Here is a 56,891-nt window from a genome sequence, read left to right as displayed (position 1 = left end):
GCGACCTGGGGGTGCGCCCAATCCAACAGCAGGCGCTCGGCCGCATCGGGGTAAGCCTGCCGCTCGCGCAGCGCTGCGCCCAGCATGGCCTGAAGGCGGGCCTGGAGATGCTCTGCAGCGAGCGTGCCCACGCCCGCCAGCGGCAAGGCCCCGGCCTGGCGCAAGCGCTGCACCACCTGCTGCACATGCGCGGGCAAGGTGTCGGCACTCAGCTCGGTGGGCACATGCTGCAGCTCGTGGTCGATCAACTGGTACAGGTCCAGGCCAGCCAGACCAAACAACTCTTCGTCGCGCAGTTCGCTGCGCTCATCCTCCAGGTGCACCTGCAGGCGTTCCCGAAAAAACGCGCCCACGGGCTTGCGCAAAAAGCGGGCGAGTTGGGTGAGCGTGAGGACAGGCACGCCCTGCGCAGATTCCATCGGGGGTAGCCAGTCGATCAATGTCTTTGCAGGAGCGGTCTCCGACCGCGATGGTTTTTCGGCCAGGGCTTCGCGGCCTGCGACCGCTCCTACCGCCGCCGAGTCCTGCGCTGCACGCCACTCTTTGGCATAGGTTTGCAAACCACTGCCCTCTTCAAAATAAGTGCGGCTGAAGGCTTGCAGCGGGTGCACCGTGGTCAGTTCTTGGGCCGAGCCTTTGCCCCACAGCAGGTCGATCTCGTCGCGCAGTTGTGACACCAGCACCGAAGGCGGTTGTTCGCTGTTGTCGCGCACACTGCGGCCGCTCCAACTGACATAAAGCACTTGGCGCGCCGACAGCAGGGCTTCGAGCATGAGCTGGCGGTCATCGTCACGGCGCGAGCGGTCGCCGGGGCGGCTCATGCCTTTCAGGCCCATCAGGTCGAAGTCGGCGCGCGGGCTGCGGCGCGGGTAGTCGCCGTCGTGCATGCCCAGCAGGCACACCACCTTGAACGGGATCGCGCGCATCGGCATGAGCGTGCAAAAGGTCACGCCCCCGGCCCGAAAGCGCTGCTCAAGTCGCGGAGTTTTGAGCGCCTCGAGCCAGGCCGAACGGGCCACAGCCAGCGGCACCGCCTGGGTAAAACCCGCCTCAGCGCAAGCCCGCAACCAGTCGGTCAGCGCCTGATCCAAAGCAGACAGTGCGTTGCGGTCGTTGTCGTCTCGCGGCTTGAACATCGCGGTCAGCAAGGCACGGCCGCGCTCGGCCCATTGCGCGGGCGTGGCGTCTTGCGTGGCGGTTTGCCACCAGTCGATCAAGGCCTGCAACAGGTGTGCAAGCGACCCGGCCAGCTCGGCATCGAGCCCGCCCACTTCGGGGTAAGGCGTGGCCCCGGGCGCATCGGCGGTCACCGGATCGGCCCCGCAGGCATAACCCATGAGCATGCGCTGCACCCCAAACAGCGCTGAGTTGTCCTCGCCGCACATGCCCAGCCCCAAGCCCGCGCGGTGCTCGGCAGACAAGCCCCAGCGGATGCCCGAGCACGCCATCCAGCGCGTCAGCGTGGGCAAGCCCACCTCGCTCAGGCCAAAACGGGCGGCCAGGGCAGGCACTTCGAGCAGCTCGACCAGCTCGCTCATGCGGCTGCGCTGCTGCGGCAAGGCCAGCAACCATTCGACCGCATGGATGAGCGGGCTGATGACCTGCGCGCCCAAGTCGGCAATGTCATAGGGGATGAACCGCGCATCGGCGCGCTTGTGCTGGCCAAACACAGCGCGGATCGCGGGGGCCATGGTTTCGATGTTGGGCACCATGACCACCACGTCGCGGGGTGACACAGGCTGATCGCCTGGCGGGTTGTGGAACCACAGCAGCAGTTGGTCGTGCAGCACCTCCAGCTCGCGCACCGGGCTGTGCGCGATTTTGAAAACAATCGATTCATCGCCCTGAGCCCATGGCTCCACAGGGATGCCGCCGCTGGACGGCTCCAGGTCGCGGATGCGCCGCTGCAACTGCGCCAGCAAGCGCGTGACGTTTTCGCCGGGCACGTCCTCAAAAAAGTCCAGGCGTGGCCACTGCGTGAGTTGCTGGGCCGCTTGCAGGTTGTCAAACGCGTCCAACTGGCGGATGAAGTCACGCCCCTGCCGCCCCCAAGCAGCCAGCAGCGTGGGCGCGTGCAGGTGCATCTGCGCCAGAGGCAAACTGGCCAAGGCCTCGCCCCGATAAGCATGGCGACGCCGCTCTGCCTGCAGCCATTCGCGCCCGTCGATGATGTCGCCCCAGTGGTATTGGCACGGGTTGGGCACGGCCAGCATGACCTGGCTGTGCGCGGCCAGCGCCGTCAGCATCTCCAGCAGCTGCCCCGGCATGTGGCTCATGCCAAACACCGACACACGCCGCGCCACGGCGCTAGCCAAAGGCTGACCCGACTGCAAATGCGCAAACGCCCGCGCATGCAGCGCGGGGCGCGTGGCTTGGCGCTGGCTGTCATCCAACGTGGCCAACACGCGCCGCCACAACTCGGCCTGCCAGAGCTGGTCATCGGCCAGTTCGTCCGAACCTGCGGCCTTGCGCAACACATCGCGCCCAGCGGCCCAGTCTTGCAGCCAGTCGGGTCGGTAAATTTGATACTGATCAAACAGATCGGCCAGGCGGCTAGCCAGTTGCAGCAGCCGGTCAGGCTCGTCGCCGCGCAAAAAACCCGCCACAGGCTTGAAGACAGGGTCCCCCAAGCAGCCGGGCAGCAAAGCCATCAACCGCCAGGTCATGGGCAGTTTGTCCAGCGGCGAGTCGGGCGGCACGTTGTGCGCACCCAGCACCTGCCGATAAGTGCGCCACAAAAACCGCGAAGGCAGCTCCACCCGCGTGGCCGCGCACACACCGCTCTGGCGCGCCAACTCGATCTTGATCCACTCGGCCATGCCGTTGCTTTGCACCAGCACCACTTCACTCTCGAGCGGATCCAGCGGGTGCGCGCGCAGCCAGCCCGTCAGGGTGTCGGCCAACACCTCAGAGCGGTGGCTGTGCAGGGCAATGAAACCGGGAGAGATGGAGGAGGCAGGCATGCGGTGAACAAGTGCAGACATGGAAGCGAAGGGACAAGAATAGCCGCAATCGTGCCCGCCACCGGGCTCATGGCAGGAGCCCTGCATTGCCTAAATTTTAAGCACTATCCGCCACGCCAGTCAGGATGCGGCTTGGCGCAGTTGTACAAGGACTTATCCACACCTTTGGGCGGGGAATTTGGAGGCAACTGTAAATCCGCAGAAGCGGACGTCACTCTTTTTGCAGAATCTGACTGCAAAGCGGACACAATCGACTTGCATCACAGACCCTCTCTCAAAGAACGCCTGGCGCTTGAAACACTGGCCTTGGCTTGCCACTGCCCTGCTTTTGCCCCTGCTCATGACACCTGCATTTGCTCAGCGCATTAAATACGGCAGAGGTCACCAGATTGGTCGTCAGAGTTCCGCGCGATATGACTGCGCCTTGGACCAGCAGATTGAATGCGTGGACAGCGAACACAAGCACAAGGCCCTGCCCATATGGCTGTAGTGGTGATGATCACCATCCCCGCACCAAAATGGCGGGGGTGCCCGATGTGCTTCAGTGGGGTCCAAGTCGGCAAGCAGCCCGTGCGGGAAGACCTTGCCGTGCACTTGATGCAATAGATTTTTGCCAGATGGCAAATGCCCAAGCGCTTTGATTTAAATGGTCGGCGTGGCGGGATTCGAACTCGCGACCCCTTGCACCCCATGCAAGTGCGCTACCAGGCTGCGCTACACGCCGACAAGCTTTAAATTATAGCCTGATTATGAGCGCCACTTAAGGTGAGCAGGTCACGTATTTGTAGCAACTCTTCTTGAATAGAAAAATTGGCAGTCAAGGCCTGCACCTTGTTCGGCCCAGGTGCATCAGACGCCTGTGACACAGGACTATCCAATGGCACTGTGCCCAAGGGATCGAAAGAAGCAGGGTCATTCAGGCCGGCCGTTCGACTGAGCTCGCGGTCGATTTGCACGAGTTCCTGCAATTTGTTTCGCGCACCGCTGATGGTGAATCCTTGGTCGTACAGGAGTCCACGAATTTTACGAATCATCATGACTTCATGGCGCTGGTAATAACGGCGATTGCCTCGCCTCTTCACAGGCCGCAACTGTGTGAATTCCTGCTCCCAGTAACGCAACACATGGGGCTTGACACAGCACAGCTCGCCCACCTCACCAATGGTGAAATAACGCTTGGCCGGGATGGGTGGTAGCAAACTGTCCATGACTGACAACACGTTAAACGGAAAACCTCGTAGCTTACTGCAACTGGCTTTAGCCAGTCCAGCTTTCTTGGAAAAGGACCAAGAGCAGGTAAACACCAACGAAAAAGCCCAAACAGTGATCTGCTTGGGCTTTTTGATTTTGGCGGAGTGGACGGGACTCGAACCCGCGACCCCCGGCGTGACAGGCCGGTATTCTAACCAACTGAACTACCACTCCTGGTAGCTGTAACTTTTGCCAGACTGCTGATGCAGCTGACCAAGTGCCACAAAACTTGGCGACCCTACGGGGATTCGAACCCCGGTACTCACCGTGAAAGGGTGATGTCCTAGGCCTCTAGACGATAGGGTCATAACCTGGACTGGTTTTTGCGAACCGATTCAACACTTTGGTGGAGGTAAGCGGGATCGAACCGCTGACCTCTTGCATGCCATGCAAGCGCTCTCCCAGCTGAGCTATACCCCCTTTGACTCAACGCTGAGCATTGCTGCTTTTCGTCGTGCCTCGTTGGTGTTGAGACATGGATTATAGACAGAAATTCAGGCGTTTTTGAGGCGTTTTGTAATTTTTTCTCGTGCACTTAAAGACAACACCGCATCAAGCGATGGGGTCTGGGTGGTGCCCATCACCAGCACGCGCACTGGCATGGCCAACTGCGGCATCTTGAGGCCTGTTTCGGCCAGGGTTTGCTTGATGGCGTTGGCAATGGCGTCTTTGTTCCAGTCACAAGCAGCCAACTTATGGGCCAACACATTCAGCGCAGGCTTGACCGCCTCGGTCACATGCTGCTCTCTTTCTTGCGGGTTGGACACCACGTCCAGATAGAAAGCCGAGATCCATTGGGCCAAGACCACGAGCGTGTCGCAACGGTCTTTGAAAAGACCGCAAATGTTCGCCAATCGCTCATCGGGCACCACACCCAATTTGGCCAGGAAGGGCTGCACGGATAGCGCCAATTCGGGATCATTCATGGCTTTGATGTGCTGGGCATTGACCCATTTGAGTTTGGCTTCGTCAAACTGCGCGGCGCTGCGGCCCAGGTGGTCCAGGTTGAACCATCCCAGAAACTGTGCACGGCTGAAAATCTCATCGTCACCATGGCTCCAGCCCAGACGTGCAAGGTAGTTAACCATGGCGTCGGGCAAATAGCCTTCGTCGCGGTAGGCCGTAACGGCCTTGGCACCGTTGCGCTTGCTCATCTTTTCACCCTGCTCGTTCAGCACAGTGGGCAAGTGGGCGTACACCGGCGGCTCTTTGCCGAGGGCTTTGAAGATGTTGATTTGGCGGGGAGTATTGTTGACGTGATCGTCACCGCGAATCACATGCGTGATGGTCATGTCGATGTCGTCCACCACCACACAGAAGTTGTAGGTAGGCGTACCGTCCGGACGGGCGATGACCAGATCGTCCAGCTCGTCGTTGCTGATTTCAATGCGGCCTTTGACCTTGTCGTCCCAGACGACCATGCCGCCGAGAGGGTTCCTGAAACGCAGCACAGGCTTCACACCCACGGGAATGACAGGCAATTTCTTGCCAGGCTCGGGACGCCAGGTGCCATCGTAGCGAGGCTTTTCCTTGTGGGCCATCTGACGTTCGCGCAAGGCATCGAGTTCAGCCACGCTCATGTAGCAGGGATATACGTGGCCTGCAGCAATCAAATCGGCCAGCACCGCCTTGTAGCGGTCCATGCGTTGCATTTGGTAGAACGGGCCTTCGTCATGGTCCAGGCCCAGCCAGGTCATGCCCTCGATGATCACGTCCACAGACGCCTGAGTAGAGCGGTCGAGGTCGGTGTCTTCGATTCGCAAGATGAAGTCACCGCCCGTCGCGCGGGCAAAGGCCCAGGGGTACAAAGCCGATCGGATATTGCCCAGGTGAATGAAGCCTGTGGGCGATGGAGCAAAGCGGGTGCGTGTACGTGCTGGGGTGGTCATGTCAAAGGGTATTTAGACCGCGGGAAAGATCTTTTTGGACGTCTTGTGGGTATTCCAGGCCAACAGCCACGCGAATGAGGCCCTGCCCGATGCCTGCGTCCTGGCGCTGGGTTTCGGTCAGTCGTCCGTGCGATGTACTGGCCGGGTGAGTCACCAGGGTTTTGGTATCGCCCAGATTGGTGGACAAGGACAGCATTTGCATCTGGTCCAACACATGGAAAGCGCGTTGGCGGGCTTGTTCGGGGCCATCAGCCCTGACATCAAAAGACAACACCGCCCCCCCCAAACCCGACATCTGGCGCATTGCCAAGTCGTGCTGGGGATGGCTGGCCAAGCCCGGGTAATGGACACGGGCAACCGCCGGATGTTTTTCCAGCCATTCGGCCAACGTTTGAGCACGCGCGGTTTGGGCACGCATGCGCAAGTCCAGGGTTTCGAGGCCTTTGAGCACCACCCAAGCATTGAAGGGTGCCAAGGTCATACCGCCGCTTTTGAGCACAGGCAAAAACTTCTCGGTGATCATTTGCTGCGAGGCGCACAAGGCCCCAGCCATCACGCGCCCTTGGCCATCGAGGTACTTGGTACCGGAGTGCATGATGATGTCGGCCCCCATGGCTACCGGACGTTGCAAGGCCGGCGTCGCAAAGCAGTTGTCCACGGCAAACAAGGCACCGGCGTTGTGGGCCATGTCGGCCAAGGCCTTGATGTCGCAAACCTCGGTCAGCGGGTTGGTCGGTGTTTCAGCAAACAACAACTTGGTGTTGGGGCGGATAGCCGCTTGCCAGTCTTGCAAATCGGTCTGCGACACGAAGCTCGATTCCACGCCAAACTTGGCCAGATCGGAACCGATGAGTTTGATAGTGGAGCCAAACATGGAGCGCGAGCACACCACATGGTCGCCCGCACCGAGAAGGCCAATGCACATCATGAGGATGGCCGACATTCCCGAAGCCGTTCCCATGGCCGCCTCGGTGCCCTCGAGTGCAGCCAGGCGCATCTCCATGCTGGAGACCGTCGGGTTGCCGTAACGACCGTAGGTGTAGCCCTCTTCATCACCTGCAAATCGGGCGGCGGCGGCGGCGGCCGTGAGCTGCACATAACCACTGGTCAGGTACAGAGCCTCGGAATTCTCACCGAATTGGCTGCGCTCGACCGCTGCGCGCACCGCCAAGGTTTCAATGTGCATGTCGTCAAACCGTGAATATTCGCTCATGGCGGGTCCTCATTCGCTGGCGTTGGGTAGGGCCAAACGCGAGTTGTCGTCTGCGTCCTCTCTCACTTGGGGACGGGTGTCATGAAGGCGGTTGATGTCGTCGATCGAGATATCACCCGTGACGTACACACCGTCAAAGCAGGAGGCATCGAAGTTCGACAATACTCCCGCTGCGTTGACACGCGCTTGGGCCACAGCAGTTTTCATGGCATCCACGTCCTGGTAAATCAGGGCATCACAGCCGATGATCTGACGAATCTTTTCGATGCTGCGTCCATGGGCCACCAATTCTTCTTTGGTGGGCATGTCGATGCCATACACGTTGGGGTAGCGCACTGGAGGCGCTGCACTGGCCATGTAGACCTTGCGGGCGCCTGCGTCACGTGCCATCTGCACAATTTCGCGGCTGGTGGTACCGCGAACGATGGAGTCGTCGACCAGCAGCACATTGCGGCCCTTGAATTCGCTGACAATGACATTGAGTTTTTGGCGCACCGATTTTTTGCGCACCGCCTGACCCGGCATGATGAAGGTTCGGCCAACGTAGCGATTCTTAACAAAGCCCTCGCGGTAAGGGATGCCCAGCAAATGTGCCAACTGGGTGGCGCTGGGGCGGCTGGACTCGGGGATGGGAATGATCACGTCGATGTCGCTGGGCGGAACAGTGGAGATGACACGCTTGGCAAGGGTCTCGCCCAGGTTCAGGCGTGCCTGGTAAACCGAGATACCGTCGATAGTGGAGTCGGGACGGGCCAAGTACACGTACTCAAAAATGCAAGGACTGAGCTGAGCCTTGTCACTGCAGGGCTCGGTGTTGAGTTGACCTTGCAGGTCAATAAAGATCGCTTCGCCCGGTGCAATGTCCCGTTCAAATTGGTGAGAAGTGCCCTCAAGCGCTACCGACTCACTGGCCAGCATGATGGTGCCGTCGGCGCTGCGTCCCATGCACAAAGGACGAATACCATGCGGGTCGCGAAAAGCCAACAAACCGTGCCCGGCGATAAGAGCGATGACCGCATAAGAGCCCTTGACCCGCCGGTTCACGCCGCGCACCGCTTCAAATACATCCACCGGTTTCAGGGGGAAACCACGCGTGGTTTTCTCAAGTTCATGGGCCAGCACGTTGAGCAAGACTTCGGAGTCACTCTCGGTGTTGATATGACGATGGTCGTTAGAAAACAATTCGGCCTTCAAGGCGTGGGCATTGGTCAGGTTGCCGTTGTGTACAAGCACCAGACCAAAAGGCGCGTTCACATAAAAGGGTTGGGCCTCTTCTTCGCTGAAGGCGTTACCCGCCGTGGGATAACGCACTTGCCCCAAGCCACAGTTGCCAGGCAAACTGCGCATGTTGCGGGTGCGGAACACATCGCGCACCATTCCTTTTGCCTTGTGCATGAAAAATTTGCGGTCGAGCTGCGTGACTATGCCAGCCGCGTCTTGCCCCCGATGCTGGAGCAGCAACAAAGCGTCATAAATCAACTGATTGACTGGGGCGCTGCTGACCACGCCGACGATTCCGCACATAAATGGTTATCCGTTCAAACAATGAACCCGCTCTGAAACCTCAGGGCAAGAAGCCCACAAACTTCTCTGGCAACAAGGGTTTAAAGCCGTTGAGGACAGTCTCCAACCAGGCCGCTCCCACCGCGTTTTGCCACCATGGCTGCTCTGTCATCCCAAGCAATTTCAACAGCACGGTGAGCGCCAACAAGACCACCACCCCACGCACCAGACCAAAGGCTGCCCCCAAAGAGCGGTCGACAGGCCTCAAACCTACCGTTTCCACCAATTTTTTGACCAATCCCGACAGCATGCCGGAGGCAAACAAGGTAACCACGAAAACCAATACAAAAGCCACAGCGTATTGAACAGAGTCAGGAGCACCCCCCACCAAAGGCAAGAGGCTGACGACATCATGGGCCAGCCATTGGGCCACGATGAAAGCCGAAATCCATCCCGCCAAGGACAAGACTTCGTAAACCAAGCCACGCCAGAACCCCAACACCAGTGAGGCCATCAAAACCCCAAGCAACAAACAATCGGTAAGGGTCAGTGACATGTCAAAGCTTCTGCACTACAGCTGGCAAATCGAGCTTGCGGATGCGTGCAGCCGCTTTGTCAGCGTCTTCCTTGGTGTCGAAGGGCCCCACACGAATGCGGGTGGTGCTTTTGCCATCTTTTTCAACCACCTGGGTGTAGGTCTTGAGCCCGGCTTGGTCCAATTTGTTGCGCACATCCCGCACCTTGGCAACATCGCTGAATGCCCCCACTTGTATCACTAGACGTCCTTTGCTTGTCTTTGCGGGCTTTCCGTCCAACAGGGCTTGGGCCTTCAGGCCATCGTCTTTGGGTTTGGGCGCAGGCCTGGGGTCGGTCTTGACCTCAGATTTGGCCGCCACCTGCTTTTCAGCAGGTTTTTCAGACCCCTTGTCCGCCATCTTGCCTGCGGGCAGGTCGGCCACTTTTTCGGACGGGGTGGCCACTGGCTTGGGCAAGACCGCTTCACTGACATCCAGACTGGACTGTGTGGGAACAATGGCTTGAGCCGAAGGCAACAAAGGCTTGGCGGGCGCCTGGTCCACAGGTATGGGTATATGACTGGTCAACGCCGGGGTTTTTTGCTTGTCTGGCACCACGATGGGGGTGTCCACTGCGACAGGCCGAGGTTGGGTGTCAAACAACAAAGGAAAACCCACCACAGACATCGAGACCAGAACCACTGCACCTGTCAAGCGATGTCGAGCTCTGCGGCGAACGATTTCGATGCTTTCGCTGGGGCCCGGTGCGGGTCCATCGTTGGAGGAGTTTTGACCAGGAAAACGGAACTTAAAAAACGCCATGGCAGTTGCTCAGGGGCTGAGGTGTTTGGCTTGAAGACGCGGGATGCCGTCTTTCAGAACACCGCCCACAGTATGGAAGGAGCCAAAGACTACGATTCTATCAGCCGGGTCAGCAGCCTCGATGGCCGCTGAAAGCGCGTGCATGGGATCGGCATGCACACTGCTGGCTGTGTCTGTTCGGGTGTTTTGGCCTTGCCATACCTGCTGCAAGTCGGTCGCCTTGGCGGCCCTGGGCAATGGCAAGTCAGTGAAGTACCAACGATCCACCAAAGGATTGATACGCTGGAACATGGGCAACAGGTCTTTGTCAGCCATGGCCCCAAATACAGCGTGGGTGGTGGGGTAAAAGCCCATGGCATCCAGATTGACCGCCAGGGCGGCCACGGAGTGCGGGTTGTGTGCCACATCCAGCACCAGGACAGGTTGTCCCGGTACGATCTGAAAACGCCCGGCCAACTCGACCATGGCCAAGCCATTGCGAACCGCCTGAGCCGTCACCGGTATGCGCTGACGAAGCGACTCCAACGCGGCCAAAACTCCCGACGCGTTGATCAACTGATTGGCTCCCCGCAAGGCAGGGTAAGCCAGGCCGCTGTAGCGGCGATCACGCCCAGCCCAGGCCCATTGCTGTTTGTCACCTGCGTAATTGAAGTCGCGACCGAACAACCACAACTGAGCACCGATAGCGGTGGCATGGTCCATCACACTTTGAGGCGCCACAGGATCGCTCACGATGACAGGTCTGCCTGGTCGCATGACACCGGCTTTTTCCCGGCCAATGGTCTCACGGTCGTTGCCCAAAATGGCCGCGTGGTCAATATCGATGCTGGTGATGATGGTGCAGTCGGCATCCATGATGTTGACCGCATCCAGCCTGCCCCCCATGCCCACTTCCAGAATGGCGACATCCAATTGGGCTTGGGCCATCAAATGGAAGATGGCCAAGGTGCTGAATTCAAAATAAGTGAGACTGACATCACCGCGCACGGCCTCCACAGCGGCAAAAGCATCGGCAAACATCTCTGCCGATGCCGACTCTCCGTGCAATCGGCATCGCTCCTCAAAGTGAACCAGATGGGGAGATGTGTACACCCCAGTTCGATAGCCAGCTTGCAGCAACACCGCCTCGAGCATGGCGCAGGTCGACCCCTTGCCATTGGTGCCAGCCACCGTGATCACTGGGCAGTCAAAACGCAAATTCATGCGCTCAGCGACGGCTTTCACGCGCTCGAGCCCCATGTCGATGGCTACGGGGTGGAGATGCTCGCACCAGTCGAGCCATTGCTGTAGAGTCTTCATAGGCGGCGATTGTCGCCCAGACTGGTCCATCTTCATTCGTCAAAACCATGCACCCCATTGTTTTCGGCATTCCCAACTGCGACACCGTCAAAAAAGCCCGCGTCTGGCTGACTGAGCACGGTTTCCAAGTTTCTTTTCACGACTTCAAGAAAAAAGGCGTTCCTGCGGCCGCACTCCAGACCTGGCTGACTCAATTGGGCTGGGAGAAACTGCTCAATCGCCAAGGCACGACCTGGCGGAAGCTCGATGCGGACCTCAAGGCTAGCGTCATTGACGCTGCCAGCGCTGCAAAAATCATGTCGGCGCACCCCAGCACCATCAAAAGACCCGTGATCGTTTGGCCCTCTGGCCAAATCACCCTGGGTTTTGTCCCAGATCAATGGCCTGGCTGAGCTGTGTTGGATGACAACTGTTACATATCTTTACAGCTTGGCACTGCCTCTCAAGCCCTGGCTTGTTTACACTCGATACCAAACGGACTTCAGTATTGGAAAAGCCATGAAAACACTTTGGGCGTCAGGTGTCTTGTTGGGGTGGTTTGCCTCGATGCCTGCAGTTTTGAATGCTCAGGAGCTGGGGCAGGTCATCTCCAGAAGCCCGGTCTACCAACAAGTGATGGTGCCTCGCCAAACTTGCATCCAGGTGCCCGTCACACAGCCAGCACCGTCTTCGGGCGCTGGCGCCTTGATGGGGGCCATCGCTGGTGGCGCCATGGGCAATGCCGTCGGTGATGGTTCGGGCAGGGCCTTGGCCACCGTGATCGGTATTGTCGGCGGCGCCATGGTGGGCAATCGGATCGAAGACCCCAATGCCGCTTTTGTGCAAAACCAGACCCACTGCAGCACCCAAAACGTTTATGAAAACCGTTTGGTGGGCTACAGCGTAGTCTATGAATACGCCGGCAAGCAATACACCGTTCAATTGCCGCAAGACCCCGGCACGACCATTCCCTTGCAGGTCACCCCGCTGGGTCAGGGTCTGCGCTCAGAAGGCTCCTCCTCTGCCGCTCCAACTGGCTACAGCACACTGGCCACCGTCGCCCCGCAAGTGGTTTATGTCCCTGCCCCGGTTTATGTGAGCCGCCCTCCTGTTTACAGCCACATTGACCTGAGCTGGCATTCCCCCCGGCCTGTGATCCGCTTCAGCGGCCAACGCAACCTTCATGAACACGCCCGGTCGCATCGTCACGCCACCACCTATGCACATGGCCATTGGCGCTGAGAGACCCATGCACAGACCATGACTCAGGCCACACGCAGCCGGGTGCCCTAAAATAACCAGCTTGTGATCGACGCGGCCTTATGGCCGCGTTTTTATGCAGCGAGCCCGAACTGCTAACCCGGACCTGTTTTTCCCATGACCACCCAAACCATCGACGGCGTTTCCGTCAACACCCAAGCCAATGTTTACTTTGACGGCAAATGTGTCAGCCACGGCTTGACCCTGGCCGACGGCACCCAACTGTCGGTGGGCGTAATCCTGCCCGTCCACACTCACCTTCAACACCGGTGCACCTGAAATCATGGAGTGTGTGGGCGGCTCTTGCGAGTACAAGCTCGACGGCAGCAGCCGAGTGGGTCAAGTCCAGCGCTGGCGAAGAGTTCAACGTGCCCGGCAACTCCAAGTTCGAGATCCGCGTGACCGAGCCTTACCACTACATTTGCCACTTCGGTTGATTCCCTCATGAGCACCATCCTGCAAAACCTGCCCAAAGGGCAAAAAGTCGGCATCGCCTTTTCTGGCGGCCTCGACACATCGGCCGCCCTGCTGTGGATGAAACAAAAGGGCGCCCTGCCCTATGCGTACACCGCCAACCTGGGTCAACCCGACGAGGCCGACTACAACGAAATTCCCCGCAAGGCGATGGAATACGGCGCAGAAAAAGCCCGCCTGGTCGATTGCCGCACCCAGCTGGCACACGAAGGCATTGCCGCCATCCAGAGCGGCGCGTTCCACATCTCCACGGGCGGCATCACCTACTTCAACACCACACCTTTGGGCCGCGCTGTGACCGGCACCATGCTGGTCGCCGCCATGAAGCAGGACGATGTCAACATCTGGGGCGACGGCAGCACCTTCAAGGGCAACGACATCGAGCGCTTTTACCGCTATGGCCTGCTGACCAACCCCAACTTGAAGATCTACAAGCCCTGGCTCGACCAGTTGTTCATCGACGAGCTGGGCGGCCGCGCTGAAATGAGCGCCTTCATGACCGCCAACGGCTTTGGCTACAAGATGAGTGCCGAAAAGGCCTACTCCACCGACAGCAACATGCTGGGCGCGACCCACGAAGCCAAAGACTTGGAAAGCCTGCAAAGCGGCATGAAGATCGTCAACCCCATCATGGGCGTGGCCTTCTGGAAGCCCGAAGTGCAAGTCAAAGCCGAAGAAGTGAGCGTGCGCTTTGAAGAAGGCATGCCCGTGGCCCTGAACGGCGTGGAATACGCCGACCCGGTCGAGTTGTTCCTGATAGCCAACGAAATCGGCGGCCGCCACGGTTTGGGCATGAGCGACCAGATCGAAAACCGCATCATCGAAGCCAAGAGCCGCGGCATCTACGAAGCCCCCGGCATGGCGCTGTTGCACATCGCCTACGAGCGCCTGGTCACCGGCATCCACAACGAAGACACCATCGAGCAGTACCGCATGAACGGCTTGAAGCTGGGTCGTTTGTTGTACCAGGGCCGCTGGTTTGACCCGCAGTGCATCATGTTGCGCGAAACCGCCCAGCGCTGGGTGGCCCGCGCCGTGACCGGCACCGTGACACTGGAACTGCGCCGTGGCAACGACTACAGCATCCTGAACACCGAGTCGCCCAACCTGACCTACGCCCCAGAGCGTTTGTCGATGGAAAAAGTGGAAGACGCGCCGTTCAGCCCACTGGACCGTATTGGCCAGCTGACCATGCGCAACCTGGACATCGTGGACACCCGCGCCAAACTGGGCATCTACGCGCACACCGGTTTGTTGTCGGTGGGCGAAGGCCCGCACATCTACAAGCTGGATGGCAACGGCAAGAAGTGATTCTTTGAATCGGCATAGGGGGCCTCCATTGTAGGAGGCACCCCTGCCACACCACCCGGCATGCGGGTCCGCACCGGGCGGTTCGAGAGCTTGAGGTCAGGACAGCCTTGGCACCCCCAGCCGGTCAAAGTACGCAATGGTCAGTACGCGCTTAATGGCTCCGTCACTGTTGCGCCACCACCGATGGCAGTTACCCGCCACTTGGTTGGCCACATCTTTCAATGCCCCCAGCGCCTTGAGTTCCCGGTAGATCGCCTTCGGCCTCTTCCAATGCTTGAGCTGGATGGCCCGCAGTCGGTGGCGCAGCCACTCGTCCAGCTCTCGCCAGACCCTGGGCGTTTGCGCCATCCCGAAGTACGCCTTCCAGCCCAGCAGGTAGGGCCGCAGTTTGTCCACCACCTGCGCCATGCTGCACCCGCCCGAGCGGCACGTGAGTTGCCGGATGCGAGCCTTGAAGTTGTCCAGTGCCTTGTAGGCCACCGCACATTTGACTTCTTTGCCCTTGGCCATCCACAACGCATACCCCAGGAACTTGCGCCCAAGGGCGCTGGCCACTGCACTCTTGGCTTCGTTGATCTGAAGCTTCAAGCCCGTGTACAGCTTCCTGAGGTAGCCCATCACCCTCTCGCCCGCCTGCTTGCTGCCCACGTAAACGTTGCAATCGTCGGCGTAGCGCGCGAAGCAGTAGCTGCGCGCCTCCAACGCCTTGCCCACTTCGTCTAGCAGCACGTTGGCCAACAGCGGACTGAGTGGCCCGCCTTGCGGCGTGCCCAGATGGCGATCGACCACCACCCCGCCATCCATGATCCCAGCGTTCAAGTAAGCCCGAATCAGCCGGATGACTCCAGCGTCGTCGATGCGCCTTTTGAGCCTGTCGATCAGGATGTCGTGGTTGACCCGGTCAAAGAACTTGGCCAGGTCCACGTCCACCACCATGCGTTTGCCCGATTGGACGTACGCCCGTGCGGCCTTGACCGCATCGTGTGCACGCCTGCCCGGTCGAAACCCGTGGCTGTGGTCGCTGAAGGTGGGGTCGATCAGCGGTTGCAGCACCTGTAAAAGGGCCTGCAGGTTCTGTCTCGTCAGCGCCGCCTCCAGCAGGCCACCAGTGCCTGCCAGCTGCTTTGCCGACCCTGTGCGCGGGTGCTCAAGAGGCGGGCCGCAGGCTTCGCCGCTGGCAAGATCACTGGCGGCTTCACCCCTTGCTACGCTTGCCCGCCCAGGTTGCCCCGGCATCTGACGCATGGCCTTTGACATCTTCTTGTCCTCGCTCACTCACTCTCGTTCGGTCCTTCGTGCTGGCCGCACCTCCCATTCAGGTTTCGGGCTTGCACTACTACGACCTGTGCTGACTTCTCACTCCGGCAAAGCCGTCGCCCTTTCAGACGCAAGGCGAGATCTCCCCAGGTAAGAACGCACTCCTTCGCTGCACAACCGCTGCATCTACGCCACTTCGCCTTGATCACGAGAGCTTCGCGGTAAACGGCCCGCTCGCCCTGCTTGGCAGCGCCTTCTATGCAGTTCTTGTTCATCGGCTCGCAGTTTCGCTCCACGCTTCCTTCCCACACTCGGTCACCCTCATGCAGTTGCGCTTCGCTTCGTTCGCTGTGATCAACTTACGGGAGGACTTGCACCTCCAGGAGTGCGCCCGTGCCGGGCGCACCGCTCAAAAAAACGGCCTTTGGGCCGTTTTTGTTCTCTGCTTGGTTTTTTGTGGGTGTTTTCCGCCTTGTCAGGGCGGGCAGCCGACCAGTCTCATAACTCGCTTCGCTCGCCAAATCGGCCGATCCGACTGCCCGCCCTGATAAGGCTAGGTTGTAGGTCAATCCCAACAAATGATAGATCTCGGCAGCAAATCACCCCAAACAATCCGCCCATGCCCAGCATCAGCATGTTCTACGGAATCCTGGTCTCCATGTTCTTTGAGGACACGGACAGGCATCACCTTGCTCACATCCATGTGCGTTATGCAGGCGATAAAGCGGCTTTCGCGATTGATGACTGACGCGTGTTGGCGGGTGGTTTTCCGCCCAAACAGCTGGAAATGGTTCAAGCTTGGATCGAAATCCACAAAGATGAACTGCTGGCCGACTGGGAATTGGCCAAGGCTGGCGAGCAACCCTATCCGATTGACCCTCTGCGTTAAGGAGCCAGAGCATGCAAGATTTGTTGGATGTTGTCTTGGTCAAGCCCATGAAAGATCATTGGCTGGCTTTGTCGTTTGAGAATGGCGAAAACCGTTTGTTGGATGTCAAACCTCTGCTGACCAAAAAACCATTTGAGCCATTGCAGCAATGGCATGTCTTTGAACAGGCTTTTGTGTTTGCGGGAACAGTGAACTGGCCCGGCAACATCGACATTGCCCCAGAGACTTTGTAAGAGCGCTCCGTGCGTGCTTGAGCTTTCCCTTTGAACTGGCGGATTCAAGTACGAACTGCAACAAAGATGAATCCGGTAATGGGTGGCTGAGGATGCGTTGGCATCATGGCCGTTTTAACCGCCAAGTCGAAGTTGCCCAATGTACCAGCACCTCAGCCGCGAAGAACGATACCCAATTCACAGCCTCTTGAAAGCCAAACAAACCATCAGCGAGATCGCCCGACAACTCCACCATGCGGCGGGCCAGGTCGATGATTTTGACGGGCTGGCCCATGTCCAGCACAAACACATCGCCGCCCTGCCCCATGGCACCGGCCTGAATCACCAGCTGCGCAGCCTAGGGGATGGTCATGAAGTAGCGGTTGATTTCGGCATGCGTCGGGGTGATGGGGCCACCGTTTTTGATCTGCTCGCGGAATAAGGGCACCACCGAGCCGCAGGAGTCCAGCACATTTCCAAAGCGCACCATGGTGAAGGCGGTTTTGGCGCTAGGCGCTCTGCCCCCTTGGGCAACCACGGCCAGATTCACCTCGGCCAAGGCTTGCAGCACCATCTCTGCCAAGCGCTTGGTCGCGCCCATTATGTTTGTGGGGCGCACGGCTTTGTCGGTCCTCCCCAGCACAAAGTTATGAATTTAGGTATGCAGTTCAATCTGGTGGTGTTGCAGTTGCACCAAAGTTGGGCGCCCCAGGATCTCCAGCAAAACGGCCACACGCTTGCAGGACACGCTTTGCACCAGCCCCTCGATATCGCCCAGGGCGGTGTGCTTGAGCCGCACGGTTTGGCCGGACTTGAGCGGGCTGAGTGCTTGCAGGGGGGCTTGGTGACGTTCTTGCTCAAGCTGGCGGATGCGCTGCACCAAGTCGTGCTGCAGCGTAGCGGGCTCGAAACCGAAACGCACGATGTTGGAGATGCCTTTGGTGCTGCGCACCACCGAAATGCTTTGGCCGGCGCGGCTGGGCCTGAACAGGATGTAGCGCGGGAACATGGGCTCAAAAATGGCCACAGCGCCTGTCTCGCTGGTTTTGAATTTTTTGAACAGCGGCAAATAGACCTCGAAGGCTTGCTGCTCCAGATTGAACTGGGCCGTGGCCTCGTGACGGGGCTTGGTGTAGGCCAGGTACCAGGGTTCGCTGCCGTCCAAGTCATGCGGCTGGCTGTTTGGCGCGGGGAATGTGGAGGTCATGCAATGGCTCTAATGGGCTCATGGGCGGTGCTGGCCCCCAATATGAGTTGACTCTTGCACCGACCTGAATGGTTTGACAAAGGGCGATCCTTGGCGGCGATTTTTTGAAGTGCAAATAAACAATGGCTTCCACTGGCATTGACCGCTCAAGGCCACTGTATTTTTTTAAGCACAAAGAATAGCCGCTGATTGTATGTTAAAAAAATTTAATTAATACTAAATAAGGTATATACCCTGCCGCTGTAAGCTGGGCTGACGGTAGCCAAGGTGGCAGCGGGCGAGTGATTTTGGCCACCACGTAGTCCAGAAATGTCTTCCATCGATCCGTAAAAGGCAACTGCTCCGCAACATCCCTTACATCTTACAGCCGCACGAATGTTGGCGATGAGCGCGCGCAACTTGTCCTTGGCAGCGTGCTGTGGAAAAAACCTGCGCTGACAGAAGCAAAAGAGAAAGCGCTACGCCAGTGGGCGTGATCGCCGAGGGCACATCCCCAACCGCAGGCCCCTTCTTCCAAGGGACAAACTCCATGACCTGCGCGAACAAGGTTTTGCCTGCGTTCATGGGCATCTCCTGGTGATTGAACCCTTGGAGCACACCTAGTGCACAAAATAAAATTCAAATCGTGGACACCCATGAATCCTCTGAAACCCTTGCCTTTACTCGCTTACAGCGAGTTGGCTATCAAATAAACCGGGCACTACTGAAAGATGATCGAGAATAGGTTGAATAACCGACCCCGAAAACGTTTGGGATTCAAGACGCCTGCAGAGGTGTTTCATCAATCGTTAGCCCGTGTTGCACTTCGTGCCTGAATCCGCCTGTTGTGTCCTGCCCTTGTAAAGCGCCATAACCAATCCACCTATCTGGATTGGTCCAAACCGAGTCACAGACCGACTGCTCGGGAGTGGTTCTGATTTGAGTCAGACGAAACTTCAGCCCTTCTTGGCCACCAGCGTCAAGATGTCGTAACTGGCCACCACTTCGCCGAGCTGGTTCGTGACTTCCACATCCCAAGCGACTACGCCTTGGCCCACGCCGTTGGCGTCTTTCTTGTGGCGGTCGATCTTGCGCTTGGCCGTCAGGCGCGCCTGGATGGTGTCGCCAATGCCCACGGGCTTCACAAAGCGCAGCGTGTCCAAACCGTAATTGGCCAGCACCGGGCCGGGTGCGGGCGAGACAAACAAACCCGCAGCGGCCGACAGCACAAAGTAACCGTGCGCGATGCGCTTGCCGAAAGGTGACTCCTTGGCCGCGATCTCGTCGAAGTGCATGTAGAAATAGTCGCCCGAAAGGCCGCCAAAGGCCACGATGTCGGCCTCGCCCACGGTGCGGCGGTGGGTGAGCAAGCTCTCACCAATTTGCAATTCTTCAAAGTAGCGGCGGAAGGGGTGAACTTCGTTCTCGATCAACTTGGCACCGCGCATGTACTCGCCTGTGACGGCAGCGATCATGGTGGGTGAGCCTTGCAGCGCGGTGCGTTGCATCAGGTGCTTGACAGCGCGGATGCCACCCAACTCTTCGCCGCCCCCGGCACGGCCCGGGCCGCCGTGCTTGAGCTGGGGCAAGGGTGAACCGTGGCCGGTCGACTCAACAGCCGATTCGCGGTCCAGGATGTGCAGGCGACCATGCAAGGCGGCCGCCACCGGGATGACGCGTGCCGCGATTTTCGGGTCTTTGGTGACCAGCGTGCCGACCAAGCTGCCCAGTCCGCGTGCGGCCAATTGCAAGGCTTCATCGATGCCGTCGTAAGGCATGAGCGAGCTGACCGGGCCAAAGGCCTCCACATCGTGCACGCTGTCGGTCAGTAAAGGCTTTTGGCAGAGCAGCAGCGTGGGCGGGAAGAAGGCACCGCCTTCGACGCCCTGCCCCACGGGCACGAAATCGGCACCGCCGCCAAACACCAGCTCAGCGCTTTGGCGCAGCAAGGCCACGCGCTCGGCCACGTCGGCCTGCTGCGCATGCGAGGCCAAAGCGCCCATCTTCACGCCTTCGACCGACGGGTCGCCCACCAACACTTTGGCCAAACGGGCCTTGAGCTTTTCGACCACAGCATCGAGGTGCTGGCGTGGCACGATGGCGCGGCGAATCGCGGTGCATTTTTGGCCCGCTTTGACGGTCATCTCGCGGGCGACTTCTTTCACGAAAAGGTCGAACTCTTCGTCATCGGGTGAGACATCGGGCGCGAGGATGGCGCAGTTGAGCGAGTCGGCTTCGGCATTAAAAGGAATGCTGTGTTTGACCACATTGGGGTGCACACGCAGCATGGCGGCGGTGTCAGCCGAGCCGGTGAAGGTCACCACGTCCTGGTCGTTCAGGCGGTCCAGCAGGTCGCCGGTGGAGCCGATCACCAACTGCAGCGAACCGGCGGGCAAGATGCCCGATTGCTCCACCAGGCGCACCATGGCTTCGGTCAGGTAGCTGGTCGACGATGCGGGTTTGCCGATGCAGGGCATGCCCGCCAAAAAGCTGGGCGCGAACTTCTCCAAGAGGCCCCAGATGGGAAAGTTGAAGGCGTTGATGTGCACCGCGATGCCGCCGCGCGGCACCAGGATATGCGTGCCCGCAAAGCCACCTTTTTTGCCCAGGGCAAAAGCCGGGCCTTCGTGGATCAGGTTGCCGCTGGGCAACTCGTTGCTGCCCATGCCGGAGTAGGCAAACAAAGTGCCCGCGCCGCCTTCGATGTCCACCCAGCTGTCAGCACGCGTCGCGCCGGTGTGGGCCGAGATGGCGTAGAGTTGCTCTTTGTGCTCACCTAGGTACTTGGCCAGGGCCTTCAGGCGCTGGGCGCGTTCCTGAAAGTCCAGCTTGAGCAAATGGGGCAGGCCCACGGTGCGGGCGTAGTGCACCGCGTCGCCAAAGTCGATGGCCTCGGCATGGGTTTGGTACACGGTCTGGCCGTTGAGGGCGCTGCGCAGGGCTTGTGCGCCTTGCTGGCCGATCCATTGGCCGGCGATGAAACTTTGCAAAACGGTGGGCACTGTGGGTTTCCTTATCTGAGTCAATACCCGAAGCCAATGCCTGACACGTTTCAAAAACACATTAACCAACCGGGCGGTCGGCTAATTTTAATCGGAATGCCTGGGCTTGGTTCAGCCCTCGGAACGCTCGGGTACGGCGTCTTTGGGCGTGGGTGCCACAGACTTCAATTTCAGATGCAAAGCGGCTTGAGCCATCAGGTTGGCAGAAACCGGGGCGGTGAGGAACACAAAGAGCGTGATCAACAACTCGGCAATTCCAGCGCGACCCTGGAAGGCCGAGACCACCATGGACGCCACCAGCACTCCGCCTACACCCAGAGTGGATGCTTTGGTGGGGGCATGCAGGCGCATGAAAAAGTCAGGTAGGCGCACCAAACCAATGGCCCCCACCAACAAAAAGAAGGCCGCAATGACAAGGATGGCCGACACGGCCCATTCGATCAGGGGATGCATGTTGAGAACTCCATTTATTCGACCACATCGCCACGACTGAGATAACGCGCCAGTGCCACTGTCGACACAAAACCCAGCATGGCGACCAACAAAGCCGCTTCAAACAGCAAGCCGGTGTTCCAACGGATGCCCAGCAAGACGATCAGCGCCACGGCATTCAGCGACAGGGTGTCCAGCGCAAGGATGCGATCCGTCGTATCGGGACCTCGAAACAAGCGCCAGGCACACAGCACCAGGGCCAGGGTGACCGCCGCCATGGCGATCGACAGTGCGAGCTCAAGGATGTTCATGGCTTTTCTTTCTGAGCTGAGGAGATATCACTGACAGACTCAGGCCCTGAAGGGCTCAGTCCGAAGACCTTCATCAAAGGCATCTCATACCGGCTTTTCATGTCGTCGATCATGGCCTGCGCATCGTCACAATTGAGCGCGTGCACCAGAATTTCACGACGGGTCTCGCTCACCACGCAGGACACCGTGCCGGGTGTGGTGGTGATGATGCTGGCGAACAGGGCGTTGACCATGGGATGGTCTGTGGCCAGAGGCACAGGCACCCAGGCGGGCGACATGGCCTTCATGGGGCCCAGCACCAAGCGGGCGACGGTGATGTTGGACATCACAATGTCCTTGAGCACCACCAAAATCAGGGACAGCGCTACACCCCAATGGAGTTTGGCGGCCCTTCCCAGAAAAGGGTGCAGCAACCGCGGAATGATCAGCGCCATCAACAAAGCCGACAACAGGTGCACGGGGGCCAGGCTGTGTGACAAGGCCAACCAACTGACGCCCAACAAAAGAGATAAAACCGGATGGCTCAGCCAAGCAACGTGGGCGTTCCGTCCAGGTGGGGTCGATTTCATGGAGCTTCCTTTACGGGGGTTTGACGCACGCCATCGTAGGGCCGCAGCGAACGGGACTTCTCACCAGGCTCCAGGCCCAACACCGCTTTGGCGTAAGCAGAGGTATCGGCCAACTGCTGGGCGGTGGCGTCGGTGTAGCGTTTGATGGGTGAAGCCAAAACCGCCATGGCCAAAGTCAGCGCCATGAAGACCCACACCGCTGACAACAATTGCAGGCTGCTGCCCGAACCGCTCTGGGCTGCATCCGGTTCGGGTTGTGTATGCCAGAACAGGATCACCCCTGCACGGGCCAGCCCCACGATGGAGAAAAACCCCACAACCAAAACCACGGTCCACACCCAGGCCTGTGCGGGCAAGCCCGAGCTGCTCTCCAAAATCATCAACTTACCCAAAAAGCCAGGCAATGGCGGCAAACCAGCGGCTGAGGCAGCTCCAAACAACAGCATCGCGCCCAGTAAAACCGGCTCGCGCACAGCCACTGCAGGGCGCAACTTGTCAAGCGCCTGCCCTCGCTGGGCCGCCATGAGCTCCACCAACAAAAACAAACCGGCCATGACCAAGGTGCTGTGCAAGGTGTAATAGAGCGCAGCCGACAAGCTGTCACTGGTGAACAAGCCCACACAGGCCAGCAAAGTTCCCACCGATGAGACCGTGAGGTAGGCCACCAGCCGACTCATGCTGTGCGAAGCCAGCGCGCCCATGACGCCCAGCACGCTGGTGGTCAACGCCAGTGGCAGCAGCCAGTGGCCAACGGCCAGCGCCGACTCCCCTGCCCCAACCCCAAAAATGACCCAGTGCGTCCGGATGATGCTGTAGACCCCCACCTTGGTCATGATGGCAAACAAGGCCGCCACGGGGGCACTGGCAGCCGCATAGGTGCCCGGCAACCAGAAATAAAGCGGAACCAACGCCGCCTTGAGACCAAACACAACCAGCAACACCAAAGCCGCAGCTTTGGCCAACATCGCGTTTTCACCCGTCAGCTGCGCCACTTGCAAGCCCACATCGGCCATGTTGAGAGTGCCCGTGACGCTGTAGACCATGGCCAAGCCAATCAGGAACAAGCCCGAGGCCGACAGGTTGAGCACCACATAATGAATACCCATGCGAAAGCGCTCACGGCCCTGCCCATGCACCAGTAGGACATACGAGGCAATCAACAGGACCTCAAAAAACACGAACAGGTTGAACAAGTCGCCGGTCATGAACGCGCCGCACAAGCCCATGAGCTGGAACTGGAACAGCGCATGGAAATAACGCCCGCGCCCGTCCCAGCCGCCTGTCGCGTACCACAGCACTGGCACCGCCAACAAATAGGTCAACAACACCATCAAGGCCGACAGGCGATCGAGCACCATGACAATGCCAAACGGTGCAGGCCATTCGCCCAATTGGTAGACCAGCAACTCACCACTGCTGGCATGTACCACCAAGCCCACCGCCATCAGCAAACCCAACAGGACCGAAGCCAGCCCCAAGCGCCGCGCCCAGCGCTGACGGCTGTCGCCATGACCGCCACCGGCCACCTGTTGATCGCCATCTCCCAGCAACAGCAAGGCCACCGCTGTGAACACCGGCAACAAAACCGACAGCACAGGGGCGTGCTGAAGCCAAAATGAAAGCAAAGCATCGAACATCAAGCCTGCCCTCCAGGTGCGTGTACAGCATGGCCGTCAGAGCCCGTCTGGCCTGGCACTTGACCCGGCTCATGACCGTCCACATGGTCACTCCCGCTTTCATGGCGGCTGCGCAAGGCCAATTCGATCACAAAGCCGGTGGTGGCGAAACCGATCACGATGGCGGTCAGCACCAGCGCCTGTGGCAAGGGATCGACGACTGGGCCGTCTGCCACCAGGATGGGCTGGGCGTTGCTCCACAGGCGGCCCATGGCGAAGATAAAAACGTTCACGGCGTAGCCCAGCATGGAAAGGCCCAATACCACGGTGAAAGTGCGCCCGCGCAGCATCAGATAAACAGCGCAAGCGGTGACGATACCGATACCGCTGGCCAACAAAAATTCCATGCTCATAAGAAGTCCTTGGTGCGACTGAAAACGCTGAACGCAAAGGTTTTGAAGGGGGTCATGACGAAACTTTCGGGCGCGCACCGGAGGTGCCTGGCACTTCACGCGTGACAGTGCCCAGAACCGAGATGGTCAGCAAGGTCGCCCCCACCACCACCGAGTAAACACCCAGGTCAAACAGTGCAGCCGAGGCCAAAGGCAACTCACCCAAAACAGGCACCACCGGGTTGCCGTGCGCGCTGGTCAGGAAGGGTCGCCCCCACACAAAAGCCCCCACTCCGGTCAAGCCGGCAATGCCCAAACCCAAGCCAATCCACTTGACAAAGCGCCGACCCCCATGGCCATGCAACAAAAGTTCGGCCCGGGCCTGACCGATCGACATGAACTGCAAAACCAGCGCCACTGCGGTGATCAGACCGGCAATGAAACCGCCACCAGGCAGGTTGTGGCCCCGCATGAAGATGTAAATGGTGAACACCAGCGCCACCGGCAGCACCACCGAAGCCGCCACGCGCAACATCAGAGGTTGCGCCGCAAAAGTCCAGGTACGGCCATCGGTGTCTTGCAAAGGACGGCGTGTACGCATGCCCTCCATCAAGGCCAATACACCAATGGCGGCGATACCCAGCACCGTGATCTCGCCAAAGGTGTCATAACCGCGGAAGTCAACCAGGATCACGTTGACCACGTTCGAGCCGCCGCCCAATGGAATGGACTTGTCAAGGAAATACCACGAAATCGAACTGTGTTCACGGGTCAGGAAAACCCAGGTGAACCAGGCCATGCCCGCTCCCGCAGCCAGGGCTAGCGCGGCATCACGGGCACGGCGGGCCGCCGTCGATTCACGCGGAGAGTGTTGGGGCAGCAGAGCCAGGCCCATCAGCAACAGCACCGTGGACACCACCTCAACCGACAACTGAGTCAGCGCCAGATCGGGGGCTGAGAGACTGACAAAGGTCAATGAGGTCACCAGCCCCACCACGCCCACCAGAATCACCGCCTGAAAGCGTTTGTGGTGTTGTAGCGCCAGTGCCAAGCTGGCGGCAGCCAACAGCAACCAGATCGCCATGGCCAAGGGCGATGCAGGCATGAGATCGCGCGGACCGGTGCCGATGCCGCTGCCCAAGAGTGGCCAGCCCACCACCAAGACCACACCGCCCAGCATCCAGGCCACATAGCTTTGCAGCGAGCCGTTTTCCAAGCGCGTGGTGATCCGCGCCGCCAGCACAAACAGGCCATCGATCAGGCCTTCAAACATCTGACGCCCGGTGGCTCGGCCAAACCAGGCCTCGGACTCGATGCGGTGCAGGCGCTTGTTTTTGGCCAGCATCAGGTACAGCGCAATGCCCACCACCAGCGCAATCGCGCTCATGAGCAGCGGCAGATTGAAGCCGTGCCAGATGGACAAGTGGTACTCGGGCAGCGGTTTGCCCGCCAAGGCCGTGGCCGCCACATCGACCAACGGACCCAACGTGAGCGCGGGCAACACCCCCACCACGATGCACAGCGTGACCAACAAAATGGCGGGCAGTTTCATGCCCAGTGGCGGTTCGTGCGGGTGGGTGTTGGGCACATCGCCCAGCGGACCGTTGAAATACGTGTCGTGCACAAAGCGCAGCGAATAAGCCACGCTGCAGACCCCGGCCAGCGTCACCAACGCGGGCACCAACCAAGCGAACGCGCCCGACGTGCCCACCACCGCTTCGGTGAAGAACATTTCTTTGGACAAGAAGCCGTTGGTCAAAGGCACGCCCGCCATGGAGGCGGCTGCGACCATGGACAGCGTGGCCGTCCACGGCATGAGCGACCAAAGGCCGCCCAGCTTGCGCATGTCGCGCGAATGGGTTTCGTGGTCCACGATGCCCGCGATCATGAACAGCGAGGCCTTGAAAGTGGCGTGGTTGAGCACATGGAACACCGCCGCCACCGCAGCCAGTGGCGAGCCCAAGCCCACCAAAAACGTGATCAGGCCCAAGTGGCTGACGGTGGAATAAGCCAGCAAGCCTTTGAGGTCGTGCTTGAAGATGGCAATGAAGGCCGCGAACAACACGGTGATCAGGCCCACCGTGGTGACAATCGCCTCGAAATACCCCGATCCGGCCAGCACCGGGTACAGGCGCATGAGCAAGAAAACACCCGCCTTGACCATGGTGGCCGAGTGCAGATAGGCCGACACAGGCGTGGGCGCAGCCATCGCATCGGGCAACCAGAAATGGAAGGGGAACTGCGCACTTTTGCTGAATGCGCCCACCAAAATCAGCAGCAATGCAGGCAAAAACATCGGGGCGGCCTGAATCATGGCCACTTTGTCCAGCATTTCACTCAGCTCGTAGGTGCCCGCAATCTGACCCAAAAGCACAAAGCCGCCCAGCATGGCCAGGCCGCCGCCCCCGGTCACGGCCAAGGCCTGACGAGCACCGGCGCGGGCATCGGGCCGGTGGCTCCAGTAGCCCACCAGCAAGAATGACGAGACGCTGGTCAGCTCCCAAAACACCACCAACAAGAGCAAATTGTCCGAGAGCACCACGCCCAGCATGGCAGCCATGAACAGCATCATTTCGCTGTAAAACTTTCCGGCCGAATCCTTGGCGCTCAGGTAATAGTGCGCATACACAATGATCATCAGGCCGATGAACAAGATCAGGCCCGCGAACATCATCGACAGGCCGTCGAGACGGAACGTCAGGTTCAGCCCAATCTCGGGCACCCAGGGCCAGGCGTTCATCACCGTTTCGCCCGCCAGCACGGCCGGGGCCATGGACAGCAACAGGCCCAAACTGGCGGCCGTGACCGCGCCCGCCGCGCAGGCGGTCAGCAGCCGTGAGCGGGAACCCAGCCAAAACGTGGCCAAAGTGCCGAGCAAAAGTGGAAGCAGTACGATGGTGAGGAGCACGTCAGGTCTTTCAGATAAGCGGTCAATTTTATCCAGCTCATCACAACAGCCTCCTTTCAGTTCTCCGGTCGCCTTTGCGCGCAAGCTTTGCGGCCAGGGATGGGTCGATTACCTTTTTTATAAGTGTGCTTATCAAGTTCGGCGTTGGAAGCGTCGCCCCTGGAAACCATGAACTCCTCACAAAACACCCTCTCCATCCTCGTCGCAGGCGGCGGCATTGGCGGCTTGGCTGCTGCCCTCGCTTTGGTGCGCCAGGGCTTTGCCGTCACCGTGCTGGAGCAAGCCCCCGAGATCGGCGAGATCGGCGCGGGCATCCAAATTGGTCCGAACGGGTTTCATGCGTTTGACGCTTTGGGCGTCGGCGACAAGGCCCGGGGCCGTGCGGTTTACACCGACTTCATGGTCATGCACGACGCGATCGACGAGTACCAAGTGGGCAAGATCCCCACCGACGAAAAATTCCGCGAGCGTTTTGGCAACCCCTACGCCGTGATCCACCGCGCCGATGTGCATTTGTCTTTGCTCGAAGCTGCACGTGATACCGGACAAGTTCAATTTCACACCAGCACCCGGGTGGTGCGCATCGAACAAGACAACAGCAGCGTGACCGTGTGGGACCAAAACGGCAAGGCATTCAAAGGCTGTGCCTTGATCGGAGCCGATGGTGTCAAGTCGGTGGTGCGTGATCAATTTGTGGGCGACCCAGCCCGCGTCACTGGCCATGTGGTGTACCGCGCTGTGGTTGACAAAAAGGATTTTCCCGAAGACCTGCAATGGAACGCGGCCGCCATCTGGGTGGGCCCCAACTGCCACCTGGTGCACTACCCCCTGCGCGGGGGTGAGCAATACAACGTGGTCGTCACTTTCCACAGCCGCGAACAAGAAGAATGGGGCGTCAAGGACGGCAGCAAAGAAGAAGTGCAAAGCTACTTCCAGGGCATCTGCCCCAAAGACCGCCAACTGATTGACCTGCCCAAGACCTGGAAGCGCTGGGCCACCGCCGACCGCGAACCGATTGGCCAATGGACCTATGGCCGGGTGACCTTGCTGGGTGACGCCGCCCACCCCACCACCCAATACATGGCGCAAGGCGCCTGCATGGCGATGGAAGACGCTGTCACTTTGGGCGAAGCCCTGCGCACACACCAAAACGACTGGACCCAAGCGCTGGACATGTACCAGCGCGCACGCGTGGCCCGCACCGCGCGCATCGTGCTTTCGAGCCGCGAGATGGGCCGCATTTACCACGCCAAAGGGGTCGAGCGTCTGGTGCGCAATGACCTGTGGCGCGGCCGCAGCTCGGAGCGCTTTTATGATGCGATGGCATGGTTGTACGGCTGGAACGTGGGCAACTGCCTCGACGCCGCACAGCACCACTGAATGGAACGGAGACACCCCATGAACGACCTCGGACGCATCGAAGACCTGCCCCCAGACTATGTGCAAGACCTGCGCAATGTGAATCTGGTGCCGCTGTGGCCCAGCCTGCGCGGCGTGCTGCCGCCCAAAGTGCCCACGCGCCAGACCCAGCCCACCTGCTGGGCTTACAAAGACATCAAGCCCCTGCTGCTCAAAGCGGGCGAGCTGACCCCGATTGAAAAAGCTGAGCGCCGCGTGTTGGTGCTGGCCAACCCCGGCCATGGTCTGGACAAAATGCAAGCCTCTGCCGCCATGTATTTGGGCATGCAACTGCTCATGCCCGGCGAATGGGCCCCCAGCCACCGCCACACCCCCAACGCGGTGCGCATGGTGGTGGAAGGCGAAGGCGCATGGACCACGGTGGATGGCGAGAAATGCCCCATGAGCCGAGGCGACTTGATTTTGACGCCCACTGGCCTTTGGCACGAACACGGCCACGACGGCAACGACCCGGTCATTTGGCTGGATGTACTGGACCTGCCCCTGGTCTATTACATGGAGGCCAGCTACCACATCAACGGCGACCGCCAAACGGTGCAGCCTGGCCGCAGCGACCAGCAATATGCCCGAGGCGGCGTGGTGCCCAGCCACGTGTTTGACCGCAGCAAAAAGGCCTACCCCATGCTGCGCTACGCTTGGAAGGATGCCAAGGTCGCGCTCGAATCGCTGGCGTCTGACGATGCCGGTTTGGAGCCGGTGCAAGTCACTTACACCAACCCCGAAACCGGCGGTGACGCTGAAAACATCCTGGGCTTTTACGCCCTGATGCTGCGCCCTGGTCAGAGCCTGCGCTTGCCGGCGCGCTCGCCCGCCCAGGTGTTCCATGTGATCGAAGGCGCGGTGCAAGCCCAGATCGTGGCCAGCACCTTCAACCTGGCCGAAGCCGACACCTGCTGCGCGCCGGGCTACGAGGCCGTGACGCTGGAAAACCTGCGCGCCGACCAGCCCGCCTTCGTGTTCATCGCCGACGAATCGCCCCTGCACCGCAAGCTGGGTGTGTACGAAAACCGCGGTTGATTTTTCTTTCAATGGAACCCATGACTTCTTACCTCTTCACTCCACCCGCCGTCCCCTCCCTGCCCATCCGTGGCAAAAACGAGCGCTTCCCCGTTAACCGTATCTTTTGCGTCGGCCGCAACTACCACGCGCACGCCGTCGAGATGGGCCGCCCCGTCGACAAGAGCGTCGAGCAGGCGTTTTACTTCACCAAGTCGCCGCAGACCTTGGTCGAAAGCGGTGCCACAGTGACCTACCCCCCACGCACCAACAACTACCACTTCGAGATGGAACTGGTGCTGGCCATTGGCAAAGCAGGTTTTCGCGTAAGCGAAGACAACGCGCATGAACTGGTCTATGGCTAAGCCGCAGGCCTGGACATGACGCGCCGCGACCTGCAACTGGTGGCGCGCGACAAGGGTCGCCCCTGGGACACGGGCAAGGACATCGAGCAAGGCTCGGTCTGCTCCGAGATCTTGCCCAAGCCCGGCGTGGTCATCGAAAGCGGTGCGATTGCGTTGGAAGTGAATGGCCAGACCAAACAGTCGTCCAACGTGGACAAGCTGATCTGGAACATCCGCGAAATCATCGCCGACCTATCCACCTATTACCACCTGCAACCCGGCGATTTGATTTACACCGGCACGCCCGAAGGCGTGGGCGCGGTGTTGCCGGGTGACAAAATCACTGGCCGCGTGGAAGGCGTGGCCGAAGTGGCGCTCACCATCGGCGCTGCGGAATAATGCAATCCCCCGCACACGCTTTTTTTCTGGCGTTTGCCCGCCCCTGAACAGGACCTCACCATGAAGCTCTACAACTTTTTCCGCAGCGGCACCAGCCACCGCCTGCGCATTGCCCTGAACCTCAAAGGCATCGCCACAGACTACGTGGCAGTGGACCTGCGGGTCGATGAACAACAAAACGACGCCTTCAAAGCGGTCAACCCCCAACAAATGGTGCCCGCCCTGGACACCGGCGACAAGGTGTTGATCCAGTCACCTGCCATCATCGAATGGCTGGAAGAAAAGTACCCCAACCCCGCCTTGCTCCCCGCAGGAACCGATGAGCGTGCCCATGTGCGCGCACTCGCGGCCATCGTGGGCTGCGACATCCACCCCATCAACAACCGCCGAATTTTGCAAACCCTGCGCAAGCAGTTCGGGGCCAACGAAGACGCCATCAACGCTTGGTGCGGTCACTGGATCAGTGAAGGCTTTGACGCCTACGAAGCCTTGATTGGTGCCGACAAAACACGCGGGCGTTTCAGCTTTGGAGACACGCCTACGCTGGCCGATGTGTATTTGATTCCGCAGGTCGAAAGCGCGCGCCGCTTCAAAGTGGACTTGTCACGCTGGCCGCTGATCAGTGCCATCGACAAGGCTTGCGGCGAACTGGAGGCGTTCAAAAAGGCCGTCCCCATGGCTCAACCGGACGCCTGAAATCGACCATCAGGGTGTGTGTCACACTCATCCCCCCAAGCCCATCGCCCACGGGGTGGGCTCCTACAACACAAGCTTCACGCGGCAAACACCTCAGTATCAACTTCGCTGTTGGCCTGCGCGCTGTAGCGGTTACCGGCCACCGTGTTCTGGTTGATCAACGCATCCAGGCGCGCCAACAAGCCCGCATCCAGTTTCACATCCACCGCCGTCAGGTCATCGCGCAGGTGGTCCACCGAGGTGGTGCCGGGGATCGGGATGATGTCTTCGCCCTGGTGCAGCAGCCAGGCCAGTGCCAGCTGCGAGGGGCTGCAGCCGGCCTCTTGCGCGAGCGCGTGGTAGGCGGGCAAGAGCTTCAGGTTGGCGGCGTAATTCTCGGGGGTGAAGCGCGGCATGCTGCGGCGGATGTCCTTGGCGTCGAAAGCGGTCACGTCCAAAGGCGCACCGCACAAAAAGCCCCGCGCCACCGGGCTGAAAGCCACAAAGGCCACACCCAGTTCGCGGCAGGCCTGCAGCACCGCGATCTCGGGGTTGCGCGTCCACAGCGAATACTCGGTTTGCACGGCAGCAATCGGGTGCACCGCGTGCGCTTTGCGCAGCGTGCTGGCCGACACCTCCGACAAGCCAATCGTCTGGATCTTGCCTTGGCGCACCAGGTCACTCAAAGCGCCCACGCTGTCCTCGATGGGCACTTTTTTGTCCCAACGGTGCAGGTAATACAGGTCGATCACCTCGGTCTGCAAACGGCGCAAAGAATCCTCACAGGTCTTTTTGATCGTCTCGGGGCGGCAATCGATCACCCGCACCTTGCTGCCATCGCTTTGTTCCACACCTTGCATGCCGCATTTGCTGGCTAGGGTGAACCGGTTGCGGTGCGGCTTCATGACCTGGCCCACCAAAGTCTCATTGGCCCCAAAGCCATACAGGGCAGCGGTGTCGAAAAAAGTCACGCCTTGGTCCAGGGCTGTGAGCAGCACGCGTTCGCCCTGCTGGGCTGAAACGGGCGGACCATAAGCATGGCTGAGGTTCATGCAGCCCAGGCCGATGGCGCTGACGGAGAAGGAGGCGATTTGGCGGTTTTTCATGGCGCTATCTTATAGTTTCAGCCGCCAGTATTTGGCAAGGACTGTGCGACGGGTTCTCGTCCCCCGTCGGGCCTGTACGGCCCGATAGCCATTTTTTTGTGCAGCGTGATCTTCATGAGGCGGTGGCGCATTGAAGATGTCGGACCTGAAGGCGCCGACCTACAAAGACCGACAGCCCATCGCGTTGGCGCGACACGCCCCCGTAGGTCGGGCCTTTATGGTCCGACGGCCATCACTTCGCGGAGCGACATTTTCAAACAGCGGTGGTGAACAACGTCGGACCTGCAGGCGCCGACCTACAAAGACCGACAGGCCATTGCGTTGGCGCGACACGCCCCCGTAGGTCGGGCCTTTACGGTCCGACGGCCATCCCTTCGCGGAGCGACATTTTCATGAGGCGGTGGTGAACAACGTCGGACCTAAAGGCACCGACCTACAAAGACCGATGCATTGCGGAGGCGCGATACGCCCCGTAGGTCGGGCCTTTACGGTCCGACATTTCATCTTTTCGCGAAGCGACATTTTCAAAAAAACCGGTGTGCGCACCTCGCCCACGGGGTGGGCTCCTACGAAAAACAGAGCCTTGAGAAAACTTTGGATAAGCCCCATCACATGCGCCACACGCCAAACCAGCGCAGCAGCGCTTTTTCGAGTTCGATCACCAGGAACAAGGCGCAGGCCAGTGCGCCAATCACGGCCCAACTGTTCAAGCTCAGGGCGCGGGTCTGGAACACCGCCTGCATGAAAGGGGCGTAGGTGAACAGCAACTGCACCGCCACCATCAGCAAGCTCACCACGATGGCCACCGGGTTGCCCTTGAAGGTTTCCAGACGAAAGGCCGAGCGGGTGAAGTGGCGCGCATGAAACAGGTAGAACAGCTCGCTGACCACCAGCATGTTCACCGCAGCGGTGCGCGCCATCTCCAGGCTGCTGCCGCGCGAGAGCTCCCACTCGAACACCGAAAACGTGACCGCCACCATGAGCAAACTGACAAACACCATGCGCAGCACCAAAGGCCGGGTCAGCAAGGGCTCGGTCGGTGGGCGCGGGCCGTGGCGCATCACGCCCTCCTCGCCGGGCTCGAAGGCAAAAGCCAGCGACAAGGTGACCGCCGTGATCAGGTTGACCCACAAAATCTGCCCCGCCGTGACCGGCAAGGCCACACCCAAAAAAATAGCCAGCAAGATCACACCCGCCTCGCCGCCGTTGGTGGGCAGGGTGAACAACAGGGTTTTCTTGATGTTGTCAAACACCACCCGGCCCTCGCGCACAGCACGGGCAATGGTGGCGAAGTTGTCGTCCGTCAGCACCAAGTCCGAAGCCTCACGCGCCGCGTCCGTGCCCTTGTGGCCCATGGCCACGCCCATGTTGGCCGCTTTCAGGGCCGGGGCGTCGTTCACCCCGTCGCCGGTCATGGCCACCAGATGCCCCTGCGCCTGCAGGGCGTGCACCAGGCGCAGCTTGTGCACGGGGCTGGCGCGGGCAAACACATCGGTGTCGCGCACCCGGTTTTTCAGGGCTTCGTCGTCCATGGCCTCGATGTCTTCGCCCGTCAGCGTGTGGCTGGTGGCCAGGCCCAGTTGTGCGCCAATGGCCGCTGCCGTGAGGGCGTGGTCGCCGGTGATCATCTTCACGCGGATGCCCGCCCACTGGCATTCGGCCACCGCCGCCATGGCCTCGGGCCGGGGCGGGTCGATGATGCCCACCAGGCCCAGCAACTCAAAGCGCGGGGTGATGTCGGCCATGCTCAGTTGGCGGGTGCCACCCGGCATGCGGCATTGGGCCAGGGCCAGCACGCGCTGGCCTTGCGCAGCGGCGTCGGCCACGGCCGCTTGCCAGTGCGCCCCATCCAGCGGCTGGCCGCCGCTGTGGGTGCACAAGCGCAGCACCACTTCGGGCGCACCCTTGAGCAGCACCTCGGGGTCAGCCGCATCAGCCCAAGCCTGCACCAGCACCGCCATGAAGCGGTGCTCCGACTCAAACGGAATCACATCCAGACGGCGCACAGCGCTCAGCAGCTCGGCGCTCAGGCCCGCCTTGTGCGCCAGTGTCATCAAAGCGCCCTCGGTCGGGTCGCCCACCATGCGCCAGACCCCGGCTGCACGGCTTTCTTCAGCCTCAGTTTCTGCGCCCACAGCACCGGGCGTTCGCGCAAGTTGGGCTTGCGCATTGGCCGGGGCCTGCAGCTCAATGCGCGCCTCGTTGCACAAGCCCGCACAGCGGGCCAGGGCCAGCAGCTGCGGCGTGTGTGCGGGCTGCACAGCGGTGTCGCCTCCCCAAAAGCCGCCCAGCGGCGCATAGCCCGCACCCGTCACGCGCAAGCGCTGACCGGGCAAAACCAAATGCACAGCGGTCATCTCGTTTTGGGTCAGGGTGCCGGTTTTGTCCGAGCAAATCACGCTCACCGAACCCAGCGCCTCCACCGCAGGCAAGCGCCGCACGATGGCGTGTTGACGGGCCATTCGGCGCGTGCCAATGGCCAGCAAGACCGTGACGATGGCGGGCAGCCCCTCGGGGATCGCAGCCACCGCCAGGCCCACCACCGCCATGAACAATTCCTGCGCCGGCAAATGCGCGGCCCAATAGCCATAAGCAAAAGACACCGCCCCCACCCCCACGATGAAGGCCGTGATCTGGCGGGCAAACTGGTCGAGCCTGCGCGTCAGCGGCGTGACCAGCGCCTGAACGCCACCCACCAGGGTGCCAATTTGCCCGATCTCGGTGCGCGCCCCTGTGGCCACCACCACGCCCATGCCCTGCCCCGTGGCCACCAGCGTGCCCGAATACGCCATGCACAGGCGGTCGCCCATGGGCGCAGGGGCCAGCACGGCTTCGGTGTGTTTGCTCACCGGCACCGACTCGCCCGTGAGCGCCGCTTCGGTGATGCGCAGGTTCTTGCAACGCAGCAGGCGCACATCGGCCGGCACCTTGTCGCCCGATTCGAGCAGCACCAGATCGCCCGGCACCAGTTCCCCTGCATCCACCGGCTGGCGCGCACCCGCGCGCCACACGTTGGCGCGGCTGGCCAGCAGGCCACGCACCGCGTCCATGGCTTTTTCGGCTTGGCCCTCTTGCACAAAGCCGATCAAGGCATTGATCAGCACCACCGCCAAAATCACCAGCGCATCCACATGGAACTGCAGCGCCAAGGTCACGCCCCCGGCGATCAACAAGACATAAATCAGCGGGTTGTGAAACTGCAGCAAAAAACGCCGCCAGGCAGGCACGCCCTGCATGGCGGGCAACCGGTTGTGGCCGTACGTGCGCAGCCGCTGCGCCACGGCCTCGGATGACAGGCCTTGCACCGGGTCCACCGCCAGCGCCTGCAGCACCTGCTCGGCACTTTGCGCGTGCCATTCTGCACTGGGCTCAGGCCCAGTCACAGGCGTGTTCACTGACGAACGATGGTCGTTTGATGGCCCACCCGACACGCCTCAGGCTTTCAAAATCATCACCGGCACAGGCGACTGCGCCAGCACCTTTTGCGCCACACTGCCCAGCAGCAGGGCCGACACACCGCCTCGCCCACGCGAGCCCAGCGCAATCAGGTCGCAGCCCAATGACTGCTGCGCCTCCAAAATGCCTTTGAGCACCGAGGCGCTCTCCAGCGTCGCGCTTTGAAAAGGTACCTTCAGGGCCTCGCATTGGCTGCGCAACACCCCCAGATGCTGCTCGGCCCAAGCCGCCGCCTCTTGGCTGTGGGCCTGCTGGCCCAGGGTCGAGGCCTGGCCCACGCCTGCGTACAGATAAGGGTCGATCACCATCAGGCCACAAACCTGCGCGCCCTGACATTGCGCCAACTCAATGACCAATCGAGCCGCGGCCAAAGCGGCATCGGAACCATCGATGGGCAACAAAATTTTCTTGAACATGGTGACAACGCCTTTCGGTAAATCAAAAAATCCATCCTATGGACTTGCCGCAACCAGCGTCTTGACGCAAGTCATTCAAATCGCAAGTTGCCCGCCCATCAAGACGGCCAAGCTCCGGGGGCCGTCCCTGCATCGGCACTTTGAAATGACCAGTGTCCGCTCTGCGGCCCTGCGCTCGTGGTGTCTTCGCTCACATCGATCAGCACCATGCGGTTTTCCACGCCCCACTCGTCGGCTGTGGCATCGATTCGCACACACATGGCTCTGCGGTGTGCCGTGGCCGTCAACTCCACAAGACAGTAACGGCGACATTGCCCTTTCAGTACCTCTTGGTGAAATTGTGCAAAGGAAGCCTGCGATGAGACCTCCAGAAAATCCGAAAACAGATGGTTCTGGCACTGTGAGCGCTGAATGTCCAGAAGGATTGCACCTGCCAAATTGGTCTGCAACACACGGCCCTGCGCATCAAGCGTGACAAAACCGACCGGCGCAAAGTCATAGGCATCCACGTACTTTTGCAAGTCAGATGCCGCAGAGTCGTCATCCTCACTCGGCATACCATAGGGCGTAAAAACCACACCCGTATCAACAGATTCCCGCGATGCCACAGCGGGGACATGACCGTCATTTTGTCGGCCCAAATGAGCCAACTGCTGCAAATACCGCTGCGACTCCAATTGGCTGCGCGCATGGCACTCACAAGCCATGGTGCTCAATCCAACGGTGTCTTTCAGGGTGATTCTCCCCCGATGGTTGTCGATCCAACCCGCGGCCTGAAAGCGACCCGCCGCCTGCGTGACCGATTCACGACGTACCCCCAACATGTGCGAAATGGTTTCGTGCGTCACACGCAGCTCCCGCGTATTGGCTCCTTGTGCGTTGTTCAGTAACCAGTGTCCCAAACGCTCGGACACGGCATGGTGACGACTGCATACGATGCTTTGCGCCATCTGGGCCATCTGCCGCTGCACATAAAGCAAAGCCATTTGATGCAAGCGCCCTTGCGTGCGCAGTTGACGCAAAAAATCATCGGCACCGATTCGCAGCGCCTGCCCACCACACTGCACCTGCACCGTGTGTTGCATGGTCATACCGCCCAGAACCAATGGCACACCGATCAGACCATCGCGGCCGACCAGAGCCAACTCGGCCGATTCCCCTTCAGCAGTGTGCGACACCCAGGTGAGGCTGCAATTGATCGGGAAATAGACGTGCTGCAAGGCCTTACCTGGCTGAACAATGACCTGACCCGACGCCAGCGTCACGCGCTCGAGATAGGGTGCCAGCGCAGCCTGCTCGGGCGGCGATAAGGTCGCCAAAATCAAATTCTCGCCTATACACCATGACTTCGTGGGCGGAGTTTTAGCAGTTGACCAGCCAAAACCCTGTTGCTTCTTGTGGCCAGTCTCCAACGGCTGATGCATCAGCGACTGAAAATCCGACCCGTTGATCAAGCTGGCGGGATCATGAGCGCTTGGGGTGATGGGGTTGGTGTTCCACATGTCTGACTCCATTGTTCGAGGCCGCTGCAACCATTGCAGCAAGTGCCATGGCCCAATGCTCCTGCTTTGGCGCAGCGGCGTCGATTGATCGAAAGATCTGTTTGCCTAGACCTTGGGGCCTACACCCTGAAGGTTCATGGACGGCACAGCCAGCGGGTGCCGCCCTAGAAATTGAGCCGCCAGAACCTTGCATCGGCGCTGTCCCCGGTGGCGCTGCCAGGCTCGGGCATGCCTGAGCCTCTTCAATTTCATAGAAGAACCCAACGCTCAAATCGCATCTGCTGAACGCACCCTGAATGCGCCAATGACGAACGCATGTGTCCGTTATTTGCATCACCGACTGCACCACAGAGGCTGTTCAACACCAATGTGCGCCCGCGCTATGGGCTGGTGTGCGCTGGACCGCTGAGCGAAAAGCAAGGTTCGGCGACGATGAACTTTCTTTGACACCAAAAAAACCTCATGCCTGCTCGCCCCCGGATTGATCGATTTGCCTGCTCCTTGACCCTGGACAAACAGACCAGGGAGCTCGGACCGGTGGTGGTGCATAACACCGTGGTCATGCCCCAAGTGCCGACCAGCGTGCGCGATCAACAGGCCACAAACGCCATGCCAGCCCATGCTGCCCAAGAGCTGCGACAACAGCTCAAGTTGGCTACCGGCGTTTTCCATGTGTCAGCACACAAGCTCCCCGCACCAGGACACGCATTTTTATCCAGATGCCCCCCGGAGGCCGCCACGCCCACCGCTGAACTCTGATTTACAGGAGCACTGCACATGAGCACTTATCTGGTCTGCACCGGAACGCGCCGCGAAATCATCAAAATGGCCCCGGTTCATCGTCTGCTCAAAGAACGAGGTGAGACCGTACAGGTGCTGCACACTGGCCAACATGATGAAATGGCGCAAAGCCTTTACCGCTTCTTCGACATGGGACCTGACCACCAGATTCAGTTGTCAAGGACATTTTCGGGTTTGTCCCAGTTCACAGCCGAATTGATGCAATGCATTGACCAGGTTGTTGCCCAGTCCAGACCGGATGTGGTGCTTGTCCAGGGCGACACTTCCAGCGCTTTGGTCGGAGCCATGACCGCCTATTTCAGGGACATCCCCGTGGCGCACATTCAGGCCGGTTTACGCACTTGGCAAAACGACCCTTTTCCAGAAGAAAAACACCGGGAAATCATTGGCCGTTTGGCCCACTGGCACTTTCCGTCCACCCCCGACGCCTGCGACAAGCTGTTGCGCGAAGGGGTGCAGCGAAGGCACATCCATGAGGTGGGCAACACCGTGATCGATGCCGCGCTGTGGGTTCAGCAGCTCAGGTCCGCAGGACGCCAGCGCAGCGACTACCCTGCCGCTGTGCAGCAGATGATGGCCACCTATCCTGGTGCGCCGTTGCTCCTGGTGACGGCACATCGGCGTGAAAACTGGGGGCGTCCTATCCAACACATCGCTGCTGCTGTGGGGGCATTGCTCAAGGTCAACCCGGCCCTGGTCGTGGTCTGGCCTCAACACCCCAACGCCGACGTGCGTCAAGACATCGCTTTGGGCCTGGCCGGACTGGCACCCGATTGCCTGCAACGAATTTGCCTGACCGAGCCCTTGGCCTACCCGGCCTTGATTGGCCTGCTCGCCGACAGCCATTTTTGCTTGACAGACTCGGGCGGCATTCAGAAAGAGGCCTCTGCCCTGAAAAAGCCTGTGCTCATCACAAAGCCAAGCACCGCAAGGCACGCGTTGGTGGATGCGGGTGGGGCGCTCTTGGTGGGCTCCGACCCGCATGCAATTGTTGACCAAGCCAGCACTTTGTTGCGTGACCCCGACCTCTACCGGGTCATGCAAGGCAGCCCATGCCCTTTTGGAGATGGTCACTCGGCCGAGCGGATAGTCGATGTGCTGACAGGGAAACTGAATGACGACACAAGTTGGCATACGGCCCATCCATGGCCTGCACGATCCCGGGGAATGGGCACCCACTGAAAGCGGACACATGGCGCCACTGCTTACAACCCCCTCATTGCGTGCCTGGCGAGCCAGATTTTGGATTGCCTGTTGGTGCAGCTCGACCTGTGCCATGGTACGCGCTCTGAGCACACGACCATCACTGCAACATGCGGTGATTTACACCACACAAAACAGCCTGAGCGATTTGATTCTGATCACCAGCCTGGGGCTGGGCCAATACCGATCACCGCTGGACTCCACGCACGACAAGATCAGACCGGGTTTTCAAGCCACCACAGAACACCTTCGGCGCATCACTGACTGGGGCCCGACTGGGGCCCGACTGGGGCCTGCGGGACCGCATTGGGAACCACAAGACCCCCTTTGACAAGCGCGCTGGTCTTTACAACGGCGTTTTCAAGCACTGGCCATGACACGCAGCAGCCCGAGACCCAGCACCGCTTGCATGCCCGGCCAACCTGCCATACACGCTGGCGCGCTGCCACTCGATACCCTGTAGCCAATCCTCAAGGAGAACGACCATGACCCAGCCGATTGCCATGATCCTTCAGCGTGCCCCACTCCAATCCACCCACTTCATGCCGCTGGATCCGGCGCACACCCATTTCAGCCACGGCCCTCACAGCCACACTGCATCACCACCCCGCGTGGCTGTGCTGCACCATGGCCATGTGGACAACCACCACGCCTTGCGTGCACAACTGCAAGAGCGAGGCTACCCCTTCCAAACCCACAGTGACGGTGAACTCATCGCACACCTGATCGACGCCATTCACCCGGGCAACCCCCTGCAAGCCGTGCACCGCGCACTGGCCCTGCTGCAAGGCCAAAGCACTTTCGCTGTGCAATTTCAGGACCAACCCCAACGCCTGATCACGGCACAGTCAGGCACTGCTCAAACACCCAGCCAAGTCATCGACCTGAGGGCCTGAGGTGTACAGATCGCCTTATCCAGATTCAGCGGAACAGGCTAGGTGGTGACACCACGCCGTAATTGGGTCCCACACCGCCCGAGGCTATGGGCGGACAGGTGTTGCTCATCTGTACTTCGATGAATTTTTTGTTGCCGCCATCGGCGCTCAAAATCTTCAAGCAAGCGAACCCGGTGATGGTGGCGTTGGTGCCAGACACCACTTGGTCCAGCACAGGCATCACCACCGTGCTGCAAGGGTAAATTTTGTCAACCATGCATTTTTCGACGGCTTTATAAAGGCTGGTTTTGGAACCCGAATCCATGAATACCTGGTCACCGATGGACAACATTGGCGGTGGTGGCTCGAACAGTTCCTTGTCATGCGCCAAGATTTGGTCGATGGTGTTGGCGCCTTTGCCTGAAAAGTTCAATGCCGTCCATTGGCCCGAGTCGCAATTGTCATAGTGGTACAGCGATCCGATCTTGAACACATAGGGTTTGCCCGTCTTGGGATCGTTTATGGGCGCTGGGGGTTGGGCCGCCATATTCCAGAACTTTTGGTACATGCATTGCGACATGGCCAACGGAAAAGTCCAAACTGGCTCGGCCCGGACTGGTGACCCCGGCCACGGCTGTGGCCTGCAAAGGCACGGTGAATGTGCCCAAAATGCCCGCCAAAAAAGTGCGCACCGGGCCATCGTTTTGCCCTTGGGCTTTGTGCACAGTCACTTGCACGGCGGGTGCGTCGTTGGCCGTCGGTGTCATGGGCAAGGCTTGCACGCCGGTGGCGGGCGTGACCAGATTCCAGTAGCCAGTTTGCACCTGCCCCTGGGTGAGTTGAATTCCCTTTGCAAGGTTCAGGGCAATTGCCGCTTGCGCTTGAGCATGTGCAAGGCTCCAGTCCGTGCTGCCGGTGGGGCTGTTGTACAGGGCACGTGCCCCAGCCAGTGCGGCAGCATCGGCGTCGTTTTGCAGTTCGTTGCGCACCACATGCAAATGAGCCATGTCCACAGCCAATGCAGCGGCCCCCACCAGGACCGGCAGGGTCAGGGCCACAAGCAAGGTGACAGCGCCCTTTTGCATGGGCGTGTGTTGACGATTTCCCAACGGGCTGCGCCACCTGGCCACTGCTGTGAATTGGCGACAGGGTTCCTTGTGCATAACTTGGCCTTTCATTCGTAAACCATCACGGTGCGGGCATTCATGACCCAGGGCTGGCCCAGGGTGCCCAGCAGGCGGCCCAAACCCAAGCCTTGAAAGGTGTAGCTGACCGAGACGATCAGGGTCGCATTGGTGCCCAGCAAGCCTTGGTTGATGGTTACCACGGGCAGCACTCTGGTTTGACCAAAATCGACTACCGCATTTTGTGTGTAAGCCTGCACGACTTGACGAATTTCGGCCTCGCTCAGCGGTGGGTTACGCGCCACGATGCCCGCTCGTGCACCCTCACGACTGGCATTTGTGATGACGGCTTTGTCATACATCGCCAGGCTGCCTTCGATGGTGCCCAAGAGCAAGATCAAAAGCATCGGCAAGATCAACGCGAACTCAACGGCAGCAGCACCGCCTTGCTGTTTGCAAGCTGCCGCCCGCCCCAATACCAACCTGCGGAGCTTGGGCATTGAGCCAGTGGCGCAAGCCCTCCGAGGCCTGTTTAACGATGCGGATGATGGTGGTATTTCGTCCAATCTGAAGGGCATCGGAAAGCTCCTGAATCGGTCATGAATGACCCGTTGCAAAAGCCTCACCTTACGCACAGCAGCTTGCGAACTCGGTGCGGCTTCACACACCCAAAAAAAATTTTGGAATTTTCATCACTAAGTGCTTTAACACACCGACCCGGTCGTGCATTTTTCTTAAATTGCAGATTCGGTGCTGAGATACCAGGGCCGATGCAAAGCCTGACCCACAACGGATGGATGTTTGAAAAGACGTTCGACCATGAGGGAGTGGGCTTGAAGTCTACGTCAATCATGTTCATTCAGGAGTTTTCATCATGACCAATTTTTTCAAAGCTTTACAAACGTTCTGGGCCGACGAAGAGGGTGCCACCGCCATCGAATACGGCCTGCTGGCTTCACTGATTTCAGTTGCGATCATCGTCCCCGTCGGTTTGGTAAGAGATGATTTGGTGGGCATTTTCAATGCGATTGCTGCCGCGTTGTAAAGCCTAAAAATCAGCACTGTTGATGCCATTTTGAAAGCCGCCATGCCCTTGACGCTGTTTGATATCGTCAGCCTGACAGCCCTGGCAGTCATGTTGGGGACTGCCATCTGGCACGACGCGTTGGCCCGGCGCATTCCCAATACCTTGGTGTTGTGGGGCGCAGCGACAGCTTTGGGGCTGTCACTGTCTTCTCACGGCAACGGCTTGGGCTCGGCTTTGGCCGGGGGCATGGTGGGCTTTCTCGGGTTTTGGTTGCTTTATTTGTTGCGCATGGTGGGCGCTGGCGATGTCAAGTTGGCCGCTGCCACGGGCTTGTTTGTGGGCTACCCCGACATGCTGTGGGTCAACCTGTTGATTTTGGCCACTGGCGGTGTGTTGTCCATCGTGTGGGCGCTGAGCACGGGGCAGTTGGGCTCGGTAATGCGCAACCTGCAGTCCGGCATGCTGATGTGGTGGCTCACCCGCCAACACGGCGCTGTGGACCAGCCGTCAACCTTCCCGGTCAGTCGCACCCGCATGCCTTATGCCGTGGCCATTGGCATGGGGACGGCACTGCATGTGTTCAACACCTGGCCTGCCACTTGATTTCTCGACACTTCAAGGATCACTTTTCATGAGAAACATTCGTCCCCTGGGTGTGCTGACGCTGGCCCTATTGCTGGGTTTGGCGGCTGCGGCCTTTGCGGCCAGTTGGCTGCAAAAGCAAGGATCCGAAGCCACCATCCAAGTGCTGGTAGCCACGCGCGATTTACAAATGGGCACCCGCCTGCAGCCCGACATGCTGGAAACCGTGAGCTGGCCCAAAGCGGCACTGATTCAGGACCCGCTGACCTCCTTGGACCAGGCGCAAGACCGGGTCATCCAGACGGCGGTTTGGCGAGGCGAGCCTTTGCTGATGAATAAACTGGCCCCGATCGGCGAAAAAGGAGGTTTGTCTTCCGTACTCGCGCAAGGGCAACGCGCCATCACCGTCAAAGTCAATGAAATCGTGGGTGTTGCCGGCTTTGCCTTGCCCGGCAACTATGTGGACGTGATGGTCAACACACAGGACACTCAAAGCCAACCCGTCTCGAAAATCGTGATCGAAAGAATCCAGGTTCTGGCTGTGGCCCAGGATGTCTCAAGCAATGAGTACAAACCCAGGGTGGTCAATGCCGTGACCTTGCAAGTGACGCCCCAACAAGCCGAGCAAATCGATCTGGCCCGCAGCGTGGGCACCCTGTCATTGGTGCTGCGCAGCCAAAGTGACCAGCACAGTGTGGTGACCATGGGAGCGAGAAAACTCGACTTTTTGCCCAGTCTGGCGCTGCCAACGCCCCCTCCACCTGCCCCCAAGACCGCAACACGCAGAAAAGCGCTTGCGCCGGACCCCTTCCTAACGGCCCCACCAGCACCTGAGCCTGCTCGTTTTGAAATCATCCGCGGCCTGTCGTTGTCACAGGACTGATCCCACGTCGAACAGATCTGCGCATTGGCTGAATGCCCACGCTGCAAAACCCCGATTTATCAACCCTCCCCAGAGAGTGCCATGCCTGCTCAACAACCGACTCCCCATAGCCCCCGCTGGATGCCCTCGGCTTCGCCTCAGTGGTCTCTTCAGTCTGCACTTTGCACTGCGCTGCTCAGCACTCTCAGTTTGTGGCCAGCGGTGACAGGGGCAGCCCCATCCGCCACCCCCTCTGTAGCCAGCAAGCCCAACCCCCGCAGTGGTGCACAGATTTCAGGACAGCCCGAGATCCAGACCCAAGGTCCGGTTCAGATCGCGCCGCCCTTGCGCTTGACGGCGGGCAAGTCCATGCTGCTTCAATTGCCCGAGAACGCTGCTCGCATGTCGGTGGGCAACCCCGATGTGGCCGATGTGGTGCTGATCAACCCGCGCGAGATCTACCTGCTGGGCAAAAAAACCGGCTTGACCAATTTGCTGGTTTGGACAGCCCAGGGCAGAACCACTTTGAGAGATATTGCCGTAGGAGCCGACACCGAAGCCCTGCACGCCAAGCTGCAAGAGTACGTGCCCAGCGCCGAAAACCTGAGGGTGGACAGCATGGCCGACAGCTTGGTGCTGAGCGGCCGGGTCGCTGATGGCATGAAGGTGCAACGCCTGATGGCCTTGACCCAGGCCTTCCACGGGAGCGCCAAGATCATCAACCTGTTGCGTGTGCACGGCACACAACAGGTGATGCTCGAAGTCAAAGTGGCCGAGGTCTCCAAAACCCTGCTCGATGAACTGGGGGTGGACGTCAACCTGACCCGCACCTTCGGCAACACCTCGGTCAACCTTTTGTCGCAATTGCTGAGTGCCGGATCGACCGCACTGACCGCCGGGCGCGCCAACGGGCTGACCACCGTCACGTTGACCGCAGAGATGAAAAAAGGTTTGGTCAAGGTACTGGCCGAGCCCACCATCACGGCCGTGAGCGGGCAAGAAGGTTCATTCTTGGCGGGCGGCAAAATTTACATCCCCGTCCCGCAAACCAATGCTGCGGGAGGCACCGCCATCACGTTGCAAGAAAAAGAGTTTGGCGTAGGCCTGAAGTTTTTACCCACGGTGCTGGAAGACGGTCTCATCAATTTACAGGTGACCCCCGAGGTGTCCGAGTTGTCCCAGGTGGGTACCGTGGTCAAAGGCTTGGGTAACCAAAGCAGCTTGTTGCCCACCATCACCACCCGACGGGCCTCCACCACGGTGCAACTGCGCGATGGCGAGAGTTTTGCCATTGGCGGTCTGGTCAAGAACAACGTGACCCAGACCATCAAGGCTTTTCCCGTGCTGGGTGAATTGCCCATCCTGGGTGCACTGTTTCGCAGCACCGCTTTTCAGACCGACAAATCGGAGCTGATCTTTGTGGTCACGCCTCGGCTGGCCAAAGTCCTGCCCCCTGACTACGTTTTGCCCACCGACACCTATGTACCGCCCACCCGCAGAGAGTATTTCTTTCAGGGCCGAGTAGAAGGCAAGCCACCGACGCCCGTTCCCGCTGCCTCGGTTGATGAGACCGCACCGATCACCGATTAACCCTGGAGCCGACCATGCCCACTGACTTCACTCTCTCGCGCATCTGGCTCCTGGGCCTGTGCTGTTCTGCACTGGCCGCCTGCCAATCGCCCCCCACCCAAGTTGATCAGTACTTTGGCTTGTCGGTGCAACAAGCCCAGGTTCAGCAAACCCAAAATTTGCCAATGGCCACCTGCGCAATCTGGCGTCCGCACAGCGAGTGCATGGGCGCAGCGCAGGGTGGACACCATCGCTCCAGGCCGGATGCCCAGCAGACCCCCAGGGACAGCGATGGAGAAATCGCCCAGTCGGCCATTCTGCGCTACCAGGAGAGCTTTACCTCTCCCACGAACGCAGGCACCGGACCGTCGGTGGGCTCAGGCTCATTGATCAAGCGCTGAAAGGCTGTCGATGCTCATCCACCTCCTTACCTCCAACGCCACGCTGCTCGCTCAGTGGCGCAGCATCATCACCCCATTGGGCTTGACCTTGGGCAGTGGCCCACTGCGATCACCTGGGCAGAGTCTGTCCTCATTGCTTGCAGGGCTGGCGCACGCACAACCCCAAGACCTTTTGCTGCTGGAACACCCTGCACAAACCTCTGAGCAAGACCTGCGGGACCTGGACCACTGGCTGCGCACCCGGCCCCTGCTGAATGTTTTGCTGCAAAGCGAAGACAACAGCCCGGCATTGCTTTTGCAGGCCATGAAGGCCGGAGTGCGCGAAGTCTTGCCCTCGACCACGACACCGCAGGATCTGGCCTTGAGCCTGCAACGCTGGGCCGAGCGGCTGGCTGCGCAGCCTCACGAAGCGCCCCAAGCCCGGGCGACCAAGTCCTCGGAAACCGCCGCAGAAGCCTCCCCCCTCCGTCCACCGGGTCGGCTGGTGGCCTTCATGGGCTGCAAAGGAGGCAACGGCACCAGCTTTCTGTCTGCCAACATGGCCCACATCATGGCCACGGAATTCGATCACAAATGCGCCTTTGTTGACCTGGACCTCCAGTCGGGTGACGCCTCTTTTTATCTGAGCAGTGGTGCCAACAAAAACACGATCAGTGACCTCACGCGCCAAATCGACCGTCTGGATGCGCAGCTCCTGTCGAGTTGCCTGTATGCCTGTCACGCCACGCCTGAACCTGCTGGCTGCACCCCATACCTTGGACAAGGGCATGACCATCAGCGCACAAGACATCGAAAAGGTGCTCAATTTGGTACGCAGCCAGCATGACCATGTGGTGGTCGACCTGCCGCGAACACTGAATGCGCTGTCGCTCAAGGTCCTGGATTTGGCGGATGTGGTCTACATCGTGATGCAAAACCAAACACCGGATGTTCGCGATGCCCAAAGACTGGTCAAGAACTTGCTGTCACTGGGACTGAATGAGCACAAGCTGCGGCTGCTGGTCAACCGCTACGAACCCGACGGCTGGGTCAGCCTGCCCGAGCTGGAAAAAGCCGTCGGTCTGCCGGTCCACCAGACCATCCCCAACAAACGCCAATGGGTGGATGAATCACTGCATACCGGTCAACCGCTGTCGGCGGTGCACGATCACAACACCGTCATGAACGCCCTGCGACAGACCAGCGCTGCATTGCTGGACATCACCCCCACCCGGCAACGCCACTGGCTGCAGCGCTGGATGGGCCAAACCGCCTGAAGCCATGCCCATGCCATGGGCAAGTCCTACCGGAGTCCCCTGTGAACACAAATTTACGGTCCCAATTTGAGACGAGTGCGCCCCTCAATGGCCTTTGGGATGCGGGTCACCCCTCTTCCATCATCGGAAAAACCTCTTGGACCCCCGATCTGAGCAGGTTTGGCAGTCAGGGTCCGAACGGTAAAGGGATCGATGACATCAAAACGAAAATTCACCAGGAAATTTTGTCCTTGATGGACTGGCAGCACATGGAAAGCTTGGCCCCTGAACGACTGCGGCAGGAACTCAAGGCGCTGACCGAAGAGCTGATCCAAACCCACAAACTGGCATTGAACGAGACAGATCGACGACTCATCATCCAGGGCATTCAGGACGAGATGTTGGGCCTGGGGCCGATTGAGCCTTTGTTGTCCGACCCTACGGTGTCCGACATTTTGGTCAATGGTCCCTTACCAGGTCTATGCCGAGCGACACGGAAAAATCGTGCACACCGACGTGCAGTTTGACAATGAAGCCCATCTGCTGCGGGTGATCGATCGCATCGTCTCTCGCATTGGCAGGCGGGTGGATGAAATGAGCCCCATGGTCGATGCGCGGCTGCCCGACGGCTCGCGCGTGAACGCGGTGATTCCGCCATTGGCGATTGACGGGCCGTTGCTGTCCATTCGGCGCTTTGCGGTGGTGCCTTTCACAGTGCAGGATCTGATCAGTTTTGGTGCCATGACCGCCGGAATGGCGGAACTGATTCAGGGCTTGGTCAGGGCGCGGTTGAACCTGCTGGTCTCGGGAGGGACTGGCAGCGGCAAAACCACTTTGCTCAATGTAATGTCAGCGAGCATCCCCGCAGACGAGCGCATCATCACCATCGAGGACGCGGCTGAACTGCAACTGCAGCAACCTCACGTGGTGCGCATGGAGTCTCGCCCGCCCAATATCGAGGGTAAAGGTGAAATTTCGCAGCGCGATCTGCTGCGCAACAGCCTGCGCATGCGGCCCGACCGCATCATCATGGGCGAGGTACGCGGCGGCGAAGTGCTGGACATGCTGCAAGCCATGAACACCGGACACGATGGCTCCATGACCACCATCCACGCCAACTCGCCGCGAGATGCGCTGACCCGACTCGAACACATGTTGGGGATGGCGGGCCTCAAAGCCGAGTCGCGCGCCATGCGTCAACAGATCGGCTCGGCCTTGTCGGTCGTGATCCAGGTCTCACGCCTGTCCGATGGCCAACGCAAAGTCACCAGCCTGCAGGAGATCACGGGCATCGAAGGGGATGTGGTCAGCATGCAGGAGATTTTCAAATTCGATCAAACCGGCATCTCGCCAGAAGGCCGCGTGCTGGGCGCTTTTGTGGCAACCGGGATCCGGCCCAAGTTTTCACAGCGCCTGAGCACCCGTGGCATTGTGCTAAGCGACAAGCTGTTTGAGCCCACGCAGGGTTGGAGCTGAACCATGAGCAAGCCCTACTGGATTTTTTGGACTTTGGCGTCTCTTTGCTTGGTCTTCATGGCTTGGGGCATTTTTGGCCTGTGGCAGCAAAATCTGGACCCACGGCGAAAAGCCTTGGCGCAGAGACTTTACAACGGGGCAGGTTTGGATTTGGCGGACCCTCTGGAACCCCGCTTGAAGCTGCGGTCCAGGCGTGTCTTGAGCAGATGGACATGGCTTGAGCAGTGGCTGAAAAGCTGGCCCTTGGCCCATGCGCTGGACGATTTTTTGCAGCAAACTGGCTTGGCTTTGACGGTCGCCCAAACCTTGCTGTTGGCGGTCACGGTGCTGGTGCTGAGCCTGTCGCTGGGGGTTGGCTTGGGCTGGCCCTTTGTGCTTTCTTGGGCTGCCGGAGCCCTGGCACTCCTGGTGTTCGCTGCATTTTTGCAGCACCGGCGCAGCCAGCGCATGGTCCAAATGGGTCAAGCACTGCCCGATGCCCTTGACCTGATTGCACGCTCGATGCAGGCCGGTCACGCGTTTACCAGTGCCTTGCAGGTGGCTGCCAAAGACTGCGCCCCCCCTTTGTCGCAAGAGCTGCGGGCCGTTTTTGAAGAAATCAACTTTGGTGTCAGCACCACCCAAGCCCTGCAGGGCCTGTCCCACAGGGTGGCGAGTGAGGACGTGCGCTATTTTGTGGTGGCTGTGGTCATCCAAAGCGAAACCGGCGGCAACCTGGTGGAGGTGCTCAAAAGCACGGCACAGCTGATCCGGGAACGACAAAAAATAGCGGGGGTGGTGCGCGTGCTCTCTGCAGAAGGCCGTATTTCTGCCGTCATTTTGTCGCTTTTGCCCTTTGCATTGGCCGCGCTCATGAGCCTGCTCAACCCCAGCTTCATCTCGAAACTCTGGACCGACCCGATGGGCTTGCAGTTGGTGTACGCGTCGCTGGTGTTGATGGGCATCGGCATCTTGTGGATGTGGAAGATGATCCAGATCCGCGTTTGACATTCACAAAGCACCTCTCATGACAACAGCCACCTTGATTTTTTCTGCACTGGTGTTTGCCCTGGTGGTCACCATCAGCCTGGCCTTGCTGGTGCGCTGGTTACCAGACCCTGGACGTGAACGATTGACTCAGCTCACCCGTCCCACCCAAGCTGTTCTTGACGCTACCCCGCCGGGGCTTTGGCACCAAACCCAAAGTCGCTTGTTGTCAGGCCTGCTGTGGCTCAGCCCTTGGACAGCAGGACTCTCAGGGGGCGACAGCGACCAGCCCTCTGCTCTGCGCATCAGATTGGTACAAGCGGGATGGCGCGCGCCCTCTGCATTGCCGATCTTTCTCAGCAGCAAAACACTGCTCACGGTGACTCTGCCCGCATTGGCATGGGTGCTGCTTGAAGTCAAGCAATGGGTACCGGGGGGCATGGAACGCCTTGGTTTGATCACAGTGGCCGCAGGCTTGGGCTATTACTTGCCGGACGCATGGCTGAAACACCGAATTCAGCGCCGCCAAATGGCGCTGTCCCATGCTTTTCCAGATGCTTTGGACCTTTTGCGCCTGTGCGTTCAGGCCGGACTTGGTCTGGATGCCGCCATAGAGCGCGTGGGCCGAGAAATGCGCCACGCTCGCCCAGAACTTTCTGAGGAATTTGCCTTGACGGGTCTGGCCTTAAGAGCCGGAGCTTCGCGAGCTGATGCGCTGCGCAGCCTGTCGCAACGGGTCGGACTCAAAGAGATCGATGCCCTCGTGGTCATGCTGATCCAGGCCGATCGATTTGGTTCAAGTGTGTCCGAGTCGCTGGCCGTGCACGCCGAAGCCTTGCGCATCCAGCGGCGCCTGAAAGCTGAAGAGGCCGCAGCCAAACTCCCGGTCAAGCTGCTGATCCCTTTGATTTTTTGTGTCTTCCCCAGCCTGCTGACGGTGCTGCTGGGGCCGGTGGCAGTGACTTTGGCGCGGGAGTTTGTCAAGGTGGTGTGAGTGTTAGCCGGGTAGCCTGCGATAAGCCCCAGTTAACATGGCTTGGTTAAGCTGACCGCTTTGTGCATCGCTGCCTCCTCTTATGAACGACCAACCCACTGTCTCCCCCAAACGCCAAGGCCTATCGCGCGTCTGGCACGCTTTTTTTTACTCGATTGAGGGTTTGCGGGCGGGCTGGGGCGAACCCGCCTTCAGGCAAGAAGCCATCTTGGCCGTGCTGGTCTTACCTGGCGCTTGGTACTTGGGTCAAAGCTGGGCCGAGACAGTGTTGTTGATCGGCGTGGTTGTGGCGGTGCTGGTGGTGGAGTTGCTCAACACCGGCATCGAGGCGGCCATTGACCGGGTGGGGCCCGAGTGGCATGCCCAGTCCAAACGCGCCAAAGACACCGCCAGCGCCGCCGTTTTGCTCAGCCTGCTGCTGTGTGGCGGTGTCTGGCTGAGTGCTTTGTGGCGTTGGTTTTTTGCTTGAGTTCTATCGACCCGGGCGATCTAAACGCTCAGGCCGCTGGCCTCTTGCAGGCCGCCAAAAAGTCCAACTCGGTTTTTTGCCAACGGGTTTTGACTTGGGCCAGCGACAACACCGAATGGAAGTAGTGGTCGTGTGACAAGGCTTGGATGGACTGTTTTTGCAGGCAAGCGCCATCCCAGCCTCTTTGTGTCTGCAAAGACTTGGACATCCACAGCGCCATGGGCACATGGGTTTGTTCTTGCGGGGCCATCATGTAAGGCATGCCATGCAAGTACAAACCTTTCTCGCCCAAAGACTCGCCGTGGTCTGACACATAAAGCATGGCCGTTGGGCGTGGCTGGGTTTTGAGCCAACGCACGGTTTGCCCTAAAAAATGGTCGGTGTAGTGCACCGCGTTGTCGTAGGCATTGACGATGTCTTGCGCGGGGCAATCTTGCAGCACGTTGGTGCGGCATTCGGGTTGGTACAGCTTCATGTCGGCCGGCGTGCGTTTGTAGTAAGCCGGGCCATGGTTGCCCATCTGGTGCAGCACCACCACCGTGCCCACTTGGGCCTTGCCCGCAGGGCGTGTTTTCTCCAGTTCGGCCAAACGCTCGGGCAGGACACGCAACATGATCTCGTCAAAGCATTCACCATCTGGGCACAGCTTGGGGTCTTTCAAGGTCAAGGTGCTGAAATTTGGCACGCGATCGCACACGCCTTTGCAACCCGATTGGTTGTCCAGCCACAGCACCTGCATGCCCGCACGCTGCAACACATCCAGCAGGTTTTCATACGGGATGTCGTTTTTGGCCTGGGCCTCTCGCCCCAAATGCGAAAACATGCAGGGCACCGACACCTGGGTGTTGGTGCCGCAAGACCGCACATTTGAAAAGTAAGTCAACTCGCCGCTGGTTTGCAGCTGCCGCAGCTGGGGGGTGGTGTCACGCGCATAGCCCGCCAAGCCAAAATTGGCCGCCCGCACGGTCTCGCCCACCACCAGCACGATCAAAGGGGGCGCGCCAGCCGCACCCGAAGAGACCACGGCCGCATCCTCGCCAATAGGCTGCAAAGACATGCGTGCCTGGGTGGTTTGCCCCACCAGCAAACGACCGCTGGCATAAACCGTGTTGAAAGGGTTCACCATGTAGCGCAAGGATTTGTGGTTGCGCATGGTGGAAGCCAAATCCTGGAACGAGGCCCAGATGACCACCATCATCAAAACCAAAGCCAGCAAGGCCAAGCCCAGTTGGCGGCCGAGCAGCCGCATGGCAGGCCACTGCTGGACAGGCTGACGCCACCACCAAACGCCTGGCAGCACCACACCCAGCAGCAGCACCAGCCCCATCGACCCCGACAACAAATCACGCACTTCACGCACATCGGTCTGCACCGTATTGGCCATCATGCTGGGGTCGATGACCACCCCATAGGCAGCCATGAAGTAACTGTTGGCAGCAGCCACCATGAGCAACACCACCCCCACAGGCTTGCGCCAAAGGGGCCACACCAGCAAAGACAGGAGCACGGTGGTGGCGGTGAAAACAATCACCCCCATACCCAACAGGCCGAGGCCTGTACGCAAGCCGTGGCTGTCCGTCAAAGCCCACAGCGAGCGCCAAAGGGGCAAGTTGCCCAAGGTGGTCAGCCAAAGTGCCAACACCAGCAACAAAACCAAGGGGTGCCAAGGACGGCGAATGGCTTTAGAAAAAGGACGAAAAAAGCCAGAGAAAGCGGAGAAAAAAGAGGGCATGGGCAACACAAAGCGAACACAAGTCGCCATGTTGAGCGCCCAGTCTTATCTCAACATTAAGTCCCGTCTGTTCGATTCGTCACAGCAGGCCAAACCAAAGCAAATCTTTTGCCAAAGGGTGCGGTGCCCGCATCTCGCAAAAGCTGCGCGCCCTGGCTTTGTGCAATGCGCTCAACCAAGGTCAGGCCAATCCCCAAGCCAGCTTGCGATGCATGGCCTGTCGTTCGGGCGCTGGCTTGCGGCCCGACCATGGCCCCATCGCTGGTCACCTCGCTGGCCACATCGCTGCCGTCGTCGCTGACCGACAGGCGCACCTGCCCTTGCCCATCTTGTGCAATGCGCACTTCGACATAGGTGCCCGAAGGGTTGTGGCGCAAAGCGTTGTCCACCAAATTGCGCAAGGCCAATGCCAGCAAAGTGGATTGACCGCTGACCGTCACAGCATGCGCCGGCGCCTCCAGCGCGATGTCTTGCCCCAAGGCATGGGCCAAGGCCACGTGTTCGGCCACCACAGCTTGCGCCAAGGAGCACAGATCGACCGGCTCTGACTGCTCCTCACTCAAACTGTGCGCGCGCGCCAAATCCAAGAGCTGGGACAAAATGCGCCCAGCCTGCAGTGCGCCCTGCTCTACCGCTTGAAGTGCCTGAGCCTGTTCGGAGGGCAAAGCTGCATCGCGGGCCAAGCGAGCCTGCAACACCAAAGCCGTCAAAGGCGTGCGCAACTCGTGCGCCACATCGGCCGCGAAACGCCGCTCCCGCGAAATTTCCTCTTGCAAGCGCTGCACCAAGTGGTTGATGGCCTGCACGGTCACGCCCAACTCTTGGAAGGGCTGCTGTGGCATCAGGGTTTGGCCAGCGTCGACATCCAAGGCTGAAATCTTGCTGGACAAACGCTTCAGGGGCAGCAAGCCGCGGCGCATGGCCGAGGCCAAGATCAAGGCCACCATGGGCAAAAACAACAAGGCTGGCAGCAAGATGTGTTCGGCGATATCTTCCGCCAGTGCTTCGCGCCGCGCCGGGTCTAAAAACACCGCCACACGCCGTACGGCTGGCCTGTCGGCTTGGGCGTTTGCACTTGGGGGGGGCACGCTGCCTGCCCTCGATTCAGCCACATACACGCGCCATTCGTGGATCTGCCCTTGCGCAGTCAGGTACAAGGTTTGGTGCCCCAAAACCAGTGGCGAGGGCCATTGCGCCTGCATGCCGTGCGAGTCCCACACCAAGCGATCGTCCTGCCACATCAAGACGTGAAGGTCTGGGACGTAAGTTTTGTCGGTGTGTCCATGCAGGGCCGCTGGCAGCGCTGTGGTCTGTGGTTCAGGGACACGAAGCGACGGCGACCTACCAGGCACCAGCGCCGAATCAGGCCAAGGCTGCGCCAACAACATCTGGGCGGTGGAGACCAGCAGACCGTCGCTGATTTCTTCCGCTTCGAGGTGACCGGTTGAATAAGACAAACCCGCCAGCAACAACCACAGAGCCACCACCGCCCCCAAAGCCCAAGCCCACAAATAACGCCACAGGGATCGGGCTTGCACGGTCCCGGCGTGGCCTGGCTGAGCTGTCGGATACGCCATCAAGCCCCCCCTTGGGTGTCCGGATTGGGCACAAAGTAGCCCACACCGCGCACTGTTTTGACCAAACCATCGCCCAACTTGCGGCGCAGGTGGTGCATGTGCACCTCCAAGGCGTTGCTGTCCAACACCTCGTCAAAACCATAGAGCGCTTGCTCCAGCCTTTGGCGAGAGAGCACCTGCCCACTGCCCCGCAGCAACGCCAACAGCAGGGCATATTCTTTGGCGCGCAGGGCGACCGGTTCACCATTCTTCAGCACGCTGTGGGCGGCCGGGTCCAACACCAAATCGCCATGGCGCAGCAAGGGTGATGCGCGGCCTTCGCTGCGGCGCAGGGCCGCACGCATGCGGGCCAAAAGCTCCTCGGGCTCAAAAGGCTTGACCACGTAGTCGTCAGCGCCTTCGTCCAACCCAGCCACACGGTCGGGCAAGGCATCGCGGGCCGTCATGATCAGCACAGGCATGGCACTGCCAGCGCGGCGTTCTTGCCTCAGCCAAGCCAATCCGTCACCGTCTGGCAAGTTCAAGTCGAGCAGCACCAGGTCAAAAGGTTCCACACGCACAGCGGCCGTGGCCAAAGCCAGCGTGGGCGTCACATCCACCGCGTAGCCATTGGCTTTCAAGCTGGCGGCCAAGCCGGTGGCGATACCCACATCGTCTTCCACGATCAAAACCCGCATGGCTTGGCTTTCTTTGAAATGCACATTCTGTTGATGAGCTTTGATTGTGTCAGGAGTTGTGTTCATGCCTGCAGGCTGACAGGTCCCACTTAAGGCAGGCTTAATCCGATCGATTTTTAATGGGTGAAGCCTCTTCTTGGACCGTCCAAACCGCCATGCATCTGCCAAGTCCATCGCCCCCAAAGGGCCTCGACCACTTTCCATCCCTTCTGCATGCACAGGGGTATGAAGCGCTGACACCCCATCGATCCAGGCCTTTGGGTTTGTGGCTCTGGGTCGTCTGTTTGGGGCTCACCTTAGGCTGGGATGCCTCCGGGGCAGACCTGCACGTGATGGCTTGGTTGGGTGATGCACAAGGCTTTGCCTTGCGCGACCATTGGTGGCTGAGCACCGTCTTGCACGAAGGCGCCAAACGCTTGGCTGTGGTGGTTTACCTCGCCTTGATCTGGATGGCGGTCTCACCTTGGGGTCCTTGGCGTCAGGTCCCTCGTCTGCAAAGGCTGGAGGTCGTTGTCGGTATCACCCTGAGTTTGTTGCTGATCTCCAGCCTAAAACGCATCAGCTTGACCAGTTGCCCGTGGGAACTGCAATCCTTTGGCGGTGCAGCCACCTACATCTCGCACTGGTCATGGGGCACCAGCGATGGCGGCAGTGGCCATTGCTTTCCGGGTGGGCACGCCTCCAGTGCGATGGCCTTTTTGGCCATGACCTTGCCCTGGCTGGCCTCTCAGCAAGCCCAAGAAAAGCGCAAGGGCTGGGTCTGGCTGGGGGCCATTGTTTTGGCGGGACTTTTTTTAGGGGCTGCACAAACCCTGCGCGGTGCCCATTACCCCAGCCACAGCGCCTGGACGGCCTTGATTTGCGCCGCAACGGCTTGGGCCAATCACCAAGTTTTTCAACGCCTCCAACAGTCAAACCCGAGACTCCCGGCTTGAGCCCGCTTGGCTACAGTCCTTGAATGGATAAAACTGGAGACAACATGACCACCATTGGCATGATCGGCATCGGCATGATGGGCCACGGCATCGCGAGCAATTTGCTCAAGCACGGGCAAAGCCTCACGGTGCTGGAGCACCCCGGCAACCAGCCCCTGGACGCGCTGTTGGCCGCAGGCGCGCGCACCTGCACCAGCCCCCAGGCCTTGGCGGCGCAATCGGATGTGATCATCCTGTGCGTGACGGGCACCCCACAGGTCGAAGCGGTGCTGCTGGGTGAGGACGGTGTCTTGAAGGGGCTGCGGCCCGGCACCATCGTGATCGACTGCTCCACGGCCGTGCCCGCATCGACTGAAAAAGTCTCGGCCTTGGTCATCGCCCAAGGCGGTCAGTTTCTCGATTCGCCCATGACGCGTACCCCCAAAGAAGCCGCCGAAGGTCGGCTGAACCTGCTGGTGGGTGGCGACGCGGCTTTGTTTGAACGCTGCCAACCCATCCTCGCTTGCTTTGCCGAAAACATCGTGCACACCGGCCCGATTGGCTCAGGCCACCGCATGAAGCTGTTGCACAACTACGTGTCGCTGGGCACCGTCACCTTGCTGGCCGAAGCCGCTGCCTGCGCGCAACGGGCTGGGGTGGACGCCCACACCTTTGTGGAAGTGCTGTCCAAAGGCGGCGGCTGGGGCGCGGCGCTGGATCGCTTGAAACCCATGCTGACGGCGGGCGACACCTCGGGCCTGCGGTTTTCCATGAGCAACGCGCTCAAAGACCTGAACTACTACCACCAGATGGCCAGCGACACGCAGGCCGAGCGCACGGT

Annotated in this window: 50 protein-coding genes, 4 tRNA genes and 5 pseudogenes (2 of these 59 cut by a window edge); 26 read left to right on the top strand and 33 right to left on the bottom strand. The window is 59.9% G+C overall.

The window, feature by feature from the left end:
* From recC to folC, 12 genes are all read right to left on the bottom strand, one after another.
* A protein-coding gene (gene recC / locus HEQ17_RS03990) for an exodeoxyribonuclease V subunit gamma (RefSeq protein ID WP_296291391.1) crosses the window boundary here: on the bottom strand, positions 1-2,984 show its 5' portion. 583 nt of this gene lie to the left of the window's left edge; the window shows 2,984 of its 3,567 coding nt (coding positions 1-2,984); it begins with the start codon at positions 2,982-2,984; its stop codon lies beyond the left edge, outside the window.
* Positions 2,985-3,610: 626 nt separating this feature from the next.
* Positions 3,611-3,687 (bottom strand) — tRNA-Pro (locus HEQ17_RS03985).
* 7 nt (positions 3,688-3,694) lie between these two features.
* Positions 3,695-4,171, bottom strand: coding sequence for a MerR family transcriptional regulator (locus HEQ17_RS03980; RefSeq protein ID WP_296291390.1), 477 nt, complete (start codon positions 4,169-4,171; stop codon positions 3,695-3,697).
* Between the two features lie 140 nt (positions 4,172-4,311).
* Positions 4,312-4,388: transfer RNA gene (locus HEQ17_RS03975), tRNA-Asp, on the bottom strand.
* A 56-nt stretch (positions 4,389-4,444) separates the two neighbouring features.
* A tRNA-Glu gene (locus HEQ17_RS03970) sits at positions 4,445-4,520 on the bottom strand.
* A 38-nt stretch (positions 4,521-4,558) separates the two neighbouring features.
* Positions 4,559-4,634 (bottom strand) — tRNA-Ala (locus tag HEQ17_RS03965).
* A 74-nt stretch (positions 4,635-4,708) separates the two neighbouring features.
* Positions 4,709-6,103: a glutamate--tRNA ligase gene (gltX, locus tag HEQ17_RS03960; RefSeq protein ID WP_296291389.1), complete on the bottom strand. Its 1,395-nt coding sequence runs from the start codon at positions 6,101-6,103 to the stop codon at positions 4,709-4,711.
* 1 nt (position 6,104) lies between these two features.
* On the bottom strand, positions 6,105-7,316 hold the full coding sequence (locus HEQ17_RS03955; RefSeq protein WP_296291388.1) for an O-succinylhomoserine sulfhydrylase: 1,212 nt from the start codon (positions 7,314-7,316) through the stop codon (positions 6,105-6,107).
* Positions 7,317-7,325: 9 nt separating this feature from the next.
* A complete protein-coding gene (purF, locus tag HEQ17_RS03950) occupies positions 7,326-8,840 on the bottom strand; it encodes an amidophosphoribosyltransferase (protein ID WP_296291387.1) in 1,515 nt (504 codons plus the stop codon).
* A gap of 40 nt (positions 8,841-8,880) precedes the next feature.
* A complete protein-coding gene (locus tag HEQ17_RS03945; protein WP_296291386.1) occupies positions 8,881-9,375 on the bottom strand; it encodes a CvpA family protein in 495 nt (164 codons plus the stop codon).
* A 1-nt stretch (position 9,376) separates the two neighbouring features.
* Positions 9,377-10,156: an SPOR domain-containing protein gene (locus tag HEQ17_RS03940; RefSeq protein WP_296291385.1), complete on the bottom strand. Its 780-nt coding sequence runs from the start codon at positions 10,154-10,156 to the stop codon at positions 9,377-9,379.
* 9 nt (positions 10,157-10,165) lie between these two features.
* Positions 10,166-11,455, bottom strand: coding sequence for a bifunctional tetrahydrofolate synthase/dihydrofolate synthase (gene folC, locus HEQ17_RS03935; RefSeq protein ID WP_296291384.1), 1,290 nt, complete (start codon positions 11,453-11,455; stop codon positions 10,166-10,168).
* A 47-nt stretch (positions 11,456-11,502) separates the two neighbouring features.
* Between folC and HEQ17_RS03930 the strand changes: the two genes are divergently transcribed.
* The 4 genes and pseudogenes from HEQ17_RS03930 (at position 11,503) to argG (ending at position 14,479) form a co-directional block, all read left to right on the top strand.
* A complete protein-coding gene (locus tag HEQ17_RS03930) occupies positions 11,503-11,847 on the top strand; it encodes an ArsC family reductase (RefSeq protein WP_296291383.1) in 345 nt (114 codons plus the stop codon).
* 106 nt (positions 11,848-11,953) lie between these two features.
* The gene (locus HEQ17_RS03925) at positions 11,954-12,676 is read left to right on the top strand and encodes a glycine zipper 2TM domain-containing protein (protein WP_296291382.1); all 723 of its coding nucleotides are present in this window, start codon (positions 11,954-11,956) and stop codon (positions 12,674-12,676) included.
* 135 nt (positions 12,677-12,811) lie between these two features.
* Positions 12,812-13,131, top strand: a pseudogene (locus tag HEQ17_RS03920) (pyrimidine/purine nucleoside phosphorylase).
* Positions 13,132-13,138: 7 nt separating this feature from the next.
* Positions 13,139-14,479, top strand: a complete 1,341-nt coding sequence (gene argG, locus HEQ17_RS03915) for an argininosuccinate synthase (RefSeq protein WP_296291381.1) — start codon at positions 13,139-13,141, stop codon at positions 14,477-14,479.
* A gap of 96 nt (positions 14,480-14,575) precedes the next feature.
* Here argG and HEQ17_RS03910 read toward each other — a convergent pair whose 3' ends face one another.
* Entirely contained in the window at positions 14,576-15,736 is a 1,161-nt protein-coding gene (locus tag HEQ17_RS03910) for a reverse transcriptase domain-containing protein (protein ID WP_296291380.1), read from the bottom strand.
* A 619-nt stretch (positions 15,737-16,355) separates the two neighbouring features.
* On the opposite strand from HEQ17_RS03910, the pseudogene HEQ17_RS03905 reads away from it, so the two are divergent.
* Together HEQ17_RS03905 and HEQ17_RS03900 are read left to right on the top strand one after the other, a co-directional pair.
* A pseudogene (locus HEQ17_RS03905) lies at positions 16,356-16,625 on the top strand (DUF4160 domain-containing protein).
* An 11-nt stretch (positions 16,626-16,636) separates the two neighbouring features.
* Positions 16,637-16,858, top strand: coding sequence for a DUF2442 domain-containing protein (locus tag HEQ17_RS03900; protein WP_296291379.1), 222 nt, complete (start codon positions 16,637-16,639; stop codon positions 16,856-16,858).
* A gap of 217 nt (positions 16,859-17,075) precedes the next feature.
* On the opposite strand, the pseudogene HEQ17_RS03895 reads toward HEQ17_RS03900, so the two are convergent.
* The 10 genes and pseudogenes from HEQ17_RS03895 to HEQ17_RS03850 form a co-directional block, all read right to left on the bottom strand.
* A pseudogene (locus HEQ17_RS03895) lies at positions 17,076-17,483 on the bottom strand (polysaccharide biosynthesis protein); the annotation flags it as partial.
* A gap of 9 nt (positions 17,484-17,492) precedes the next feature.
* Complete coding sequence (locus HEQ17_RS03890) at positions 17,493-18,044, bottom strand: transcription termination/antitermination protein NusG (protein WP_296291378.1); 552 nt, start codon at positions 18,042-18,044, stop codon at positions 17,493-17,495.
* A 354-nt stretch (positions 18,045-18,398) separates the two neighbouring features.
* The gene (locus tag HEQ17_RS03885; protein WP_296291377.1) at positions 18,399-18,608 is read right to left on the bottom strand and encodes a hypothetical protein; all 210 of its coding nucleotides are present in this window, start codon (positions 18,606-18,608) and stop codon (positions 18,399-18,401) included.
* Between the two features lie 371 nt (positions 18,609-18,979).
* Entirely contained in the window at positions 18,980-21,025 is a 2,046-nt protein-coding gene (paaZ, locus tag HEQ17_RS03880; protein WP_296291376.1) for a phenylacetic acid degradation bifunctional protein PaaZ, read from the bottom strand.
* Between the two features lie 111 nt (positions 21,026-21,136).
* On the bottom strand, positions 21,137-21,478 hold the full coding sequence (locus tag HEQ17_RS03875; protein WP_296291375.1) for a Na+/H+ antiporter subunit G: 342 nt from the start codon (positions 21,476-21,478) through the stop codon (positions 21,137-21,139).
* Between the two features lie 14 nt (positions 21,479-21,492).
* Complete coding sequence (locus HEQ17_RS03870; protein WP_296291374.1) at positions 21,493-21,768, bottom strand: K+/H+ antiporter subunit F; 276 nt, start codon at positions 21,766-21,768, stop codon at positions 21,493-21,495.
* Positions 21,765-22,337 (bottom strand): Na+/H+ antiporter subunit E, encoded by a 573-nt coding sequence (locus HEQ17_RS03865; RefSeq protein WP_296291373.1) that lies wholly within the window; start codon positions 22,335-22,337, stop codon positions 21,765-21,767. Before HEQ17_RS03865 ends, HEQ17_RS03870 begins: the two co-directional genes overlap by 4 nt.
* Positions 22,334-23,974, bottom strand: coding sequence for a monovalent cation/H+ antiporter subunit D (locus tag HEQ17_RS03860; RefSeq protein ID WP_296293671.1), 1,641 nt, complete (start codon positions 23,972-23,974; stop codon positions 22,334-22,336). The genes HEQ17_RS03865 and HEQ17_RS03860 overlap by 4 nt, the downstream gene beginning before the upstream one ends.
* Positions 23,974-24,360: a Na+/H+ antiporter subunit C gene (locus HEQ17_RS03855; protein ID WP_296293670.1), complete on the bottom strand. Its 387-nt coding sequence runs from the start codon at positions 24,358-24,360 to the stop codon at positions 23,974-23,976. Before HEQ17_RS03855 ends, HEQ17_RS03860 begins: the two co-directional genes overlap by 1 nt.
* A gap of 58 nt (positions 24,361-24,418) precedes the next feature.
* Complete coding sequence (locus tag HEQ17_RS03850; protein WP_296291372.1) at positions 24,419-27,253, bottom strand: monovalent cation/H+ antiporter subunit A; 2,835 nt, start codon at positions 27,251-27,253, stop codon at positions 24,419-24,421.
* A 168-nt stretch (positions 27,254-27,421) separates the two neighbouring features.
* Between HEQ17_RS03850 and HEQ17_RS03845 the strand changes: the two genes are divergently transcribed.
* The 4 genes and pseudogenes from HEQ17_RS03845 (at position 27,422) to maiA (ending at position 31,107) form a co-directional block, all read left to right on the top strand.
* Positions 27,422-28,633, top strand: coding sequence for a 3-hydroxybenzoate 6-monooxygenase (locus HEQ17_RS03845; protein WP_296291371.1), 1,212 nt, complete (start codon positions 27,422-27,424; stop codon positions 28,631-28,633).
* A gap of 18 nt (positions 28,634-28,651) precedes the next feature.
* Positions 28,652-29,689 carry a cupin domain-containing protein gene (locus HEQ17_RS03840; RefSeq protein WP_296291370.1) on the top strand — a complete coding sequence of 346 codons (1,038 nt, stop codon included), beginning with the start codon at positions 28,652-28,654 and terminating at the stop codon, positions 29,687-29,689.
* Between the two features lie 20 nt (positions 29,690-29,709).
* Positions 29,710-30,411, top strand: a pseudogene (locus tag HEQ17_RS03835) (fumarylacetoacetate hydrolase family protein).
* A gap of 60 nt (positions 30,412-30,471) precedes the next feature.
* Positions 30,472-31,107, top strand: coding sequence for a maleylacetoacetate isomerase (maiA, locus tag HEQ17_RS03830; RefSeq protein WP_296291369.1), 636 nt, complete (start codon positions 30,472-30,474; stop codon positions 31,105-31,107).
* Between the two features lie 77 nt (positions 31,108-31,184).
* Here the strand turns inward: maiA and HEQ17_RS03825 are convergent, their stop codons facing one another.
* The 4 genes from HEQ17_RS03825 to HEQ17_RS03810 form a co-directional block, all read right to left on the bottom strand.
* The gene (locus tag HEQ17_RS03825; protein ID WP_296291368.1) at positions 31,185-32,192 is read right to left on the bottom strand and encodes an aldo/keto reductase; all 1,008 of its coding nucleotides are present in this window, start codon (positions 32,190-32,192) and stop codon (positions 31,185-31,187) included.
* A gap of 608 nt (positions 32,193-32,800) precedes the next feature.
* Positions 32,801-35,587, bottom strand: a complete 2,787-nt coding sequence (locus tag HEQ17_RS03820) for an HAD-IC family P-type ATPase (protein WP_296291367.1) — start codon at positions 35,585-35,587, stop codon at positions 32,801-32,803.
* A gap of 39 nt (positions 35,588-35,626) precedes the next feature.
* Entirely contained in the window at positions 35,627-36,064 is a 438-nt protein-coding gene (locus HEQ17_RS03815) for a universal stress protein (protein WP_296291366.1), read from the bottom strand.
* Between the two features lie 98 nt (positions 36,065-36,162).
* A complete protein-coding gene (locus tag HEQ17_RS03810) occupies positions 36,163-37,383 on the bottom strand; it encodes a helix-turn-helix domain-containing protein (protein WP_296291365.1) in 1,221 nt (406 codons plus the stop codon).
* A 645-nt stretch (positions 37,384-38,028) separates the two neighbouring features.
* Here HEQ17_RS03810 and HEQ17_RS03805 point away from each other — a divergent pair.
* The 3 genes from HEQ17_RS03805 (at position 38,029) to HEQ17_RS03795 (ending at position 40,466) form a co-directional block, all read left to right on the top strand.
* Complete coding sequence (locus HEQ17_RS03805; RefSeq protein WP_296291364.1) at positions 38,029-38,325, top strand: hypothetical protein; 297 nt, start codon at positions 38,029-38,031, stop codon at positions 38,323-38,325.
* 18 nt (positions 38,326-38,343) lie between these two features.
* Complete coding sequence (gene wecB, locus HEQ17_RS03800) at positions 38,344-39,549, top strand: non-hydrolyzing UDP-N-acetylglucosamine 2-epimerase (RefSeq protein ID WP_296291363.1); 1,206 nt, start codon at positions 38,344-38,346, stop codon at positions 39,547-39,549.
* Positions 39,550-40,055: 506 nt separating this feature from the next.
* On the top strand, positions 40,056-40,466 hold the full coding sequence (locus tag HEQ17_RS03795; protein WP_296291362.1) for a hypothetical protein: 411 nt from the start codon (positions 40,056-40,058) through the stop codon (positions 40,464-40,466).
* A gap of 25 nt (positions 40,467-40,491) precedes the next feature.
* On the opposite strand, the gene HEQ17_RS03790 is transcribed toward HEQ17_RS03795, so the two are convergent.
* The 3 genes from HEQ17_RS03790 to HEQ17_RS03780 all read right to left on the bottom strand — a co-directional run bounded on the left by HEQ17_RS03790 (position 40,492) and on the right by HEQ17_RS03780 (position 42,069).
* A complete protein-coding gene (locus HEQ17_RS03790; RefSeq protein WP_296291361.1) occupies positions 40,492-40,938 on the bottom strand; it encodes a hypothetical protein in 447 nt (148 codons plus the stop codon).
* Positions 40,907-41,530 (bottom strand): TadG family pilus assembly protein, encoded by a 624-nt coding sequence (locus HEQ17_RS03785; RefSeq protein WP_296291360.1) that lies wholly within the window; start codon positions 41,528-41,530, stop codon positions 40,907-40,909. The genes HEQ17_RS03790 and HEQ17_RS03785 overlap by 32 nt, the downstream gene beginning before the upstream one ends.
* Before the next feature lie 89 nt (positions 41,531-41,619).
* The gene (locus HEQ17_RS03780) at positions 41,620-42,069 is read right to left on the bottom strand and encodes a TadE/TadG family type IV pilus assembly protein (protein ID WP_296291359.1); all 450 of its coding nucleotides are present in this window, start codon (positions 42,067-42,069) and stop codon (positions 41,620-41,622) included.
* A 374-nt stretch (positions 42,070-42,443) separates the two neighbouring features.
* Here HEQ17_RS03780 and HEQ17_RS03775 point away from each other — a divergent pair, with 374 nt between their 5' ends.
* The 11 genes and pseudogenes from HEQ17_RS03775 to HEQ17_RS03725 all read left to right on the top strand — a co-directional run bounded on the left by HEQ17_RS03775 (position 42,444) and on the right by HEQ17_RS03725 (position 51,150).
* Positions 42,444-42,614 (top strand): Flp family type IVb pilin, encoded by a 171-nt coding sequence (locus HEQ17_RS03775; protein ID WP_296291358.1) that lies wholly within the window; start codon positions 42,444-42,446, stop codon positions 42,612-42,614.
* A gap of 42 nt (positions 42,615-42,656) precedes the next feature.
* Positions 42,657-43,199 carry a prepilin peptidase gene (locus HEQ17_RS03770; RefSeq protein ID WP_296291357.1) on the top strand — a complete coding sequence of 181 codons (543 nt, stop codon included), beginning with the start codon at positions 42,657-42,659 and terminating at the stop codon, positions 43,197-43,199.
* Positions 43,200-43,227: 28 nt separating this feature from the next.
* On the top strand, positions 43,228-44,061 hold the full coding sequence (gene cpaB / locus HEQ17_RS03765) for a Flp pilus assembly protein CpaB (RefSeq protein ID WP_296291356.1): 834 nt from the start codon (positions 43,228-43,230) through the stop codon (positions 44,059-44,061).
* 81 nt (positions 44,062-44,142) lie between these two features.
* Positions 44,143-45,630: a type II and III secretion system protein family protein gene (locus HEQ17_RS03760; RefSeq protein WP_296291355.1), complete on the top strand. Its 1,488-nt coding sequence runs from the start codon at positions 44,143-44,145 to the stop codon at positions 45,628-45,630.
* A 14-nt stretch (positions 45,631-45,644) separates the two neighbouring features.
* Positions 45,645-46,010 (top strand): hypothetical protein, encoded by a 366-nt coding sequence (locus HEQ17_RS03755; RefSeq protein WP_296291354.1) that lies wholly within the window; start codon positions 45,645-45,647, stop codon positions 46,008-46,010.
* A gap of 10 nt (positions 46,011-46,020) precedes the next feature.
* A complete protein-coding gene (locus HEQ17_RS03750) occupies positions 46,021-46,836 on the top strand; it encodes a hypothetical protein (RefSeq protein ID WP_296291353.1) in 816 nt (271 codons plus the stop codon).
* Positions 46,778-47,266 carry a hypothetical protein gene (locus tag HEQ17_RS03745; RefSeq protein WP_296291352.1) on the top strand — a complete coding sequence of 163 codons (489 nt, stop codon included), beginning with the start codon at positions 46,778-46,780 and terminating at the stop codon, positions 47,264-47,266. The genes HEQ17_RS03750 and HEQ17_RS03745 overlap by 59 nt, the downstream gene beginning before the upstream one ends.
* Before the next feature lie 149 nt (positions 47,267-47,415).
* Positions 47,416-48,721, top strand: a pseudogene (locus HEQ17_RS03740) (CpaF family protein).
* A gap of 3 nt (positions 48,722-48,724) precedes the next feature.
* Positions 48,725-49,708 carry a type II secretion system F family protein gene (locus HEQ17_RS03735; protein WP_296291351.1) on the top strand — a complete coding sequence of 328 codons (984 nt, stop codon included), beginning with the start codon at positions 48,725-48,727 and terminating at the stop codon, positions 49,706-49,708.
* A gap of 19 nt (positions 49,709-49,727) precedes the next feature.
* Positions 49,728-50,681, top strand: a complete 954-nt coding sequence (locus tag HEQ17_RS03730; protein ID WP_296291350.1) for a type II secretion system F family protein — start codon at positions 49,728-49,730, stop codon at positions 50,679-50,681.
* 82 nt (positions 50,682-50,763) lie between these two features.
* The gene (locus HEQ17_RS03725; protein ID WP_296291349.1) at positions 50,764-51,150 is read left to right on the top strand and encodes a diacylglycerol kinase; all 387 of its coding nucleotides are present in this window, start codon (positions 50,764-50,766) and stop codon (positions 51,148-51,150) included.
* Positions 51,151-51,178: 28 nt separating this feature from the next.
* On the opposite strand, the gene HEQ17_RS03720 is transcribed toward HEQ17_RS03725, so the two are convergent.
* Genes HEQ17_RS03720 through HEQ17_RS03710 form a run of 3 tightly spaced genes read right to left on the bottom strand, consistent with a single transcriptional unit; the run spans position 51,179 to position 55,136 of the window.
* Positions 51,179-52,912 carry a phosphoethanolamine transferase gene (locus HEQ17_RS03720; RefSeq protein WP_296291348.1) on the bottom strand — a complete coding sequence of 578 codons (1,734 nt, stop codon included), beginning with the start codon at positions 52,910-52,912 and terminating at the stop codon, positions 51,179-51,181.
* 26 nt (positions 52,913-52,938) lie between these two features.
* The gene (locus HEQ17_RS03715) at positions 52,939-54,459 is read right to left on the bottom strand and encodes a histidine kinase dimerization/phospho-acceptor domain-containing protein (protein ID WP_296291347.1); all 1,521 of its coding nucleotides are present in this window, start codon (positions 54,457-54,459) and stop codon (positions 52,939-52,941) included.
* Positions 54,459-55,136 (bottom strand): response regulator, encoded by a 678-nt coding sequence (locus HEQ17_RS03710; protein WP_296291346.1) that lies wholly within the window; start codon positions 55,134-55,136, stop codon positions 54,459-54,461. The genes HEQ17_RS03715 and HEQ17_RS03710 overlap by 1 nt, the downstream gene beginning before the upstream one ends.
* Before the next feature lie 284 nt (positions 55,137-55,420).
* On the opposite strand from HEQ17_RS03710, the gene HEQ17_RS03705 reads away from it, so the two are divergent.
* A complete protein-coding gene (locus HEQ17_RS03705) occupies positions 55,421-56,071 on the top strand; it encodes a phosphatase PAP2 family protein (RefSeq protein WP_296291345.1) in 651 nt (216 codons plus the stop codon).
* A 44-nt stretch (positions 56,072-56,115) separates the two neighbouring features.
* Positions 56,116-56,891: the 5' portion of an NAD(P)-dependent oxidoreductase gene (locus HEQ17_RS03700; RefSeq protein ID WP_296293669.1), read on the top strand. The gene runs 106 nt beyond the window's last position; the window shows 776 of its 882 coding nt (coding positions 1-776); the start codon lies at positions 56,116-56,118; the stop codon falls past the right edge of the window.

The organism is Limnohabitans sp., from assembly GCF_023910625.1.
Lineage (GTDB): Bacteria > Pseudomonadota > Gammaproteobacteria > Burkholderiales > Burkholderiaceae_C > Limnohabitans_A.
This window is presented reverse-complemented; position numbering and strand designations above follow the sequence as displayed.

Coding starts and splice junctions, on each gene's coding strand:
- HEQ17_RS03825 (WP_296291368.1), bottom strand. CDS start 32,192: ATGAAAAACCGCCAAATCGCCTCCTTCTCCGTCAGCGCCATCGGCCTG.
- gltX (WP_296291389.1), bottom strand. CDS start 6,103: ATGACCACCCCAGCACGTACACGCACCCGCTTTGCTCCATCGCCCACA.
- HEQ17_RS03750 (WP_296291353.1), top strand. CDS start 46,021: ATGCTCATCCACCTCCTTACCTCCAACGCCACGCTGCTCGCTCAGTGG.
- HEQ17_RS03890 (WP_296291378.1), bottom strand. CDS start 18,044: ATGACCTCCACATTCCCCGCGCCAAACAGCCAGCCGCATGACTTGGAC.
- HEQ17_RS03785 (WP_296291360.1), bottom strand. CDS start 41,530: ATGCAAAAGGGCGCTGTCACCTTGCTTGTGGCCCTGACCCTGCCGGTC.
- HEQ17_RS03860 (WP_296293671.1), bottom strand. CDS start 23,974: ATGTTCGATGCTTTGCTTTCATTTTGGCTTCAGCACGCCCCTGTGCTG.
- HEQ17_RS03900 (WP_296291379.1), top strand. CDS start 16,637: ATGCAAGATTTGTTGGATGTTGTCTTGGTCAAGCCCATGAAAGATCAT.
- HEQ17_RS03725 (WP_296291349.1), top strand. CDS start 50,764: ATGAACGACCAACCCACTGTCTCCCCCAAACGCCAAGGCCTATCGCGC.
- cpaB (WP_296291356.1), top strand. CDS start 43,228: ATGAGAAACATTCGTCCCCTGGGTGTGCTGACGCTGGCCCTATTGCTG.
- HEQ17_RS03885 (WP_296291377.1), bottom strand. CDS start 18,608: ATGAACGCAGGCAAAACCTTGTTCGCGCAGGTCATGGAGTTTGTCCCT.
- HEQ17_RS03795 (WP_296291362.1), top strand. CDS start 40,056: ATGACCCAGCCGATTGCCATGATCCTTCAGCGTGCCCCACTCCAATCC.
- HEQ17_RS03875 (WP_296291375.1), bottom strand. CDS start 21,478: ATGCATCCCCTGATCGAATGGGCCGTGTCGGCCATCCTTGTCATTGCG.
- maiA (WP_296291369.1), top strand. CDS start 30,472: ATGAAGCTCTACAACTTTTTCCGCAGCGGCACCAGCCACCGCCTGCGC.
- wecB (WP_296291363.1), top strand. CDS start 38,344: ATGAGCACTTATCTGGTCTGCACCGGAACGCGCCGCGAAATCATCAAA.
- HEQ17_RS03720 (WP_296291348.1), bottom strand. CDS start 52,912: ATGGCGACTTGTGTTCGCTTTGTGTTGCCCATGCCCTCTTTTTTCTCC.
- HEQ17_RS03910 (WP_296291380.1), bottom strand. CDS start 15,736: ATGTCAAAGGCCATGCGTCAGATGCCGGGGCAACCTGGGCGGGCAAGC.
- HEQ17_RS03845 (WP_296291371.1), top strand. CDS start 27,422: ATGAACTCCTCACAAAACACCCTCTCCATCCTCGTCGCAGGCGGCGGC.
- HEQ17_RS03840 (WP_296291370.1), top strand. CDS start 28,652: ATGAACGACCTCGGACGCATCGAAGACCTGCCCCCAGACTATGTGCAA.
- HEQ17_RS03955 (WP_296291388.1), bottom strand. CDS start 7,316: ATGAGCGAATATTCACGGTTTGACGACATGCACATTGAAACCTTGGCG.
- HEQ17_RS03730 (WP_296291350.1), top strand. CDS start 49,728: ATGACAACAGCCACCTTGATTTTTTCTGCACTGGTGTTTGCCCTGGTG.
- HEQ17_RS03865 (WP_296291373.1), bottom strand. CDS start 22,337: ATGAAATCGACCCCACCTGGACGGAACGCCCACGTTGCTTGGCTGAGC.
- HEQ17_RS03775 (WP_296291358.1), top strand. CDS start 42,444: ATGACCAATTTTTTCAAAGCTTTACAAACGTTCTGGGCCGACGAAGAG.
- HEQ17_RS03760 (WP_296291355.1), top strand. CDS start 44,143: ATGCCTGCTCAACAACCGACTCCCCATAGCCCCCGCTGGATGCCCTCG.
- purF (WP_296291387.1), bottom strand. CDS start 8,840: ATGTGCGGAATCGTCGGCGTGGTCAGCAGCGCCCCAGTCAATCAGTTG.
- HEQ17_RS03945 (WP_296291386.1), bottom strand. CDS start 9,375: ATGTCACTGACCCTTACCGATTGTTTGTTGCTTGGGGTTTTGATGGCC.
- HEQ17_RS03770 (WP_296291357.1), top strand. CDS start 42,657: ATGCCCTTGACGCTGTTTGATATCGTCAGCCTGACAGCCCTGGCAGTC.
- HEQ17_RS03780 (WP_296291359.1), bottom strand. CDS start 42,069: ATGCCCAAGCTCCGCAGGTTGGTATTGGGGCGGGCGGCAGCTTGCAAA.
- HEQ17_RS03745 (WP_296291352.1), top strand. CDS start 46,778: ATGACCATCAGCGCACAAGACATCGAAAAGGTGCTCAATTTGGTACGC.
- HEQ17_RS03735 (WP_296291351.1), top strand. CDS start 48,725: ATGAGCAAGCCCTACTGGATTTTTTGGACTTTGGCGTCTCTTTGCTTG.
- HEQ17_RS03715 (WP_296291347.1), bottom strand. CDS start 54,459: ATGGCGTATCCGACAGCTCAGCCAGGCCACGCCGGGACCGTGCAAGCC.
- HEQ17_RS03980 (WP_296291390.1), bottom strand. CDS start 4,171: ATGGACAGTTTGCTACCACCCATCCCGGCCAAGCGTTATTTCACCATT.
- HEQ17_RS03815 (WP_296291366.1), bottom strand. CDS start 36,064: ATGTTCAAGAAAATTTTGTTGCCCATCGATGGTTCCGATGCCGCTTTG.
- HEQ17_RS03805 (WP_296291364.1), top strand. CDS start 38,029: ATGCCTGCTCGCCCCCGGATTGATCGATTTGCCTGCTCCTTGACCCTG.
- HEQ17_RS03755 (WP_296291354.1), top strand. CDS start 45,645: ATGCCCACTGACTTCACTCTCTCGCGCATCTGGCTCCTGGGCCTGTGC.
- HEQ17_RS03855 (WP_296293670.1), bottom strand. CDS start 24,360: ATGGAATTTTTGTTGGCCAGCGGTATCGGTATCGTCACCGCTTGCGCT.
- HEQ17_RS03925 (WP_296291382.1), top strand. CDS start 11,954: ATGAAAACACTTTGGGCGTCAGGTGTCTTGTTGGGGTGGTTTGCCTCG.
- argG (WP_296291381.1), top strand. CDS start 13,139: ATGAGCACCATCCTGCAAAACCTGCCCAAAGGGCAAAAAGTCGGCATC.
- folC (WP_296291384.1), bottom strand. CDS start 11,455: ATGAAGACTCTACAGCAATGGCTCGACTGGTGCGAGCATCTCCACCCC.
- HEQ17_RS03930 (WP_296291383.1), top strand. CDS start 11,503: ATGCACCCCATTGTTTTCGGCATTCCCAACTGCGACACCGTCAAAAAA.
- HEQ17_RS03710 (WP_296291346.1), bottom strand. CDS start 55,136: ATGCGGGTTTTGATCGTGGAAGACGATGTGGGTATCGCCACCGGCTTG.
- HEQ17_RS03870 (WP_296291374.1), bottom strand. CDS start 21,768: ATGAACATCCTTGAGCTCGCACTGTCGATCGCCATGGCGGCGGTCACC.
- HEQ17_RS03940 (WP_296291385.1), bottom strand. CDS start 10,156: ATGGCGTTTTTTAAGTTCCGTTTTCCTGGTCAAAACTCCTCCAACGAT.